The organism is Myroides sp. NP-2 (assembly GCF_014145665.1).
GTDB lineage: Bacteria > Bacteroidota > Bacteroidia > Flavobacteriales > Flavobacteriaceae > Flavobacterium.
Map to the genome: position 1 here is coordinate 1 of NZ_JACHTD010000002.1, position 57,671 is coordinate 57,671.

Annotated in this window: 46 protein-coding genes, 3 tRNA genes and 1 riboswitch (1 of these 50 running past the window's edge); of the genes, 19 read left to right on the forward strand and 30 right to left on the reverse strand. The window is 38.0% G+C overall.

The window, feature by feature from the left end:
* Positions 1–56 precede the first annotated feature (56 nt).
* From H4K35_RS02455 to H4K35_RS02480, 6 genes are all read left to right on the forward strand, one after another.
* The gene (locus H4K35_RS02455) at positions 57–335 is read left to right on the forward strand and encodes a helix-turn-helix domain-containing protein (protein ID WP_158961766.1); all 279 of its coding nucleotides are present in this window, start codon (positions 57–59) and stop codon (positions 333–335) included.
* 4 nt (positions 336–339) lie between these two features.
* Positions 340–1,713 (forward strand): hypothetical protein, encoded by a 1,374-nt coding sequence (locus tag H4K35_RS02460; RefSeq protein WP_182625807.1) that lies wholly within the window; start codon positions 340–342, stop codon positions 1,711–1,713.
* Positions 1,714–1,873: 160 nt separating this feature from the next.
* Positions 1,874–1,972, forward strand: a riboswitch (SAM-I-IV-variant riboswitch).
* Positions 1,963–2,463 (forward strand): hypothetical protein, encoded by a 501-nt coding sequence (locus H4K35_RS02465; protein WP_182625808.1) that lies wholly within the window; start codon positions 1,963–1,965, stop codon positions 2,461–2,463. (Overlaps the previous riboswitch by 10 nt.)
* Positions 2,464–2,755: 292 nt before the next feature.
* Complete coding sequence (locus H4K35_RS02470; RefSeq protein WP_182625809.1) at positions 2,756–3,382, forward strand: hypothetical protein; 627 nt, start codon at positions 2,756–2,758, stop codon at positions 3,380–3,382.
* Positions 3,383–3,439: 57 nt separating this feature from the next.
* Complete coding sequence (locus tag H4K35_RS02475) at positions 3,440–3,712, forward strand: hypothetical protein (protein WP_182625810.1); 273 nt, start codon at positions 3,440–3,442, stop codon at positions 3,710–3,712.
* Positions 3,713–3,735: 23 nt separating this feature from the next.
* Positions 3,736–4,449, forward strand: coding sequence for a DUF6804 family protein (locus H4K35_RS02480; protein ID WP_182625811.1), 714 nt, complete (start codon positions 3,736–3,738; stop codon positions 4,447–4,449).
* A 418-nt stretch (positions 4,450–4,867) separates the two neighbouring features.
* Here H4K35_RS02480 and H4K35_RS02485 read toward each other — a convergent pair.
* From H4K35_RS02485 to H4K35_RS02500, 4 genes are all read right to left on the reverse strand, one after another.
* A tRNA-Asn gene (locus tag H4K35_RS02485) sits at positions 4,868–4,941 on the reverse strand.
* A 49-nt stretch (positions 4,942–4,990) separates the two neighbouring features.
* Positions 4,991–5,064 (reverse strand) — tRNA-Asn (locus H4K35_RS02490).
* Between the two features lie 82 nt (positions 5,065–5,146).
* The gene (locus H4K35_RS02495; protein ID WP_182625812.1) at positions 5,147–5,797 is read right to left on the reverse strand and encodes a trimeric intracellular cation channel family protein; all 651 of its coding nucleotides are present in this window, start codon (positions 5,795–5,797) and stop codon (positions 5,147–5,149) included.
* Between the two features lie 20 nt (positions 5,798–5,817).
* On the reverse strand, positions 5,818–7,110 hold the full coding sequence (locus H4K35_RS02500) for an aldehyde dehydrogenase family protein (RefSeq protein WP_182625813.1): 1,293 nt from the start codon (positions 7,108–7,110) through the stop codon (positions 5,818–5,820).
* Between the two features lie 195 nt (positions 7,111–7,305).
* On the opposite strand from H4K35_RS02500, the gene H4K35_RS02505 reads away from it, so the two are divergent.
* Positions 7,306–7,482 carry a hypothetical protein gene (locus H4K35_RS02505; RefSeq protein ID WP_182625814.1) on the forward strand — a complete coding sequence of 59 codons (177 nt, stop codon included), beginning with the start codon at positions 7,306–7,308 and terminating at the stop codon, positions 7,480–7,482.
* A 112-nt stretch (positions 7,483–7,594) separates the two neighbouring features.
* Here the strand turns inward: H4K35_RS02505 and H4K35_RS02510 are convergent, their stop codons facing one another.
* Entirely contained in the window at positions 7,595–8,548 is a 954-nt protein-coding gene (locus tag H4K35_RS02510) for an NAD-dependent epimerase/dehydratase family protein (protein ID WP_182625815.1), read from the reverse strand.
* A gap of 196 nt (positions 8,549–8,744) precedes the next feature.
* On the opposite strand from H4K35_RS02510, the gene H4K35_RS02515 reads away from it, so the two are divergent.
* Entirely contained in the window at positions 8,745–9,347 is a 603-nt protein-coding gene (locus H4K35_RS02515; RefSeq protein ID WP_182625816.1) for a hypothetical protein, read from the forward strand.
* A gap of 3 nt (positions 9,348–9,350) precedes the next feature.
* A complete protein-coding gene (mfd, locus tag H4K35_RS02520; RefSeq protein WP_182625817.1) occupies positions 9,351–12,707 on the forward strand; it encodes a transcription-repair coupling factor in 3,357 nt (1,118 codons plus the stop codon).
* Between the two features lie 104 nt (positions 12,708–12,811).
* On the opposite strand, the gene H4K35_RS02525 is transcribed toward mfd, so the two are convergent.
* Together H4K35_RS02525 and pafA are read right to left on the reverse strand one after the other, a co-directional pair.
* Positions 12,812–15,736, reverse strand: a complete 2,925-nt coding sequence (locus H4K35_RS02525) for a pitrilysin family protein (RefSeq protein WP_182625818.1) — start codon at positions 15,734–15,736, stop codon at positions 12,812–12,814.
* 121 nt (positions 15,737–15,857) lie between these two features.
* Positions 15,858–17,501, reverse strand: a complete 1,644-nt coding sequence (gene pafA / locus H4K35_RS02530; protein ID WP_182625819.1) for an alkaline phosphatase PafA — start codon at positions 17,499–17,501, stop codon at positions 15,858–15,860.
* Positions 17,502–17,808: 307 nt separating this feature from the next.
* On the opposite strand from pafA, the gene H4K35_RS02535 reads away from it, so the two are divergent.
* From H4K35_RS02535 to H4K35_RS02545, 3 genes are all read left to right on the forward strand, one after another.
* Positions 17,809–18,369: a Crp/Fnr family transcriptional regulator gene (locus tag H4K35_RS02535; RefSeq protein ID WP_182625820.1), complete on the forward strand. Its 561-nt coding sequence runs from the start codon at positions 17,809–17,811 to the stop codon at positions 18,367–18,369.
* A gap of 91 nt (positions 18,370–18,460) precedes the next feature.
* Complete coding sequence (locus H4K35_RS02540; RefSeq protein ID WP_182625821.1) at positions 18,461–19,147, forward strand: HAD family hydrolase; 687 nt, start codon at positions 18,461–18,463, stop codon at positions 19,145–19,147.
* A 63-nt stretch (positions 19,148–19,210) separates the two neighbouring features.
* Positions 19,211–19,696, forward strand: a complete 486-nt coding sequence (locus tag H4K35_RS02545; protein WP_182625822.1) for a hypothetical protein — start codon at positions 19,211–19,213, stop codon at positions 19,694–19,696.
* Positions 19,697–19,790: 94 nt separating this feature from the next.
* On the opposite strand, the gene H4K35_RS02550 is transcribed toward H4K35_RS02545, so the two are convergent.
* From H4K35_RS02550 to H4K35_RS02590, 9 genes are all read right to left on the reverse strand, one after another.
* Positions 19,791–20,492 (reverse strand): outer membrane beta-barrel protein, encoded by a 702-nt coding sequence (locus H4K35_RS02550; RefSeq protein ID WP_182625823.1) that lies wholly within the window; start codon positions 20,490–20,492, stop codon positions 19,791–19,793.
* Between the two features lie 11 nt (positions 20,493–20,503).
* Entirely contained in the window at positions 20,504–21,766 is a 1,263-nt protein-coding gene (locus H4K35_RS02555) for a TolC family protein (RefSeq protein ID WP_255492341.1), read from the reverse strand.
* 43 nt (positions 21,767–21,809) lie between these two features.
* Positions 21,810–24,923 carry an efflux RND transporter permease subunit gene (locus tag H4K35_RS02560; protein ID WP_182625825.1) on the reverse strand — a complete coding sequence of 1,038 codons (3,114 nt, stop codon included), beginning with the start codon at positions 24,921–24,923 and terminating at the stop codon, positions 21,810–21,812.
* A 22-nt stretch (positions 24,924–24,945) separates the two neighbouring features.
* On the reverse strand, positions 24,946–26,061 hold the full coding sequence (locus H4K35_RS02565; protein WP_182625826.1) for an efflux RND transporter periplasmic adaptor subunit: 1,116 nt from the start codon (positions 26,059–26,061) through the stop codon (positions 24,946–24,948).
* Between the two features lie 201 nt (positions 26,062–26,262).
* Positions 26,263–27,660 (reverse strand): magnesium transporter, encoded by a 1,398-nt coding sequence (mgtE, locus tag H4K35_RS02570; RefSeq protein WP_182625827.1) that lies wholly within the window; start codon positions 27,658–27,660, stop codon positions 26,263–26,265.
* A gap of 19 nt (positions 27,661–27,679) precedes the next feature.
* A complete protein-coding gene (locus H4K35_RS02575) occupies positions 27,680–28,375 on the reverse strand; it encodes an MgtC/SapB family protein (RefSeq protein ID WP_182625828.1) in 696 nt (231 codons plus the stop codon).
* A gap of 221 nt (positions 28,376–28,596) precedes the next feature.
* The gene (locus tag H4K35_RS02580) at positions 28,597–29,955 is read right to left on the reverse strand and encodes a HAMP domain-containing sensor histidine kinase (RefSeq protein ID WP_182625829.1); all 1,359 of its coding nucleotides are present in this window, start codon (positions 29,953–29,955) and stop codon (positions 28,597–28,599) included.
* Positions 29,945–30,646 (reverse strand): response regulator transcription factor, encoded by a 702-nt coding sequence (locus H4K35_RS02585; protein ID WP_182625830.1) that lies wholly within the window; start codon positions 30,644–30,646, stop codon positions 29,945–29,947. Before H4K35_RS02585 ends, H4K35_RS02580 begins: the two co-directional genes overlap by 11 nt.
* A 99-nt stretch (positions 30,647–30,745) precedes the next feature.
* Positions 30,746–31,069 (reverse strand): single-stranded DNA-binding protein, encoded by a 324-nt coding sequence (locus H4K35_RS02590; protein WP_182625831.1) that lies wholly within the window; start codon positions 31,067–31,069, stop codon positions 30,746–30,748.
* A 140-nt stretch (positions 31,070–31,209) separates the two neighbouring features.
* Here H4K35_RS02590 and H4K35_RS02595 point away from each other — a divergent pair, with 140 nt between their 5' ends.
* The 3 genes from H4K35_RS02595 to H4K35_RS02605 all read left to right on the forward strand — a co-directional run bounded on the left by H4K35_RS02595 (position 31,210) and on the right by H4K35_RS02605 (position 34,544).
* Positions 31,210–32,745: a GNAT family N-acetyltransferase gene (locus H4K35_RS02595; protein ID WP_182625832.1), complete on the forward strand. Its 1,536-nt coding sequence runs from the start codon at positions 31,210–31,212 to the stop codon at positions 32,743–32,745.
* A gap of 340 nt (positions 32,746–33,085) precedes the next feature.
* Entirely contained in the window at positions 33,086–33,955 is an 870-nt protein-coding gene (locus H4K35_RS02600; RefSeq protein ID WP_182625833.1) for a methylated-DNA--[protein]-cysteine S-methyltransferase, read from the forward strand.
* Entirely contained in the window at positions 33,942–34,544 is a 603-nt protein-coding gene (locus H4K35_RS02605) for an alpha-ketoglutarate-dependent dioxygenase AlkB (RefSeq protein WP_182625834.1), read from the forward strand. Before H4K35_RS02600 ends, H4K35_RS02605 begins: the two co-directional genes overlap by 14 nt.
* A 116-nt stretch (positions 34,545–34,660) precedes the next feature.
* Here the strand turns inward: H4K35_RS02605 and H4K35_RS02610 are convergent, their stop codons facing one another.
* Positions 34,661–36,079: a rhodanese-like domain-containing protein gene (locus tag H4K35_RS02610; RefSeq protein WP_182625835.1), complete on the reverse strand. Its 1,419-nt coding sequence runs from the start codon at positions 36,077–36,079 to the stop codon at positions 34,661–34,663.
* 162 nt (positions 36,080–36,241) lie between these two features.
* On the opposite strand from H4K35_RS02610, the gene acnA reads away from it, so the two are divergent.
* The gene (acnA, locus tag H4K35_RS02615) at positions 36,242–38,974 is read left to right on the forward strand and encodes an aconitate hydratase AcnA (protein ID WP_182625836.1); all 2,733 of its coding nucleotides are present in this window, start codon (positions 36,242–36,244) and stop codon (positions 38,972–38,974) included.
* Positions 38,975–39,014: 40 nt separating this feature from the next.
* On the opposite strand, the gene H4K35_RS02620 is transcribed toward acnA, so the two are convergent.
* The 6 genes from H4K35_RS02620 to H4K35_RS02645 all read right to left on the reverse strand — a co-directional run bounded on the left by H4K35_RS02620 (position 39,015) and on the right by H4K35_RS02645 (position 45,440).
* On the reverse strand, positions 39,015–39,674 hold the full coding sequence (locus tag H4K35_RS02620) for a response regulator (RefSeq protein ID WP_182625837.1): 660 nt from the start codon (positions 39,672–39,674) through the stop codon (positions 39,015–39,017).
* 289 nt (positions 39,675–39,963) lie between these two features.
* Positions 39,964–40,953 carry an aspartate-semialdehyde dehydrogenase gene (locus tag H4K35_RS02625; protein WP_182625838.1) on the reverse strand — a complete coding sequence of 330 codons (990 nt, stop codon included), beginning with the start codon at positions 40,951–40,953 and terminating at the stop codon, positions 39,964–39,966.
* Between the two features lie 38 nt (positions 40,954–40,991).
* A complete protein-coding gene (gene recJ / locus H4K35_RS02630) occupies positions 40,992–42,692 on the reverse strand; it encodes a single-stranded-DNA-specific exonuclease RecJ (RefSeq protein WP_182625839.1) in 1,701 nt (566 codons plus the stop codon).
* A complete protein-coding gene (locus H4K35_RS02635) occupies positions 42,692–43,117 on the reverse strand; it encodes an OsmC family protein (RefSeq protein ID WP_182625840.1) in 426 nt (141 codons plus the stop codon). Before H4K35_RS02635 ends, recJ begins: the two co-directional genes overlap by 1 nt.
* A 269-nt stretch (positions 43,118–43,386) precedes the next feature.
* A complete protein-coding gene (gene rsmI, locus H4K35_RS02640) occupies positions 43,387–44,058 on the reverse strand; it encodes a 16S rRNA (cytidine(1402)-2'-O)-methyltransferase (protein WP_182625841.1) in 672 nt (223 codons plus the stop codon).
* Between the two features lie 5 nt (positions 44,059–44,063).
* Entirely contained in the window at positions 44,064–45,440 is a 1,377-nt protein-coding gene (locus H4K35_RS02645) for a hypothetical protein (protein ID WP_255492342.1), read from the reverse strand.
* A 100-nt stretch (positions 45,441–45,540) separates the two neighbouring features.
* Here H4K35_RS02645 and H4K35_RS02650 point away from each other — a divergent pair, with 100 nt between their 5' ends.
* The 3 genes from H4K35_RS02650 to H4K35_RS02660 all read left to right on the forward strand — a co-directional run bounded on the left by H4K35_RS02650 (position 45,541) and on the right by H4K35_RS02660 (position 47,684).
* On the forward strand, positions 45,541–46,152 hold the full coding sequence (locus tag H4K35_RS02650; protein WP_182625843.1) for a thymidine kinase: 612 nt from the start codon (positions 45,541–45,543) through the stop codon (positions 46,150–46,152).
* 20 nt (positions 46,153–46,172) lie between these two features.
* A complete protein-coding gene (locus tag H4K35_RS02655; protein ID WP_182625844.1) occupies positions 46,173–47,408 on the forward strand; it encodes an MFS transporter in 1,236 nt (411 codons plus the stop codon).
* A 202-nt stretch (positions 47,409–47,610) separates the two neighbouring features.
* Positions 47,611–47,684: transfer RNA gene (locus tag H4K35_RS02660), tRNA-Met, on the forward strand.
* A gap of 209 nt (positions 47,685–47,893) precedes the next feature.
* On the opposite strand, the gene H4K35_RS02665 is transcribed toward H4K35_RS02660, so the two are convergent.
* The 7 genes from H4K35_RS02665 to H4K35_RS02695 all read right to left on the reverse strand — a co-directional run.
* A complete protein-coding gene (locus H4K35_RS02665) occupies positions 47,894–49,207 on the reverse strand; it encodes a phosphatidylinositol-specific phospholipase C (protein WP_182625845.1) in 1,314 nt (437 codons plus the stop codon).
* A gap of 841 nt (positions 49,208–50,048) precedes the next feature.
* Entirely contained in the window at positions 50,049–52,022 is a 1,974-nt protein-coding gene (locus H4K35_RS02670) for an OmpA family protein (protein ID WP_182625846.1), read from the reverse strand.
* A gap of 17 nt (positions 52,023–52,039) precedes the next feature.
* Entirely contained in the window at positions 52,040–52,972 is a 933-nt protein-coding gene (locus tag H4K35_RS02675) for a type IX secretion system membrane protein PorP/SprF (RefSeq protein WP_182625847.1), read from the reverse strand.
* A gap of 8 nt (positions 52,973–52,980) precedes the next feature.
* The gene (locus tag H4K35_RS02680) at positions 52,981–54,234 is read right to left on the reverse strand and encodes a gliding motility-associated C-terminal domain-containing protein (RefSeq protein WP_182625848.1); all 1,254 of its coding nucleotides are present in this window, start codon (positions 54,232–54,234) and stop codon (positions 52,981–52,983) included.
* Between the two features lie 16 nt (positions 54,235–54,250).
* Complete coding sequence (locus tag H4K35_RS02685) at positions 54,251–54,856, reverse strand: hypothetical protein (RefSeq protein ID WP_182625849.1); 606 nt, start codon at positions 54,854–54,856, stop codon at positions 54,251–54,253.
* Between the two features lie 84 nt (positions 54,857–54,940).
* Positions 54,941–57,430 carry a hypothetical protein gene (locus H4K35_RS02690; RefSeq protein WP_182625850.1) on the reverse strand — a complete coding sequence of 830 codons (2,490 nt, stop codon included), beginning with the start codon at positions 57,428–57,430 and terminating at the stop codon, positions 54,941–54,943.
* A 32-nt stretch (positions 57,431–57,462) separates the two neighbouring features.
* A protein-coding gene (locus H4K35_RS02695; RefSeq protein ID WP_182625851.1) for a DUF11 domain-containing protein crosses the window boundary here: on the reverse strand, positions 57,463–57,671 show its final stretch. Its footprint extends 5,491 nt past the window's final position; the window shows 209 of its 5,700 coding nt (coding positions 5,492–5,700); its start codon lies beyond the right edge, outside the window; its stop codon occupies positions 57,463–57,465.

A 57,671-nucleotide genomic window follows, 5' to 3' on the forward strand; every position in this document is an offset into this window, starting at 1 on the left:
ACTTATTACTGAATTTTGCACCATAATTAAATGTCTAACAATTAAATTTTTAAATTATGGCAGAAACACAAGTAACACAGTTGTATGGTGTAAACCCACAGGATTTGTTAAATCCTTTAGAGAGTATCAAAACTCTCTTAATAGAGCTAAAAGAATTATTAAACCCTACTGACAAATGGCTAAGTCGAAAGGATGTAGCAGAAATGTTAGGAATCTCTATTGGTACAGTTCATAACTGGACAACAGCTGGGAGATTAAAATCATACGGAGGAGGAAGAAGAGTTTACTACAAGTCTTCCGAAGTAGAAAATGCTCTTGTTGAATTAAAAAGATAATGTTATGAAAACAGTCATTATCCAAAAAGCTCTTTTAAGCCATTTAAGAGAGCTTTTGATTCAGCACAACCAATTTACTCAAAAACAGCTAAAACTCGATTACGCAGTATTCTTTGCAAGCCTAATCAACAGTTTACCCACTTACTACAGAAATAATGAGCAAGAACATAACAAAGTACGGCTAAATTCTCAAATAATGAGAAAATATTCGAGTTGTTATAAATACTACATTGATTTTTTAGTTAAGGAAAAATTGATAGAATTGGTTAAGGAGTATGGAGCAGATATAAAAGAATGCAGAACTTATAAAATAGCTGATAAGTATTCTTGTGATGAAGTTGTAAGTTATCCGATTACAGATAAAAAATTACTTGGTAAGTTTACAGATAAAACAACAGCTGTAAAAGGAAAAGAAATCTGTAAAGCTCAAAGACCTCATCTTGTTAAATTCTTTGATGAGTATTTAGAAATAGATAGTCATAAGGCTTTTGATGTAGTAAAACCTTTTCGACTAAGTAATTATCCAAAATACATTCATAGCACACAACTTATAACCGAATTTCACACACAAGACTGGCATTTTTCCATTAAGCCTGAAACTGATAACAGATTACATAGCAGTTTAACAAGATTAAACAAGATTCTTAGAACATTTGTAACCTATAAAGGAAAGCATTTAGGCTGTATTGATATTCAGACTTCACAGCCTTATTTCTTTTCGGTTCTTTTAAAAGCAATTTTGTTAAAGGACAAAAGATTGTTAGAGAATATTGGAGCAACCTCATTACTCAAAAAAGAACATATTGAGGGATTATTTACTTTAAAAATTGACAGAGATGAGGTAATAAAATTTGTTCACTTAGTTATAAGTGATAAAAAAGATTTTTACACCTTGATTCAGGAAGAGTTTGATATAACCTATGATAAAACAGGAAAACCTTTCAGAATGGTTACAAATTACTCTAATCGTAAAAAGAAAATAATTAATACGGAAAAACCGAAAAAGAAAGAAGTTTACGAATCTGAAAGAGATTTTGCTAAATCGGTTGTTATGGAGATTTTTTATAGTAGTTCTAAATCAACTGTTTCAGAGATAAAAATTTTCAAAAATAAATTTCCAAATGTATTCAAAATTATGAGTTATATCAAAAATGAATGTGTTGAGCTTTACACACTGTTAAGTCATATAGAAGCCTGTTGTCTATTAGATTGTGTTGCATTACGATTTAGCAAAAAACATCCTCATATTCCTTTATGGAGCATTCACGACAGCTTGGTAACAACAGAGAATTATCTACCTCTATTGAAAGAAGAAATAGAAAAACTGTTATATGATATAACAACTTTAAAAGTAAATACTAAAATGGAATATTGGTAACAATAATAAGGAATACTTATTATAGTAAATACTATACTAATACTTTTACCCCCTAATGTTACAGTTTTTCAAAATAAGGAAAATTTTAAAAATGCTAAATACTGATAATCAGCATTTAGCATTTTTTATCTAGTAATTATCAACTTATTTTATAAGTTTGTAACAGCATTAAGAACCTCTTTGATGAGGTAGCAACCAACTGGCAAGTAAAGGTGCTAAAGCAATGTGCCATAATCTAAATGGAAAAATATGCCAAACACCAGTTTTATACATTCCGTTGTTCGTTTCGTAAAAGAGCATAATTACTCTGATAGCTTGTTTTCTAAATCGTTTTTGGAATACATTTCAAGGCATTACAAGGATTGTTTTATCAATAAAAGTATTGTTGTTTCACAAGAGCAGAAAATGGCTAAAAACAAATCAATTGAGGTTGGTCAAGTTACTGTTTCTGAAAGACAATCATTAACTCACGTTTATATTTCAAGAACTGGAGATAAACAGACGATAACGGAATTTAGAGAAAGTTTGAAAAAATACCCAAACAATGAGATAGTTGATAAATACAACAAGATTGAACGGTTATATGGAGTACATCAGCAGGTGTTATATCTTATAGCTATGAATCAGGAATTTATATTACGGTTTGGAAAAACACCTTTTCAGATTGAAGAAAATTGTTTAGTTGGTTTGGGAAGAAAAATTTTATATATCGGTAACATTTATAGTTTTGTATTTGTCGATGAGAACTGACAAAATATGTATCACAATTCGTAAATTTGCAGAAATGATAAAGCAGAAGATATAAGTAAAAGAAAATTTTAGATAGTAAAATATAGATTAGCATTAGCAATTATCTTGTTCAGAAAACTGGCAATTTTTAGACACACAAGAATAATAAGCTCAATGTTCGTGCTTTGCACGAACTTTGGTTTATTTGTGTGTGGGTATGCCAGTACTTCTGAACAGTAAGCTAAAAGTACCGTGCTTTTTTTGTCCAAATTTTAACTTCACTTCGGTACTGGTGGATACATACTATTTTTTTATGAGTACAGCCCTTTATGTATTATTAGGAATTGCCCTTGCTATTGTTGTTCTCAATGTTTTAAACAAGTCATCTCAAAGAAAGATACTAAATAGTATCAAAAAAGATTTTCTTGGAAACGATGCAGAAACAGTCATCTCTAATTTACCCAAGATAGAAAAGGTAATAAAAAGAGAGGTTATTGGAGGAAAAGAATATGTAGTTATATCAACGAACAGTTTAAGAACTCTAAAAATATATGAGTTCGAGAAAGGTTATTGCTGTTCTTTTTTCGTTCAAACATTAGAAATGATGTATATCTTACCAAACAACTTAAATTATGGGAAAGAATTTAACATCATAGAAAACGATAGCTTTGAAATAGGAATTGATTTGTCAGTAGTAAATAGAGAATTTATACCAACTTTTTTCAGTAACGGACTAACTGTCGAAATAACATCGAAAAGATTTGCTAAAATATTCAGGAGCATCGAACATAAGCCCTCTGTGAAAACAAGACCTTTATATATCTATGTCGTTAGTGATTCTGTAAATGGAATAGATAAGTTGATTGACTTTGTTAAAGATGATAAACTAAAAGTTCTTGAACACTTTAATAGAGATAAAATGGAGTATAGAGCTTGGTAATTCGTAACAATCAAAATTAAAATAAAGTTATTATTTTTACTATCAATTTTTATGTTGATGGGGTGTGGAGCAAATCCAGAACGGTATATGAACAATGTCGTTGAAAAAACATATATCGGAATGACTGAAAAAGAGTTTAAAGAACTTTTCAAAGACGAAAAAGTTATTGCAATGAAACCAGAGGTTACGGTTTATTTAATTGACAAGAGAACCTATCACGATTTATACGGTTGGAGGGGAGATTACAGGTATTTTTACTTTGTAAATCAAAAATTGGTTCAAGTTGATAAAGGAGAAAGAGCAGTAGATTATAGAATAAGAATAGATTAACTATGACAAGTATGACTAAAACTATGAAAATTGCTTTATCAATCCTATTTCTACTCTGTTTATTAGACTGGAGTTACGGATATTATCAGTTTATCCGTTTTTTAGGTATGATTGGCTTCGGAGTTTTGGCTTATCAGGAAAGAGATAAAAAAGATAAGACTTGGCTTGTCATTTGGTTGGCTTCTGCTTTACTTATCAATCCGTTTGTTAAAGTAGCATTAGGAAGAACGATTTGGAACATTATAGATGTTATATGGGCTGTTTTACTGATTGTTTCAACCTATAAGGAGAAAACAGTCAAAACCCAAATAAAACCCTTTAAAACAAGAGATAAATTCGACTTCAAGAACACAACTTACAAGATTTGCATCAGTTCGGATATTGTCTTCTATTGGATAAATTTTAGTTATTTCAAACATAACTTTGCTAATGATGAAGAAGTATATAATACATCAATAGAGGGAGTTCCAACGTTTCTAAAGCTTCAAAATTCATATACTAAAAATTATGATGACTTATTCGATGCTGATTATTCAAAGTTTGAAACAGACACCTTGTTCACTATCATTTGGTATGGATATAGGCAAGAATTAACAGCGAAGACAGGAGCAGTAAAAAAGTTCAAAAGTTTGGAGATTGAAAAGATAGAAGTTTATGAAGTTAATAATGAGGGAAATACAGAGCTAATTGAAATTTGTGATAAGGAAAGGCTCAACTCATTAGGGATTTTATATTAACCAAAAAAATTGAGTAAATGAAAGACAAAGGGGTAGGTGTGAAAATCTACCCCTTTCTTGTTAGAAAGAAATTCCAAATGTTTTTAAGGGTGTGGGGGCTTCCGAAAGACTTTTACAGATATATTTTTCAACTTTTTTTCTCTGCTCGACTTGTTAGGGTAACTCTGTAAGGTGTTTTATACTCCTATATGAAATTACCCTTATTTTGGTTGATTGTCATCGAGCAGAAAGGAAAAGAATCTAATCAGGGAAAGGGTTAATAAACAACATCAGAATAATACAACTGGACAAAGGTTTAGTAAGAATGTTTTTAGCTATATATCCTTGTTTTTTATTGAGTGTTGGATAATTCGTTGGACAATAAAAACGATTATAAAAAATAAACCTCAGCAAATCAATGACTTACTGAGGTTATTTGCTCCCCCTCTTGGGCTCGAACCAAGGACCCTCTGATTAACAGTCAGATGCTCTAACCAACTGAGCTAAGGAGGAAGGTATTTTATACCTACCTAAAGGTTACACGTTTAAAGCATTTGCTTTGCTCCCCCTCTTGGGCTCGAACCAAGGACCCTCTGATTAACAGTCAGATGCTCTAACCAACTGAGCTAAGGAGGAAGGTGTGTTACCTTTATTGCGATGCAAATATAGTGTGTTTTCTGCTTTTTACAAATATTTTCTGCAAAAAATCTAACTTTTTTCAGCTCTCTCCCTTTAATGTTGGTAGCCCTAGACGATAACGAGTTGCTATCAAACGAATTACAAAAACAGAAACTGCAGTAGAAATTTGTACAATAACCGCATCTAAGCCGATCGACTGCAACGTATAGTAGATAATTACCCCAAAAATACAAGCTAATGCATACCATTCTTGACGGAAGATCGCTGGAATTTCATTAATCAACGTATCGCGTATCATTCCGCCAACTACACCCGTAATAGTAGCCATAATAACTACAACCCAAAAGGGATAGCCCATGGCAAGGGTTTTCTCAGTTCCTACAACAACAAATAACCCCAAGCCAATACTGTCAAACCAAAGAAAGGTGTTATTTAATCGGATTAATTTCTGCGGAAAGGCAATTACAAGTATTAAAGCAATAATGGTACACCAGACATATACACTCGTCAACATCCAAAAGGGAGTGACACCAAGCAGTAAATCGCGTAGAGTTCCCCCACCCGTTGCTGTTACAAATCCGACGACAAAAGCACCAAACCAATCCACACTCTTAGCAGAGGCTAATCGGATTCCAGAGATGGCAAAGGCGATTGTTCCAAAAAATTCAATGACATCGACAAATTCTATTGTCGTCCAAAATTCCACAAAGGTGTTCACCAACTCATTCATAAACCAAAATGAAAATTACGCTATTTAATTACAACTGTTTTTTTATTGACAAAGGCCAACAAGCCTTCCTCTGACATTTCTCTTCCTATACCTGAAAATTTGGATCCCCCAAAAGGCACACGAGGATCCGAAATCACCATTTCATTTATAAAAACAGCACCATCGTCAAAGTGATGGATCCAGCGTTTGAGTTCTTCAATATCTTTGCCAAAAATGGAAACCCCTAGACCAAAACGAGAATTATTACTCAACGCTACGGCTTCTGCTACTGTTTCAAATCCGACAACAAGGGCGAGTGGCCCAAATGTTTCTTGAGTAAAAATGGGCATTTGATCTGTCACAGCTGTAACCACCGTGGGTTCAAACCAATTTTTATCGCGAGTACCACCACAAACGACACGAGCACCCATAGCTATAGACTCATTTAACAGGGTTTCTAGCTCAATTGCGAGGTCTTTACGCGCCATCAGCCCTATCCTTGTATCAGGATGCATTAAGTCGCCCTGAGTAAACTGCTGCGCTTCTTGTGCCAAACGAGATGTAAATTCTTCCTCTAAGGAGTGGTGCACTAAGAATCGCTTGGCAGCGATGCAGCTTTGTCCTGTATTTTGAAAACGAGCATTCACGGCTATTGGAATAATCGAATCGAGATCTGCCCCCTCGGTTACGATAAACGCATTACTACCTCCCAACTCCAAGAGCACGGGTTTAATCAAGCTTCCTGCCTTTTGGGCTACTGCACTTCCAGCAGGCTCACTTCCCGTCAACGATACTCCTTTCACTACAGGATGTGCGATCACCTCCTCTACTTCGCTTCCAGGAATGGACAAATTAAAATACACTTGCTCATAACCGGGAATAGCAAAACACGATTCCAACGCCTGTGCGGATAAAGGCACATTACTGGCGTGCTTCAACAAGACTGTATTTCCAGCCAACAAGGTGGGAATCGCAAATCGAAACACCTGCCAAAAGGGAAAATTCCATGGCATAACACCTAAGATCACACCCATCGGGTCGTGTACTATATAGGTTTCTGACCAACGCGTTTCAATCGTTCTCCCTTGCAAAATAGCCTCCCCCTCTTCGATATAGTAGTCGATCAATGTGGCACACTTCTCCACTTCAGCGATGGATTGACTGATGGGTTTAAACATATCTTGGGTGATCATCGCACCATAGCGCGCCTTATTTGCCAAGAGTTTTTCTTTGACCTTTTCCAGATATACGATGCGATTTGCAATCGACAAACTGCGCCAATAGCCAAAGGCCTCTTGCGCTTTTTCAATGGTATTTTCAACTTCTTTTTTCATCTTAATTTTTTTTCTATCATAAATTTACAACATCAACTAAACTAATCGCATCAATCGCACAAAAAAAGACAATTTCTTTTTTTTCATTGCGCAAAACAACGGGCACACAGAAAAATATTCTGTTCTTCAAATAAAAGGGAAGAAGTGCATCTTTCAATATAAGGTTTATCTTTGCAAGAATCAAATCATACACCCATGAATAAAAATGCAAAATTACTGACGATTGGATTAATTCTCTTCGCGTTAAGCTTGATTTTAAAAGCACTTCAGATCATCAATACAACAGTGAGTACAATTGTTATATTACTTGGATTTGCTTTTATTGTCGTTTCGCTATACAACTTAGTTTTTAAGCGATTGAGAAAAAAATAATTCCTTCTGTGTAGAAGCTTTCCCTCTCCTAATGGCACAAAAAAAACAGCAGCAAACGATTGTTTACCACTGTTTTTATTCTTGTAGATCCTTGTTTAAACGAAGGAATATATTATTTCTTTAAAACTTTTGATAAGTTTTCAAGCATCACAGTTGTCATACCCGCAAGATCATACTTGTGTTTCCAGTTCCAATCTTGTTGAGCACTGCTATCGTCTATACTTGCAGGCCAGCTATCAGCAATAGCTTGACGGAAATCAGGTTCATAGGAAATAGTAAAATCAGGAATGTGTTTTGTAATTTCTGCGGCAATTTCTTCTGGAGTAAAGGAAATTCCACCCAAATTGTAAGAAGAGCGAATTTTAACCGCTTCTTTTGGTGCTTGCATAATACCCACAGTTGCGTCTAAAGCGTCGTCCATATACATCATTGGCAATCCTGTTTTCTCAGACAAGAAACAGTTGTAATGTTGGTCTTCAATAGCTTTATAGAAAATATCAACTGCGTAATCTGTTGTTCCACCACCTGGAGGAGTTGTCCAAGAAATCAAACCAGGGTAACGGATACTGCGCACATCAACGCCGTATTTATTAAAATAGTATTCGCACCAACGCTCTCCTGTTTGCTTTGAAATACCATAAACCGTACTTGGCTCCATTACGGTGTATTGTGGCGTATTTTCTCTAGGCGTTGTAGGACCAAATACAGCAATAGAAGACGGCCAAAATATTTTTTTAATTTTACCTTCTTTCGCTAGGTTTAGGACGTGAAACAGGGAGTTCATGTTTAGATCCCAAGCAAAAGCTGGATTTTTTTCAGCTGTTGCAGACAATAAAGCGGCCATCAAATAAACTTCGTCCACTTGATGTTTCTCAATTGCTTGAGCCACTTCTTCAAACACCATCGCGTTCACAATTTCAAAGGGTCCTGAGCTCATTAATGCTTCATTTCCCTCTCTAATATCTGAGGCGATTACATTCTCATTTCCATAGATACCACGTAGCTTTAACGTAAGTTCAGAGCCAATTTGTCCACAAGCTCCAATAATTAATATTTTGGTTCCCATTTGTTTTGTATTTAGTTGCGCAAATATAGCCGTTGCCAAACAATAAATCAATGATTAAAAGCACATTTCTATGACTTTATAAATAATTTATCGTATAGAAATAAAATCCCCTCGCCATAATTCGCTATGGTTTATCGCAAAGCAAGTCGAAAAAATTCAATAACATTCGTAAATTTGAGCTTTGAAATTCAAGCATATGAAAAATATTGGGATAATTCTACTTCTAGTTGTTGGATTGAGTCTAGGCTCTTGCAAAAAGGAGATTGATCAAAGTCAGGTAGAACAAACAAAACTACAGCAGTACAACGATAGTATCTTTAGTCATTTAATGAAGGAATGGAAATTTAGAGTTCCCAAAACATCCAAAGAGTTAACTCCAATTCTAACGGATTGGAAGCCGTGGAACAACCTAATGAACGAGGTAAAATTACGCCCAGTTTCGACGATTGGCGCATTTCAGAAAAAAGCAGCTACTTTAACTGAAGTTGCACAGAATCTTACCTACCAGGCCTATCCTAGTCAATTAAATACACCCGATATTCAGGCGCGCTATACCACTTTGCTTACTTCATTTCAAAATTTGGAGATGTACATTGACTTAGATCCAATCGATGTAGAAAAAGTAGATGAATGGTTGGACCGTATTCAGATCAATATGGATGATCTGGTTCGCATGATGGAGGAAAACTTAGTGCGTCAAAATTATGCAAAACAAGCAGGTGAAGACGCCATGCTTGAGGAAATGCAACAAATGAGAAACGAAGTTCGAAATGCAAACCCTGAAGAAGAAGCACACTAATTTATGGAAATAAAACAATATTTTAATGAAGCTCTACAAACCAAACAGGTTGTACAAGATTTATTAAATAGTCGACAACACCTATTTTTCAAAGGACTAGTGGGAACAGCGCTGTCCTTTCAAATTGAAAGTTTATTTCGACAGTCCGAACTTCCTTTCTTATTGATCTTTAACGACAAAGAAGAAGCCGCATATTACCTGAACGATTTAGAACACTTGATCAACAAACAAGATGTGTTGTTCTATCCAGGGTCGTACCGTCGTCCTTATCAAATTGAAGAAACAGACAACGCCAACGTATTGTTGCGTGCAGAAGTACTCAACCGCATTAGCTCGCGCAAAAAACCCGCGATCATGGTATCCTATGCCGAGGCAATCTTTGAAAAGGTAGTTACAAAAAAAGTTTTAGAAAAAAATACCCTCAAAGTTCAAATTGGCGATCAATTGTCCATTGATTTTGTCAATGAAACCCTATTTGAATACAATTTCAAACGCGTTGATTTTGTTGCTGAACCAGGAGAATTCTCCGTTAGAGGGGGGATTATAGACGTATTTTCATTCTCCAATGACCATCCGTATCGCCTTGAATTTTTTGGTAATGAAATCGACAGTATACGAACGTTTGATGTGGAAACACAACTTTCAGTAGACAAACAGAAAAAGATCACCATTATTCCCAATGTGGAAAATAAATTTACAGCTGAAACCAGAGAGAGTTTCTTAGAGTACATTGCTGAAAAAACGGTAATTCTCGCTCAAAACACCGCATTTATTGTGGATCAGTTGAACCGAAATTTTGAAAAGGCAGGGGCTATTTTTGAAAAGTTAAACAAGGACCTACAGTATTCGAATCCCGATCAGATGTTTTTAAAGGGGGACGTTTTCGTACATCAAGCAGCGCTATTCAACTATATTGAGCTTACCGATAGTTCGTATATAAGTCCGAGTAAAACATATGTTTTCCACACCAAACCTCAGCCGTCATTCAACAAGCAGTTCGACTTATTGGTGCGCAATTTAAATGATAATTCCGATGCGGGATACACCAATTATTTATTCTGTGCGAACGAAAACCAAGCGCGTCGATTCAAAGATATTTTTGATGCTATTCGCGATGAAAATCAAAACCAAGTCGTGCAGCAATACAAAACTGTCGTTAGCCCGATATACGAGGGGTTTATTGATGAAGAGAAACAAATTGCCTGTTATACGGACCATCAAATTTTCGAACGCTACCACAAATTTACCCTTAAAAACGGTTATACGAAGAAGCAAACCATCACCCTAAAAGAGATCAACTCTTTGAGTGTTGGAGACTATGTGACACATATCGACCATGGAATTGGGAAGTTTGGAGGTTTACAGAAGATTCAAGTCGAAGGAAAAACCCAAGAAGCGATAAAATTAGTTTACGCAGACAACGATATAGTGTATGTGAGTATTCACTCCCTACACAAAATAGCCAAGTACAATGGCAAAGATGGAGCCGTACCCAAAATACACAAGCTGGGTTCATCTGCTTGGAAAAATTTAAAGACAAAAACCAAAGCTCGCGTAAAACACATAGCGTTTAACTTGATTCAGCTTTATGCTAAGCGAAGAACGCAAAAAGGATTTGCTTGTGCACCAGACAGCTACCTTCAACACGAATTAGAGAGTTCTTTTATATACGAGGATACGCCTGACCAATTAAAAGCTACACAAGAAGTAAAAGCCGATATGGAGTTGGAGCGCCCTATGGATCGCTTAGTATGTGGGGATGTAGGTTTTGGGAAGACGGAAGTTGCCATTCGAGCGGCCTTTAAAATGGTTGACAACGGCAAACAAGTAGCGGTCCTCGTTCCAACGACGATATTGGCATTCCAGCACTTCAAGACCTTCTCTGAACGTCTAAAGGATATGCCTGTGCGGGTGAGTTACTTGAACCGATTTAGAACGGCCAAGCAAAAAAGCGATATTTTGCGCGATTTGGAAGCCGGTCAAATCGACATTCTCATTGGAACCCATCAATTAGTAAATAAAAACGTAGTTTTTAAGGATTTAGGCTTGCTCATCATTGATGAGGAACAGAAATTTGGGGTAGCCGTAAAGGACAAATTAAAAACGATTGCCGAAAATGTAGACACCCTTACCTTAACGGCAACGCCAATTCCGAGAACCTTGCAATTCTCGCTCATGGCGGCTCGTGATTTATCAGTCATTACAACGCCTCCACCCAATCGATACCCGATAGAAACCAATGTAGTTGGTTTTAATGAGGAAGTGATTCGCGATGCAGTTGCCTACGAAATAGAACGCGGCGGACAAGTGTATTTCATCAACAATCGCATTGAGAACATACGCGAAGTTGCGGGTATGATTCAGCGCCTAGTTCCCGATGCTAAAGTTGGAGTGGGACACGGTCAAATGGATGGCAAAAAATTAGAGGAACTCATGCTCGCTTTTATGGATGGTGAGTTTGACGTACTGGTGGCAACGACCATTATTGAAAGTGGTTTAGACGTACCCAATGCCAATACAATTCTAATCAACAACGCCAATAATTTTGGCTTATCCGACTTGCATCAAATGCGCGGCCGCGTAGGTCGAAGCAATAAAAAAGCATTTTGTTATTTCATATGCCCGCCTTATTCTGTGATGACAGAGGAAGCGCGCAAACGCATCCATGCGTTAGAACAATTCAGCGACCTGGGCAGTGGTTTTAACATCGCTATGAAAGACTTAGAAATCCGCGGTGCGGGGGATATACTAGGTGGAGAACAAAGTGGTTTTATCAATGAAATTGGCTTTGAAACTTACCAAAAAATTATGCAAGAAGCGATTGAGGAATTGAAAGAAAATGAATTCAAAGACCTCTATGCTGAAGAATCCAAAGAAGAGAAGAAAGTATTTGTCCGCGATTGTCAGATCGATACGGATTTCGAAATCCTATTCCCAGATGAATACGTCAACAATATTACTGAGCGCTTAAATCTTTACAATGAATTAAGTGTTATCACCACAGAAACGGGCTTACAAGAGTACGAACAACGCCTCATTGACCGTTTTGGTCCCCTACCAAAACAAGCTATTGCTCTTTTAGACAGTTTGCGCATCAAATGGCATGCTAGTAACCTCGGGATTGAAAAAGTGATTCTAAAGCAAGGAAAAATGGTTTGCTATTTTATCGGTGACCAAAAATCGGAGTTCTTTACATCGCCAAAGTTCAGACAAGTATTGACCTTCGTGCAACAGCGCTCGCACTTGTGTAAAATGCGTGAAAAAGAAACGAAAAATGGCTTGCGCCTCATGCTTACTTTTGATCAAGTAAAATCAGTTAAAAAAGCCCTAGAGTATTTAGCTGGAATTGATTTGATGTGATAAGTAGTGTGGTTTGTCCTTTGCGCGATTTGGCTTTTGGCTTTCGTGTAAACTGTGAACTGTAAATCTATAAAAAAAGCCAGCTCGATGAGCTGGCTTTTTTATTAATATCCGAATAAGTCTTCTAAAGTTAATTCTTTGATTGTACCGAATTTTTTAACGGCTTCCCAATCTAAGTTTTCTTTTTTACCTATAAGACCTACGTTAAACGTTTTTCCTTTTACGTGTTGGTTAAAGAAGTTTACCAAGTCCGTCATTTGCATGTCTTGGGTTTGTTTGTAGATATCTTTGTTGATATCATAGTCAATGCCTCTTTCTTGCAATCCTAACCAGTAGTAAAAAATTTGCGCCTTTGTATAACGCTGTGTAGCGATATTTTTCAACGCTGAATTTTTCGCATTTTCGAACTGATTTTGTGCCTGTGGCATATCATTCATCAAGTCCATCATCGCATCAACGGCTTGTGGCAATTTGTTTGCTTGTGTACCAACATAAGCCATTACATAGTTGTATCTATCCAATTTACCTGCATTGGCATATGCTGCATAAGCAGAGTAAGCCAATGATTTTGACTCTCTAATTTCTTGGAACACAACAGATGCCATTCCTCCACCGAAGTAGCTATTAAACACACTTGAAGTGGCTAATAAATCTTTGTTGAATTTAGATTCTCTACCACGGTAGGAAATTTCTGCTTGTACCATATCATAAGGAGCAAAGTAAACCGTTCCGTCTGTAGCTGGTTCAGCGTATACTTTCTTCACAGGCGGTGTTTTTCCTTTTCCTAAGTTGTGCGTAGACGTAATTGCTTTTTTCACTGTAGCTAAATCATTTCCGTAGTAAAATACTTCTTGATTATAGTCGAAGAAATTGTGTAATAAACCTACTAATTCTGTTGGCTTGATCGCTTTCAATTCTTCTTCGCTCAAAATATCTTTGAATCGGCTCAATTGATTTCCAGATACAATATAGCTGTTCAACGCACGTTGAATTCCTCCTTTACTCGATTTCGCATCAAAACGAGATTTCAGGATTTGGTCTACTAAATTATCGTATGCCGCTTGATCTGCTTTCGCATCTGTTACTAAATGCTCTAACAATTTAATTCCAGCAGGGATATTCTCTTTTAATCCAGAGATCGTAATATACGACTTGTCGATTCCTGTATTCAATGAATAATCCACTCCTAATTTGTAGAATTCCTTGCGAATATCTGCTGGAGAATACGTATTGGTACCGATGTAGTCTAAATACTCTAGCGCTAGGTTCAATTTCTTATCGTGATCTGATCCAACAGGTGTTATATACGTAACAGTAGCCAAGTCGTTGGTTACATTTTCAATGCTGTATAATGTAGTATTGATCTTGCCTATTTTCTCTTTTTTCAACGCTTTATTGAAATCGATAAATTCGGGTTGAATATCTTTAACGGCAACTTGATTTAACGCTTTATAGAACTCAGATTCACTATCTCTATTTAGGTCGATTGGCGTGATACCTGGATTTTCAACGCGAACTAAGTCTTTGTTTTCGCCTTGACGTTTGTAAACAATAGCGTAGTTGTCTTTATAGTTTTCATTGGCAAAACGGATGATGTCAGCTTTGGTAATATGTTCCATGCGGTCAATTTCACTAACTGCTTCTTCCCATGTTCTTCCATGGATAAATGCTTGGTACATTTCACTTGCCATTGCATCGTTATCCTCCAGTGCTGCCATAGAGTTCTTTCTCAACTCATTGATTACCGCTTGTAACAACCACTCGTCAAATTCACCTGCTTTAATTTTCTCGATTTGCTCTAATAGGATGTCTCTCACTTCTTCTAGGGTTTGTCCTTCATTGGGCATACCTGTTAATTGGTGAACCGAGTAATCCTTCATAATCATCGGAGAACTTCCAGCATATAATGTTTTTTGTTTTTGGTTGATATCTAAGTCGATCAACCCAGCTTGACCGTTGCTCAATAACATATCAATCATCGCTACATACAGGGCATCTTGTGTTTTTGCACCTCCTAAGCGGAATCCCATTTCTACGCGTTCTGCCTGTGGGCTAAATACTTCCGCAGATTTAATTCCCGTAATCGGTTGTTCCACAGCCACATATTCCTTCGGCTGTGCTCCTTTTTTCATAGAACCGAAATACGTATTGACCAGTTGAATTGTTTCATCAAATTGGATATCCCCTACTAAAACAATCGCAATATTATTTGGTACATAATATTGATCGAAATAGTTGTGAATCGCAACCATAGAAGGGTTCTTCAAGTGCTCAGACGTACCGATAGTCGTTTGTGTACCATAATGTGTTGTTGGGAACAACAACGTCATCATTTTTTCGTGAGACGCCCAAAAATCGTTGTCTTGACCACGGTTAAACTCCTCGTATACCGCCTCTAATTCCGTGTGGAATAAACGCAAAACTAGTTGAGAAAAACGCTCTTTTTCAATGATTAAGAATTTCTCTAACTCATTAGAAGGGATCACGTTTTTATATACTGTTTCATCAAACCACGTATGTGCATTCGTTCCTGTTGCACCAATAGAAGCAACTGATTTGTCGTACTCATTTGCAACAGCGTATTGAGAAGCTTCTTTGGAAATTTCGTCAATGCGCTTATAAAGTGCTTTTTTCTTTTCTGGATTTGTTTCGTTTTTATGTTGCTCGTACAAATCGGAAATTTGTTTAATCAGGTCTTGCTCTACCTCCCAATTAATTGTTCCTAATTTAGATGTTCCTTTGAACAACATATGCTCCAAGTAGTGAGCTAATCCTGTATTGTCTTCAGGATCATTGTTTGATCCCGTACGCACTGGAATATAAGTTTGGATTCTTGGTTCATCGTGATTTTGTGCTAAATAAACCTTTAATCCATTATTTAATGTGTAAATTCTAGCCTTTGCTGGATCGTTTTCTACGTATTCGTAGGTGAATCCCTGAGCATCCGTTTTTGTAAGCGTTTTATATTGAGCGTGTAAAACTCCACTCATAGAAAATATAAAACCTAACAAGAGGTGTCTTTTTTTCATAAATAGAACATTTTGTATGTCCAAAGCTAAACATAATTCTTATTTATCAAACAAAAATTACGTATGGATAAAAAAGAAAACGTCCTAAGTTTGTATACTTAGGACGTTTTTTATTGGTGTACTATTTAATAGCTTCGTAAATTGGTGTTCCAATGTTCCCATTGGGAAATTCAATTTTTAAGATTTGCGCAAGGGTAGGCGCTATATCTGTCATATGGGTCTGACGGGTTGTTTTTCCTGGTTTCACCCCCCATCCTAAGAATACAGCAGGAATATGAGCATCATATGAATTCCAACTTCCATGTGTTGTTCCCTTTCCATCTTGTACTCCACTAAACCATTGAGGTTCAAGGATAATTTGAATGGCTCCACTGCGCTTGTAGTTATATCCATTGACAATGCGTTCACGTAACATCTGTGGTACTGCCGCTGTAGCAGCGTCTTGCATATCCACAACAAAAGCTACGCCATCTAATTTTCTCAACTCCTTCATCGCCATCTCAATAACATCCTCCTCTTCAATATCATTCGCCTCAATAGCTTCATAATTTAAGTGTACTTGATAGTTTGACAGACTTCTTACCAATCCTGCCACACCAAATTTCCCCTCTAATTTTGCATTTAAATCTTTGCGAATAACTTTCGTATCAAAGTATCCTGAATTTCCTTTTTGATCGGCAAAGAACTTTGGATTATGAGCTGCTCCGTGATCTGCGCTCAAAAACAAGGTGTAATTTCCCTTTCCAACTGTTTGATCTAAATACGCTAAAAAATCAGCAATATCGCGGTCTAAACGCAAGTAAGTATCTTCAATTTCAATGGAATTAATCGCAAATTGGTGTCCGATATAATCAGTTGATGATAAGCTCACCGCTAAGAAATCTGTTACGTTTGCTGGATTATTTCCTAACTTTTCACTTTCAATAGCGCGTTTAGCAAAATCAAGCGTTAACGTATTTCCCTGTGGAGTACTCTTGATTAGTTCATAGCCATTGTCCTTTTTCAATTTTACTAAATCACGGGGAAATGTCGGTGCTTTCTCTCCTTTGAAAGGCTCTTCATAAACATTGTCATCCGCTGTACTCAACGCATAGGTTTGTATAGGATACAGTGTATTCCACCCTTCTTTATAGTACTTATCTACTAATTTTTCCTTATTGAATCCCTTTACCCAAGTAGGCAAATCATTCATATAGTACGTACTCGTAATCCAGTTTCCTGTTTTACCGTCTAACCAATAGGCAGCATTGGCAAAATGACCTGCGGGTAAAATTCCACCGCGATCTTTAATTGCAATTCCAATTACTTTAGATTGAAAATTAGTCGCTAATTTTAGCTGATCGGTAACAGTTGATACTAAGAGATTTTTAGGAGATTGTTGTCCTACTTTACCCTCGCCACCAACGGCTTGCACACTGTCATCTTGTGTACAGTACATCGGCTGTCCTGTCGCTTGGATGATAAAATCATTTCCTGCAATTCCATGAATCGCAGGTACACTTCCTGTATAAATGGTACTGTGTCCGATTGCAGTATAGGTAGGGACATAATCTATTAAAGTATTTTCACTTGAAAAACCTTCGTTTAGCAAGCGTTTGAATCCCTGATCACTATAGCGGTCGTAGTAACGATAGAGGTAATCCCATCTCATTTGATCCACTACAAGCCCCACTACTAACTTTGGTTTCTCTAGCTTCTCACTTGCAAAAATAGCCAGTGAAAATAAGCAGCTTAACGCTGTAATTACAGTTGATTTAACGTTCATTGTACTTCTTTTATTTGGGTGTTATTTAAGTAATTAAAAAGGTATAACAAAGCTATAAAAGTCATTTAACATAGAAAATAGTCTCTGTCTTAAAGTTTGCTACTCGATTTAACGAGCGCAAATCCATCAATTTTGACAAATAAAGTCTATTTGCACTAATTTCATATTACCTCAACATTAAATATGCATAATTATTCCTTTTATAGAAATAGTAAAGCTTCCGTTGTTTGATTGACTAGAGCACCCTTTTTTAGCAGAATACCGTATCTTTGTATACTAGGACTTGGTCCTTTTCATTTGGCACAGTATGGATATCGAACAAATTCTAACGGCAATCTACCCGCTACCTGAACCCTCACTCACTGCTTTAAAGCACTTGTGTAGTGAGTTGCACCTGCCTAAAGGGCATATCTTACTTGAAGCAGATCGCATCGAACACAATATCTACTTTATCAAGCAAGGCGTTGTACGCGCCTTCTCCACACATGAAGAAGGCGAGATTACCTTTTGGTTTGGGGAAGAAGGTAGCACCATTCTCTCGATGAATAACTACGTTGAAAACAGAAAGAGTTATGAAAGCATTGAGCTCCTGGTTGACTGTGAACTATATCAAGTGAACTTCAACGAATTAAGCCAGTATTACCTTACCGATATTCACATTGCTAACTTTGGGCGAAAATTGGCAGAAAAAGAACTGATGCGCGTTGAAAAACGCATTATATCGCGAGATTTACTCTCTGCAACAGAGCGATACAAAGAACTAATTACCAATTTTCCAACCATAATTCAACGCGTTCCCTTAAAATACATCGCCTCTTACTTAGGCATTACCCAAGTGAGTCTAAGTCGAATACGCAAAGATGTTTAACCTTGTGGATTGCATAATTGCTAAAATTATCTTATCGCTAAGGTGTTCGCCTGATCTTTACTTATCTTTAGGGTGATTATTACAACACACTATGAATAAAATTAAAGTTGTTGCATTTGATGCAGACGATACGCTTTGGGTTAACGAACCTTTTTTTAGAGAAGCAGAACAACAGTTTTGTATTCTATTGGAAGACTATTTAACTCACCAAAGCATTTCACAGATTCTCTTTAAAACACAAGTAGATAATTTACCTCTTTATGGCTACGGCATTAAAGGGTTTACCCTATCGATGATTGAGGCGGCGGAAATTATTTCCAAAGGAACACTAAACATTAAGATTATTGATAAAATTGTCAAGATAGGAAAGGAACTCCTGACCAAACCCGTGGAGTTACTAGATGATGTAGAGGAAATTCTTCAAGGACTTCAAGCTGATTACCGCTTGGTTGTAGCCACAAAAGGCGACTTGAAAGACCAACACCGCAAGCTACACAAATCGGGTTTAGGCCCCTACTTCCATCACATTGAAGTCATGACAGATAAGGAAGAAGTCGATTATGAAAAATTGCTCAAGCGACTTGACATACAAGCGGAAGAATTTATCATGATTGGCAATTCGCTTCGTTCCGATGTATTACCTGTATTAGCTTTAGGCGGTCACGCCGTTCACGTGCCTTTTCACACCACTTGGCTACACGAGCACATCGACCATGCTGTGGTTCATCCAAATTTTAAGTCTATAAAAAAACTATCGGAAATTAAAGCCTTCCTTTAGGTTTTCTTGGATGAAATCGTACCTTTATTCACACCTAAAACATAAACATTAAATAAAAAACCTATGAAAACACGTTTGTTTACTTTAGCCTTGCTCCTAACTTCGGGTTTAGTGCTAACAAGCTGTAAAGAACAAGTCAAAGAAAATTCTACTGAAACGCCTACAGCAGTGGAAAATACTCAAGAAACGACAGAAACAACAGCCGATACAAAGCTGATTGACCTAACGTTTGCGTCGGAAGGCTATGCAACAAGAGAAGCAGGTTCTGACTGGGTAAAAGTAAACCTAAAAAGCACTTCACCTGATCAAGTAACAATTGTCGTTAGCTCACGTGAGGACATCAAAAAACCAACTTGTTCGCTAGAAACAGTGGCAACTAAGGTAGCAGACAACACCTACCAGGCAGTGTTACAAAACAGTCAGGTAAACTTTTCGCTTGGCGAAGGACAATTAACCATTGACACAGTAAACGAAAGCGACCGAGGGGTATTGTCATTCTACTGCTCAGGGGGTGGTTCTTTACAAGGTACTTATACTGCTGTTGACTAAGGCATCAACCGGTTGGACATCGATTAATACTATACAAAAAAAGGAAACCGCTGTGGTTTCCTTTTTTCTTTCTTTTTCTTTGCATTTTTTCTACCTAAAAACGGTAGCCTACATAAACACCAATATTTTGGTTGTATATTTTGAAGTCATTTGCTCCAGTATTTTCTTCTACGCCAAACGTATTCGAATTGTCAAAAATAGAAGCAAATCCACGGGTGTATTGCGCCCCTATTAGTAAACCAAATTTAAATTGGTACTCAATCCCTGCAGTCAAGCCATAATCCATTTTTTGCAAGTATTTACTATCCTCTTGATCGTCTTCTGTCGATCCAAAAATGCCGTGATCTTTATAGGTTTTTCCATTTTCATCTACGGCTGTAATAGAGGAGTACAACAGCATATTAATATAAGGTCCTGCATATACTTGTAGACCTCCAATTTTAAAAGTAGGACTGATAGGGTTTAAACGCAAGCTGTGCATTTCAAGGGTGGCATCAAACGTATGATCCTCCAATTCACGCTTGAAATCCGCTCCGTAATTTTGGTAATACAATTCGTGTTTCAAACCAAAATAAGTTCCAATGCTATTGTCAACACTTACTCCTACAAAAAAGGAATTGCGTTGGTCAATAGTTCCATCGACTGCTAAGTCTTTTACGTCATCTCCTTTGAGCGTAGACTGTAACCATCCTGCTTTAACACTAAAAGAAGTTTTTCCTTTTAGATCTTCATTCAAGTCCTGTGCTTTCACCGAAAGCCCAGTTAATACTAGTAAACTGAATATAATGTGTTTCATACTACTTCTCCTTAAAAATCAATATCCCAGATTCCAACTGCTTTCTCTAACTCCACCAATGCTTCTGCATAACCAAATAGGGTTTCAGCATAAGCTTGTTGGATCTCATTATAAGTGCGTTGGGCGTCCAACACTTCCAATAAACTACTTGCCCCGCGTTGGTAGCTGTATTTAATTCCTTCAAACACTTGTTTTGCTTCCTCTAACATCCCGTTTTCAAAACGGTAAATTTGCTTTTGCTTGGTCAAATAATTGCGATACGCTTGGTTAATTTCTTTTTCTAATTCTAACTCGATGATATCGTATTCCAACTCTGCTTGTCTTTCCTCATACAAGGCAGTTTTCAGACCAGCATCTCGGCGGTTCGAAAACTTTAAAGGGATGGACACTCCTGCTTTTACCACAGTATTCCCTGGGGTTGGTGCAACGGCATTTTTTACAAAGGAATTGTTTTCAACACCTAGATTTAATCCTAAATCAATCACACGTTCGGCACGAGCTAAAGCCACTTGCCTCCCTGCTACCACTTTATTTTGTTGGGCAACCAAATAATCAGCACGATTATTTTGTGCGGTTACAATTAAATCTTCCAAGGCAAACAAGCGCACAAACTGACTAAAATCACCCGTTGGTAAGTAAACACTATCTTGACGTGAAGCACTGATAATGTTGCGCACTTCCATCAAGCTATTTTCCCAAGTGTCATCCGCATCGTGTAAATCATTCAGCATCGACTTTGCCTCCAATTTACTTTGAATGGCATCAACCTTACTGATTTGCCCTAGCGAATAGCGAATACTATCCGACTTGGCCACTTGCAACATGGATTCATACGAATCTTTTTGAATATCGTACAACATTTTATTTTGCATGGCTTCTAAAAAGGCAATGGTCGATGCTGCACGCAAGGTGTGGAAGAATTCTTGTAGTTCTAGCTCGGCCAATACTTTCTGATCGCGTGCAAGGTTTTTTCTCGCTTTTCGCTTACCACCAAGTTCGAGATCCCAGGACAATTCAGCTTCAAACCCATAGCCCAGCTGCATGCGTTTCTGTTGGTTATCAGCCCAACCGAAACTCAACTCTGGATCGGGAAAGGCTTTAGCCGCTTGTACTTCCGCCTCTGCAATACTGATGTTGTATTTTTCTGCTGCATAGCTCAGGTTGTTTTCTATCATCTTAGATAAAAACTCCTTATACGTTAGCGTCTGTTTATTTGTAGCTTGCTCTGTATGCCCATCTTGAGCATACAAAACACCGCTACACATTATAGACATAACACTTATACTGATATATTTTTTAAACATATTCATCTCCATGTTAGTTTTCTTCTGTTTCTTCTACTTTGACAAAGTCACTGTCTTTTCCCCATTTGCGCTCTACGAGATAGTACAAAGCAGGCAATACGAAAAGCGTTAAAATCGTGGCGAACAATAGACCATAAACGATCACTGTCGCTAGAGGTCGTTGCACATCTGAACCGATTCCCGTTGCCATAGAGGCTGGAAACAAGCCCAAAATAGCTACTGTTGCCGTCATTAATACGGGTCTGAATCGCTGTTCTGCTCCAAGCAACACGGCTTCTAGCAACACGTGTCCTCGTTTTCGCAAATCGTTGATATGAGAAATCATAATCACCCCATTTTGAATGGCTACACCAAATAGTGCAATAAAACCAACCGCAGAGGATACATTCAAAGACATGCCTCTAATGTTCAAGGCTAGCATTCCTCCAAAAAGGGCTAGAGGTACAACAACCATCAACAACCCTGCCTGTCTAAATTGTCCAAAAGCACCATAGAGTAAGACAAACATCAAACACAAGGTCAACGGCACGATGATCGCTAAACGATTGTATGCACGGTGCTGGTTTTCAAACTGTCCTCCCCACTCAATGTGGAACTTGTTGTGATCATAGGTGATGTTTTCCTCAATTTTTTGCTGTGCTTCTTTCAATAAAGACCCCAAATCGCGATTACGCACATTCAATTTTACAGTCAAATGACGTCTATTCATCTCACGTGTAATCGTACTTTCACCTGTACTTGTCTTGACATCGGCCACTTGAGATAGCGGTATTTTTGCTCCTGTACTTGACGTCAACATCAAATTGGCAATCTTTTCTGGAGTATTTCTACTTTCTTCTGTATAACGTGCGCTGATATCATAGACTTTATTTCCAATAAAGATTTGCGAAATGGCCTTTCCTCCGATCGCTACTTCAATGAGCTCAGCTACATCGGCAACATTTAATCCATATTGTGCAATTTTATCTCGATTCGCATGGATTTGCAATTGCGGTAAAGGTGGCTCTTGGTCAATGGCTAAATCTACTGCTCCATCTACTGTTTTCAATGTACCTAACACCTCACTGGCGATGCGTCTAGTTTCGTGAAAATCCTCTCCATATACTTTGACTACTAGCTCACTGTGCGCCCCTGAAATTTTATCCATTACTCCATCGATCATTGGTTGAGCAAAACCAACCGTAAATCCAGGTAAAGACTCATATTCTGCTGCTAACTCTTCGATTAAATCGTTTTTCGTTTTGCCTCTTGGCCATTCTTTATACGGTTTAATTCCGATTGAACACTCGAAATGAGAAGGAGTGAAAGGATCCGTTCCATCGTCATTTCTCCCTGCTTGAACCATAACGTAAGTTACTTCCTCATATTTCATGGTACGCGCTCTCAACGTATCACTCATTTCTTTGGATTTCTCCAACGAAATTCCCGGTGGCAACGTTACTTGTAACCAAATGGATCCTTCATCCAAAGGCGGTAAGAAATCTTTTCCAACCTTAGCAGTCAATCCAATGGTAATTGCCAATACAACCAAAATAGGGAAGAAGACTTGTTTTGGCTTTTTCATAATCTTCTCAATGCGATTATGATACAAGCCCGTTAGTTTTTCCAACCATTTGTTGTGGTATATTTTGCGTGGTTTTTTATACACAGCATAGGCTAATCCTGGGATTAAGAACAAGGCTACCAAAAGCGCACCGAGTAAAGCAAAGCCAACGGTAAAAGCCATTGGGGTAAACAGTTTCTTCTCAACGCGCTCAAAAGCAAATAGCGGTAAATAGGCTGTGATAATAATAATCGTAGCGAAAAATACTGGTTTTGCCACTTCTTTGGTTCGTTGGGCAATGGATTTTTCCTTGAGTTCCTCCTCCGGATTGTCTTCCCGTTTCTTGAGAATGGATTCCATCATTACAATGGCTCCATCGACAATAATACCAAAATCAATGGCTCCTAATGATAATAAGTTGGCAGGAATATCTGTAAAATGCATCAAAATAAAGGCAAATAACAGGGATACAGGAATGGTAATTGCTACCAATAACGCCCCTCTCCAACTACCTAAGAAAACAATCAATACGATGATAACTAAACTAATCCCTTCAATTAAAGTCGTCGATACGGTATGTAACGTCGTGTCTACTAATTCTGTACGGTCTAGGAAGGTATGAATCTTCACCCCTTCTGGCAATAGTTCATTATTTAATTCATCGACATATTGATGAATTTTTTCTAGTACAATAGAAGGATTCTCCCCTTTTAACAAGAGTACAATTCCCTCAATACTGTCAGAGTAATTGCGCTCTTTATCCGAATAGCCTAAAATACCTTTGCGCTCTACATTTCCATATTTTAATCGACCTAAATCTTTTAAGAAAATAGGAATTCCATTTTCGGCTTTTACGACGATTTTGCCTAAATCTTCTAAATCCTTTACCAATCCAATTCCACGTACCACATAGCCCAAATCTCCACGGGTAAGTACACTCCCTCCTGAATTAACGTTATTTTCTTCAATGGTTTCTGTAACATCACTTAGTGAAAGGTCGTATTGTTCTAATTTATGTGGATCTAATTCAATTTGAAATTGTGTGGTGATTCCTCCAAAATTGGTTACCTCAGCTACACCTGAAACTTGATTCAGTTTAGGAATAATAATAAAGTTCTGAATATCCGTTAGCTCGCGTAAACTATAGCCATCTCCTTCGATAATATAGCGGTATACTTCTCCGATTGGCGAGGTTAACGGGTCTAATTCGGGAATGGCATCATAGGGCAATTCCACGCCATTGAGTCGTTCTTGGATACGTTGACGGGCAAAGTAATCGTCTACTCCATCTTCAAAAACGATGGTAATCATCGAAAGTCCGAAGGTACTATTACTACGCATCACGTGCATACCTGGCATTCCGTTTAGCGCACGCTCAATCGGAATGGTAATTTGCAATTCTATTTCTTCTGCTGCTAAACCTGGTACTTGCGTAACTACTTGAGAGGTTGTATCTGCAATATCTGGATAGGCTTCAATAGAAAGTTGTTTCCATGAATAATACCCAAAAATACACAGTAAGCCAAACAAAGCAGCAACAAGCCATCTTTTGTGTATAGCTGTATCTATTATTGATTTTTTCATTTTTTGCTGTTTTATTGGATTACTACAGTTGTGGTAAATAAATACCTCCTTCACTCACTACTTTATCTCCTTTTTCTAAACCGGATAAAATAACAGTTTGATTGCCAGAAACCCCTCCAATGACAACATTTTTACGGGTGTATTCATTTGGCGCTACCTCCACAAAGACAAAAGAATCGTCTTCTCCTTGTAAAACAGCACGTGAAGGCACGAGGATTACTTTTTCAGGTTGGTCGATAAAACGCACATTCACATACATACCTGGCTTTAAAATGCGGTTGTTATTGTCTGCCTCGATTAAAACATCTATACTTCTCGTTTCTTCATCTACAATTTCATTTACATGATAGATCGTTCCCACAATCGGTTGATCGGGATAAGCTGCCAATTCAATTTGCACTTTATTCAATTTGGTTAAGTGTTGGATATCTTTTTCTTTCACTTTCCCCACAATCCATATTTTGTTTAATGCTGCAATTTTTACTACGGGATCTGCATCGTCATTGATGTATTGCCCTAGTACAATATTGTTTTCTAAAATCTCCCCTTCAATGGGTGAACGAACAATAAGCGGTTGTCCTAAAGCCAAAGATCCCGGTTGTACATTGTATATCTTGATTGCTGCTGTTGCATTGTCAAATGCCGCTTTAGCTATCGAATTTTCAGTTTCTGCTTCCTCATACTCTTGGCGAACTCCAACGCCATTTTCCAACAAATCCGCTTGTCTTTTTAGGTTTAAAGACGCTTGTTTATATTCTTGTTTAGAATCAAAGTAATCTTTTTGTGCTTCGAAATAATCAGGGGAAGAAACCTCAAATAAAGGTTGATTTATACCTACTTTTTGCCCCAATTTGATAAATGATTTGACAATTCTTCCGGAGAAGGGAGAAGCGATTTCCGCATAATGGTTTGGTATGGCTTTTACTAAACCCGCAGTTACTAGATCAAACGTGAAGTCTTCTTCTGCGACTTCCGCAACTTTAATTCTGCTTTTCAGATTTGAATTTTCTGTTAAGGAAATCACTTGATTATTCACTTGGTATTGTGTAACATCACTGGTTTGTTCCTTCTTTTCAGAGCAAAAACTCAATAAGATACTCAAGCTCAAAACTCCTGCTATTTGTACTTTTTTTGCCATTATGATTGTTTTAAATTTTTACGTTCTAATATTCTCTTAATTTACGAAATTTTACCCCATATTTTTAAATATAAAAATAAAACATTACGTTTATTTAACAATTAAAATAATTATCCCTTATCCATAGGGGGTTAAATCACAGCGGAAACGCCATTTTTTCATTTTGTTTATTTTTATAGCGTTTGAAACGCCTTTGTTTTACTAATGCAAATCGAACATATAAGCAGCTAATCCAAAGTAGAGTAATAAGCCAATAATATTAACGATCGTTCGAATTGCGGGGCTTGCTACAACTGCAGGATCAGCTCCCATTTTTTTAACGAGTAAGGGTAAAGCAGCTCCAATGACAGTAGAAAAAATAACTTGTAAAAACAAGGCTACTGCGATTACACCACCAATTGCCCACAGCGTAAATGTTGCTGGAGTTTCCGTTTCCCAACTAAGAAAAACGACTTTGCCAAAAGCGAGTAAACCTAAACACAGGGCCAATAAAAGCGCAATTCTCATTTCTTTCCACAACACACTCATCCACGACTTCACCGTTATTTGTCCCAAAGCCAAAGCACGTACGACAACCGTTGCGGATTGACTACCTGCATTACCTCCTGAATCTGCCACCATTGGCATATACAAGGCGAGAATAACCATTTGAGCCAGGGCTCCTTCAAAATTGTGAATGATTAAACCCGAAACTAACCCTACAATGGCTAAGGTTACCAGCCAAAAAACGCGTTTTTTAAAGTGTTCTACAATAGAAGTTTCTGCATAATCTGCATCTTCACTGCTTCCCATCACCCCCATAAACTTTTGCATATCTTCCGTGTGTTCCGCCTGAATAATATCCAGTGCATCATCATGGGTAACAATACCGACCACTTGTTTTTTTCGATTGAGAATGGGCAGTGCCACTAATTCGTACTTGTCAATCTTGGCCGCCACTACTTCGCTATCTTCATCGACATAACCAAAAACAAAATCGCGGTGTAATTCTTCTTCAACCAATTGATGAGGTTCGGCAATAATTAAATCTTTCAAGGTGATAAATCCCAATAGCGTTTGGTCTTCATTCACCACATAGATATAGTAAATTGTCTTTTTAGACGGTGCATCTTGTCTTACTTTGTGAATGGCTTCAAAACAGGTCATATCTTTCGATACAGTAGCAAAATCGGTGCTCATGATTCCCCCTGCAGTATCTTCAGGATAGGAACTCAAAGCCAATACATTTTCTCGGACTTGTTTAGTCAAAAAAGGCAACAGATCAATTTGTTCTTGTTGGGTTAAAATCTGGAATAAATCAGCGCGATCTTCTGAGGGCATTTGCTCAAATAATCGAGCAAAGCGCTTCATACTCAACTGCTGAAAAATGGAAAGTTGTTTTACCAAAGGAAAGGCCGCAAATATTTCAGCTTGATGTTCCAATGGAAATTCCCTCAAAATGACAAATAATTCTTTGGTATCCATCAAAGACAACGCCTCACTCACATCGATAATAGGCATCTTCTTTAATACAGGAAGCATTTTAATCATTTGATCTAAACCTTGAAAATCTGCTGCTATTTTATGCAAATTACTGCGTTCATACTTCATTGTTCTCATGACATTCCACTTTTAAAGATTAATAGGTAATTAATTCCCAAGAAACTTCTGACACGCCAAATTCCAAAGAAACTTTTTGTGTAATTTGTTCTAAAATATCGTCTTTACGTCCGATGCAGTACACCTCAAACTTGAGGTATGAAAAAGCGGGATTTCCATTATCCGAGCTTTTTAACGAACGCATTTGCAATTCTTTTTGCGCTTTGAGGTGTTTGAGCACCATAACACGTATATCATTTTCTACTTGTTCTTTACATCCTACAATGATCTCATAAAACACTTCTGCTGAATCACTTTCTGTCTCGAAAGACATTTTATTCATTAAACTACCTATTGGACGCAACAGCAAGTGAGCAGAAACAATTAATATCGTCATTACAAGGGCCTCTTTCCACAACCCTACTCCACACATAGAGCCAACTGAAGCTGAGCACCAAATAGTCGCTGCGGTATTCAACCCACGGATGCTAAATCCATCCTTCATAATCACTCCCGCTCCTAGGAAACCAATTCCACTTACAACATAAGAAGCTACACGTCCTACAGCAGTTCCGCCTATTTGGTAAGACATCAATACAAATCCTGCTGCTCCAATACACACCAAGGTATTGGTTCTCAACCCTGCACTTTTTTGTCTTACTTGACGCTCAGCGCCAATTAATGCTCCTAAAATAAAAGCAAGTAATAATCTTGAAATAAATACTGTAATTGCCATAACTTCATTTTTTTCTCCTACATTCTGAATACTTCTTCGTTATAAACAATTAGCAGGAGGATTAACATTCTTTAGTTAAAAAGGATTCTGTGTCCATCATTTATTTTTTTTGATGGGACAAAAGTAGAGGTTACAAGCACTGGAGGCTATTAGAAAGTCTTTAGAAAAAAATTAGAATTCTATTAGAAAAAAAAACGCTTGCAAAATTGCAAGCGCTTTTATTATAATCGAATGGTAAACGTCGTTCCTTCTCCTACTTTAGATACGACCTGTAGTGAACCTTTATGCAGGTTAATAATCTTATTGGTCAATGGAAGTCCAATACCATTCCCTTCCTTATAAGTTTGATTTTTTCCGCGATAGAAAGGGATAAAAATAGAATCCAAATCTTCTTCTGCAATTCCAATTCCCTTGTCGATCACCTCAATAACCAATCGATAATCACGGTAAGAAATTTGAATTGTACAGGCTTTATTTTCCGAAAATTTACAAGCATTTTCCAAGAGATTGACTAAAGCTACCTCCAATAAATACGGATTGGCATTGACAATCATCATTTCCTCATTGGTTACGGATTCATCAACTACGAAATTGAATTTATACGAGGCATCCATTTTTTGCAATTTCTGACACGCATCAATAATCACCTCATCTACGCGAATAGATTTAAATACAATTTCCGTTGGATCATAACTCGCTTTGGCAAAATCCAACAGGCTATTAGATAAACGCACAATTTTTTGGGAATCGTTGAGTGCATTTTCAAGGGTTTGAATATAGTAAGCTTGGTCTTGTTCTTTACTTAGGGCCAATTCCAATTCTGCAATAATAGCCGCCAAAGGCGTTCTCAACTCATGGGATATATTGGAAACAAATTGTTTTTGCGAATCGAAAGAGTTTTCTAGACGATTGAGCATTTCATTAAAGGTATCCGCTAAAGCTCCAAGTTCATCTTTATTTTTTTCTGTACTAATACGCAAATCTAAATTAGTAGCCGTAATTTTATTTACCTCATTGTTCATTTTGGTAATGGGTAACAGCACTTTATCAGCAAAAAACAGTCCTACAGAATAGATGACTAGCAGCGAAATCACCACTAATACGACAATGGTTACAAAGAGATTTTGCAGCTTATTATAACCATATTCATCGTAAGCTGTTGCTGTGATCACATAGTCTTGATCAGCAAAGGTATAGGTAACTCCAATCACTTGCCAATCTTCTTGTGTATAGTGTAAACTTCCCTTGGCAATAATGGACTGAATCATTTCTTTTGTTTCCTTTACTCGGTCAATTTCTACTGCATCGTGATACAGCAAATTAAATCCATAATCGTAAACCGCTACTTCTACTTCGTTGATAATTTCACTGTTATTGAGGTAAATTTTGTGTAAGGTTGTCGGTTTAACTTGAGCCTCCAAAAACAACTTAGCCTTGGTAATGGCTTCTTTTTCTAATTCTTCATAAAATTCAACTTCTCTACTTTTGGAAGAGGACCAATAGATCACACTAGCAAACACCAATAAAATAGAGGCAACCAGCAAGGTAAACAGCAGGGTAAGTCTCGTTTTAATTCTCATTATTCTTCAATATGAAGCCCATTCCTGATTTGGTATGGATCAGCTTGTTATGGACATCTAACTCTATTTTCTTTCTCAAATAATTGATATACACATCAATAAAATTCGTTCCTGTGTCGAAATGCGTATCCCAAACCTTTTCAGAAATCTCTGCCCGTGATAAGACGCGTTCTGGATTTTCCATCATATACTGTATCAGATTAAATTCTTTCGGAGTAAGGTGTATCTCTTGTCCCGCGCGTTTAAACTTCTTTTGATTCAAATCAATTTCTAAATCGGCATATTTTAAGGTAGCGCTATTGGTTTCTTTTGCATGTTCAAAGCGTTTGAGTAGTGCTCGAATACGAACATAGAGTTCTCTTAATTCAAAGGGTTTAACTAAATAATCATCTGCGCCTGCATCAAATCCTTCTACTTTATCATCTGTCGTTCCCAAAGCGGTCAGCATAATAATAGGGGTATTAGGCAAGGTTTGTTTGAGTTCTTTACACAAATCAATCCCATTAATCTTGGGCAGAATCACATCCGTAATAATTAATTGGTACTTTTTCTGTAGGGCTAATTTCTTTCCCATATACCCATCATAGGCAACATCTACTGTAAAGTTTTGATCTTGTAAGCTCCGTTGAAGCAATTCAGCAACGCGAATATCGTCTTCTATTACTAATATTTGACTCAAAAGATTATCCATTTTAATTAATCTTGAGCAAGATAAGTCTTTTTTGGAAAAACAGAGGTTATTTATCCTGTAAAACAACCTCTACTTCCCTTTTCACCCTACTTTAGTTTACTAAAAAAGCAGTTCAGAAACGACAATTTCCGTGATGTATCGCTTCTTATTTTCTTTATCCTCATAGGAGCGATTGACTAATTTTCCTTCAATAGCGACCTCTTTACCTTTAACCACATACTTCTCGGCAATATTGGCTAATTTTCCCCATACCACAACATTGTGCCATTGCACATGTTCGACTTTCTCCCCTTTATCGTTGAAATAAAATTCATTAATTGCAATAGAGAATGTAGCTCTTTTTTTTTCTGATCCAAAAACAATAATTTCTGCATCTTGTCCTGCTCGTCCGATTAATTGAACGCGATTTCGTAATGAACTCATAATATACCTGCCTTTTAAATTAAAAATAAACTAGTGATGTTTTTAGCAAAAAATGCACCAAATACGAAGATCAACCGGCTTTTACCTTCTAAAATATTTACTTATTAGAAGTTTTATTTGTAATTTGCAATAAAAAATTCATGGATACTACAATTAACAAGATTGAACTTCGCAATCTTCAATTGGATGACTATTTAGAGCTTAAAAATTCAATGCTAGAATCCTATACGGGAATGGAAGATCCGTATTGGGATAAAAGTGAAATAGAAAACTTACTGAGTATTTTCCCTGAAGGACAATTAGTCGTTTTAGTTGACGACATTGTCGTAGGATCTGCACTTTCTATTATCATCGATGAAAAGAAAGCAATGTCCACCCATAATTATGATCAGATTACGGGTCACTCTTCCTTTAGTACGCACAATCCAGAAGGAAACGTCTTATACGGAATTGACGTTTTTATTCATCCAAAATACAGAGGCTTGCGATTAGGACGTCGTTTATACGATGCACGTAAAGAATTGTGTGAACAACTCAATTTAAAATCCATTGTATTTGCGGGAAGAATCCCTAAATACGCTAAATATGCCAGCGAACTTACGCCAAAGCAATACTTAGAAAAAGTAAGAGCCAAAGAGATTAACGACCCTGTGATGTCTTTTCAAATGTCGAATGACTTCCACATGGTTCGCCTAATGCGCAACTATTTAGATGGAGATAAAGAATCCAAAGATTATGCTGTTTTATTGGAGTGGAACAATATCTACTATGAAAAAGATGTGCAGTTGATCAACACCAAAAAAAGTGTCGTACGCTTGGGGTTAATTCAATGGCAGATGCGTCCGTTCAACGATCTGGAAGAATTCTTTGATCAAGCGGAATTCTTCATCAATGCCGTGTCCGACTATGAAAGTGACTTCGCCATGTTTCCTGAGCTATTTACCGCTCCTTTAATGGCCGCGTACAACCACTTATCAGAGGCTGACTCTATTCGTGAACTCGCTCGTTATACTACACCAATCCGCAAGCGATTCCAAGAATTTGCAATCTCTTACAACATCAATATTATTTCGGGTAGTATGCCCTATCTAATTGATGGGACGCTATACAATGTTGGCTTTCTATGTAAACGAGACGGTACATACGAAATGTATTCTAAAATACACATTACACCTAATGAAGTACACTACTGGGGGATGCAGGGAGGATCAGCCATTCGAACGTTTGATACCGACTGTGGAAAAATTGGAATTATTGTATGCTATGATGTGGAATTCCCAGAATTACCTCGTTTATTAGCTGAAGAAGGCATGGAAATCCTATTTGTACCTTTTTTAACGGATACGCAAAATGGATATACACGTGTACGGAACTGTGCCGCTGCCCGTGCCATTGAAAACGAATGTTATGTCGCTATTGCAGGATGTGTTGGAAACTTACCAAAAGTAAACAACATGGATATTCAGTTTGCTCAAGCGGCAGTATTCACTCCTTCAGACTTCGCCTTCCCAACCAATGGCGTAAAAGCAGAAGCGACTCCCAATACTGAAATGACCTTAATCGTCGATGTGAATTTAGACCTACTAAAAGAACTACACGAACATGGTAGCGTTCGTATCATGAAAGATCGACGCCTAGATCTATACGATTTACAAAAAAGAAACCATTCCAAATAAAAGAAAAAGCTTGAACTCCCATTCAAGCTTTTTTTATCCCTTCAATTGCCCTAATTATTAGCACGTTTCGGATTTTAGAATTGATTTAATATAGAGATATTTGTGAAATAGTTGACGATTGACAGACTAGGTGTGTAACAAACCGAAACGCAGTGTAGGTTCATCGAATACCAAAACAAAATATTAACTAGATGAGATAAATCGAAGCGCAGTGAGATAAACCGCGCAAAGAGCAAAAAAACTGTTTTTCGGCTTTCGGCTTTTGGTTTATTACATCTAGTTGAAAAAGAAGATTCTCTTATGATGAAAAAATATCACAAAGAACAAAAGAGCAAATAAAATGAAAAACCAATCTTCCTTAAATTATACCCGTATTGCTCAGGCTATTGAGTACATTCAGACCCATTTTAAACAACAACCTCGTTTAGAAGAAGTCGCTAGAGCTTTACATTTAAGTCCTGCACATTTTCAGCGGTTATTTACAGAATGGGCGGGTACTAGTCCGAAAAAATTTCTTCAATTTACTAGTATCACTCATGCCAAATGGCTTTTAAAAGAAAAACAGGTGTCGCTTTTTGATGCTACCTTTGAGACGGGCTTATCCAGTACCAGTCGGCTACACGATTTGTTTATTACCTTAGAAGGGATGACACCTGCTGAGTATCAAAATGGTGGTGAGCAACTCACCATCAATTACAGCTTCGCACCTAGTATTTTTGGTTCTCTATTCATTGCTTCTACATCCAAAGGGATTTGCCATCTTGTATTTACTGAAAACGAAGACGAGGCACTACAAAATTTACGAGCCAAGTTTCCAAAGGCAAAATTCCAAGCGGCAATGGACCTACAACAGGCCCAGGCCTTACAAATCTTTCAGCGCGACACTCCAGATTTAAATCAAATCAAATTACACCTAAAAGGCACGGAATTTCAGCTCAAAGTTTGGCAGAGTTTGCTCACCATTCCGATGGGTGCTTTAACTACCTATGGCGCCATTGCCACACAGATTGAAAACCCTAAAGCTTCACGAGCAGTGGGAACCGCTATTGGCAGCAATCCTGTTGCTTTTTTAATTCCCTGTCATCGCGTGATACAATCCTCAGGAGTACTCGGCAACTATATGTGGGGAGCCACGCGTAAAAAAGCCATAATAGGATGGGAAGGCGCACAAGTGTACAACGAAATAAAACCAGAAAATGGACTTATTTAATACACTGGATTCTACACAATACAATTTCCTCCCTTATGATGGGACGGTGAATTGTTATGGCTATCTGCTACACACTGAAGAAGCTGCTTTTTACTTTGACCATTTACTACGTCACATCGAATGGAAAAATGACGAAGCGGTGATATTTGGCAAACGCGTAATTACCAAACGCAAAGTGGCATGGTATGGATCCAAGTCTTTTCAATACACCTACTCCAATGTAACGAAACTCGCTTTACCTTGGACGCCAGAATTGCTTGCATTAAAAGACCGCATTGAAAAAACAACGGGCGAAACCTATAATTCCTGCCTGTTAAATCTATATCATGATGGCAGTGAAGGGATGGCTTGGCACAGTGATGGTGAAAAAGATTTGAAGAAAAATGGCGCAATTGCTTCCTTGAGTTTAGGAGCTACGCGAAAATTCATGTTTAAGCACAAAACTACACAAGAAAAAGTAACTTTTATACTAGAAAGTGGACACTTATTGGTCATGAAAGACGAAACACAAACGTTTTGGGTCCATCGTCTACCCCCGACAAAAGTCGTTCATCATCCACGTATTAACCTAACATTCAGAACCATATAAAAATAAAAAACAGCCCCCCAACCTAGAGAGCTGTTTTAAACTAAAAACATAATAACTAACTCAATTATTCTCGCAAGTAAGAATAATCAAACCAATAAACAACTATAGAGTTATTGTTACAACATCGAAGTTGGACAAACAAAAGCTGTTTTATCCAAACTAGTACGAGGCGCTAGTGCTTGGAATCCACCAACGACATCTACTACTTTTAAAAAGCCATTGGCACGTAATATTGAAGCGGCAATCATACTGCGATAGCCCCCTGCACAAAACACCACATGGGTTTTTTCTTTATCTAGTGTGCGTAATTTTTCTTCTAATATATTAAGCGAAATAAAGGCGGAATCCACTAAATGTTCCGATCGGTATTCATTTTCCTTTCGCACGTCTAACAGGGTTGCATGTTCACTTTCGATATAAGCATCAAATTGATGCGCTTCTAAACGCGGAATCGTATGCAAGGGGCGATTTGCTTTTTTCCACGTTTCCACTCCACCTGCTAAAAAGCCAACGGTATGGTCGTAGCCTACACGAGATAAGCGAATCATGCTTTCTTCTTCCTTACCTACTTCGGTAATCAAAAGAATGGGCTGTTGAATATCTTTAATCAACTCCCCTACCCAAACGGCAAAGGGTCCACTTAAACCAATATTAATACTCTTTGGAATAAAACCTGTTGCAAAATCTTGAGGAGTGCGTGTATCAAGTACCAATACCTCTCCTGTGTCCAACATTTTATCAAACATGGCTAAGGTTAACGGTTTATACGCGCGATCCAAAACCTCATCTAACTGCTCATATCCCCCTATGTTTAGCAAGACATTTTTTGGAAAATATTGAGGAGGGGTAGCCAGCCCAGTAAGCAACTCCTCGACAAATTCATCTTCCGTCATATCAGCACGTAGTGCATAATTGGTCTTCTTCTGATTGCCCAATGTATCTGTAGTTTCCTTGCTCATATTTTTACCACATGCACTTCCAGCTCCGTGATTTGGGTACACGATTAAATGATCGGGTAGTGGCATGATTTTGTGGCGTAGTGACTGATATAAATGCCTTGCTAATTTTTCTTGTGTTAATTCTGATTTGACAAGCTGCACCAAATCAGGACGTCCAACGTCGCCAATAAACAAGGTATCCCCAGTAATAATGGCTTGTGGTTCTCCTGCTTCGTCAAAGATCAAATAGGTGCAACTCTCCATAGTATGTCCTGGTGTATGCAATACTTGAACCTTAACACCTCCTACGTAAAAGATTTGATTGTCCGTGGCGATAATAGCCTCATAACTCGGTGACGCAGTAGGCCCAAATACAATCTTGGCACCTGTTTTTTGCATTAAGTCCAAATGACCACTGACAAAGTCTGCGTGAAAATGAGTTTCAAAAACATAGTTAATCACAGCACCATCTTTTGTTGCTCGATCCAAATAAGGTTGCACATCGCGCAAAGGATCAAATATCGCTGCTTCTCCATTACTTGACAGATAATATGCGGCATGTGCAATACACCCGGTATAAATTTGTTCAATTTTCATAATCAATCTTTTAAGTCAAGTAAAAGTAGCTCTTCTATACCGAGATAAAAATGACAATTATCATACAGATCTGCACTATTTTATATTTATTTTAAGAATTAAAGCAGGCATCTGCCCGATGCAATCCATTATTTTTTTGTAAATTGGGAAAAACTAACAATTATGAGAAATTACAAAATAGCCTCGCTTAAAAAGCTACAAGACGAGGGCAAAAACATGCATCGTTTGCCTTTCTCAATTCGCATTCTCTTAGAAAACGTACTGAGAAATCACGACGGCTTTGCCATTACAGATGAGCACATCGATACGTTAGTCAATTGGCAACCTCAACCCACAGATAAGGATATTCCATTTAAACCGGCACGTGTATTAATGCAGGATTTTACGGGTGTTCCTGGAGTAGTAGATCTTGCATCCTTACGTGCTGAATATGTTCGACAAGGAAAAAATGGAGAAAAAATCACACCCGCTATTCCCGTTGATTTAGTGATTGACCACTCGGTGCAAGTAGACTATTTTGGAACTGACTATTCATATAAAGAAAATGTAACCAAAGAGTATGAGCGCAATGCCGAACGTTATGAACTTCTCAAATGGGCTCAACAAGAATTAAAAGGATTTACTGTAGTGCCACCAGGCATGGGAATTTGTCACCAAGTAAACTTAGAATACCTCGCTCAAGGGGTCATTAATCGAGACGGTTGGTTATTTCCAGATACTTTAGTAGGGACAGATTCTCATACCCCTATGGTCAATGGAATTGGTGTAATTGCTTGGGGAGTTGGAGGAATTGAGGCAGAAGCAGCCATGCTAGGTCAACCGATTTACTTTACTTGTCCCGAAGTTGTTGGACTCAAACTAACGGGAAAAATTCCCGAAGGTGCTACCGCTACCGATATGGTGCTCTCTATTACCAAAGTATTGCGCAAGCAAGGTGTTGTCGGAAAGTTTGTTGAGGTGTATGGTGATGCTTTAGATCACTTATCCGTTACGGATCGCGCAACAATCTCCAACATGTCTCCAGAGTTTGGGTGTACTGTAACTTACTTCCCTATTGATGATCAAACGCTACATTATATGCGTCAAACCAATAGAGATGAAGACCACGTGAAATTAGTTGAAGAATACTGCAAAGAAAATCTTCTTTGGCGAACAGGTAAAGAAGACATTACCTATTCTGCTGTGGTAGAATTGGATTTAAATACACTAGAGCCAACAGTTTCAGGACCTAAACGTCCACAAGATAAAATCTTGGTGCGCGATTTAGATAAAACCTTCTCTTCCTTATTAGAAGAAGAATACAACCGCGCTTATGTTGCGGTGAAAGACCGCCGTGAATCGGCTTGGTTATCTGAAGGTGGATCAGGGACTGAATTCATCTACAAACAAGCCGAAAATTCTACCAATCAACCCACTGAAGTGGTGAAAGAAGCTATGCGAGCAGTTCGCATCAAACAAAAAAACAAAGAATACGTCGTAAGTGATGGTAGTATCGTACTAGCCGCCATTACGAGTTGTACCAATACCTCTAATCCTGAAGTAATGATTGGCGCAGGATTAGTTGCTCGAAAAGCCATACAACGTGGATTGCGCACCAAATCATGGGTTAAAACAAGTTTAGCTCCTGGTTCAAAAGTAGTAACCCATTACCTCGATCGCTCTGGTTTATCAGAAGATTTAGAAGCTTTGCGTTTCCATACCGTTGGATACGGGTGTACGTCATGTATTGGAAATAGTGGTCCTTTACCAGCACCTATTGCAGAAGCGGTAAACCAAGGAGATTTAGTTGTTGCTTCTGTTCTTTCGGGAAATAGAAACTTCGAAGCTCGTGTACATCCACAAGTTAAAATGAATTTCTTAATGTCACCTATGCTTGTAGTTGCCTATGCTTTAGTAGGACGTGTAGACATTAACCTGATGACAGATCCACTGGATTACGATCCAAATGGAGAACCAGTATATTTACGCGACATATGGCCTACACATGAAGAAATTAGAGCCGTTATCAACGACTCTTTAAAACGTGAAGACTTCAAAGAAGTATACGATCAAATTTTTGAAGGAGAAGAAAACTGGAAGAATCTACAAGCCCCAAAAGGAGCAAGTTTCGAATGGAATCCAGCCTCTACTTACATCCGTCATGCACCCTTTTTTGACCATTTACCGAAAGATCCAAAACCGCTAACAGATATTCATGCAGCAAGAGTTTTACTTTATTTGGGTGACTCTGTAACAACAGATCATATTTCTCCAGCAGGTTCCTTTAACGAAGAATCAGCCGCTGGAAAATATTTGTTATCGCAAGGGGTAAAACCAGAAGATTTTAACTCCTATGGATCCAGACGTGGAAATCACGAAGTGATGATGCGTGGTACCTTCGCCAATGTGCGCATTAAAAATAAAATTGCACAACGCGAAGGAGGTTATAGTACCTACTTCCCTACAAATGAATCCTTAACGGTATACGATACCGCTATGAAGTACAAAGAGACTGAAACGCCTCTGATTGTTATTGCTGGAAAAGAATATGGAAGTGGCTCGTCTCGTGATTGGGCGGCTAAAGGAGCTTATTTATTAGGTATAAAGGCTGTGATTGCAGAAAGTTTTGAACGCATCCACCGCAGTAACTTAATTGGAATGGGGATTGCACCTTTGCAATTCTTACCCGAGCAGTCAGCAGAACGTTTAGGCCTTACGGGTACAGAGACCTTTACTATTACAGGATTAGCTGAAAACCTAACACCACATAAAATTGTAGAGATCACAGCGACGAATGAAGCCAATCAAACGATTAAGTTCCAAGCCTTGGCGCGATTTGATTCACTCATCGAAATTGAATACTATAAAAATGATGGAATTCTCCAATATGTTTTGAGAGACTTCTTGAAAAACTAAAATAGAAAGAGGGTGTCCCAAAAGGTCACCCTCTTTTATATTAAACAAATCCTAGTCTTATTGCATCTTGCACTAAATTTGCCGAATCGAAGGAGCCAAACGCCGTTTTCATTTTGGCAATTCGCTTTTTGATGGTTGGCGTAGATAAAGGAATATAATTTTCCAAATCAACCAATTTATGTCCTTTAGCCAATAGAATCAATATCGCCCGATTGTAATCGTCATACATCACTGCTTTATGCAACATCTTTTCTAAGCACTGCTTAACCAATGGACTTTGGTAAGTACCTCCACCTAACACCGTAGTCACAATATCAATCAATACTTGTGGTGTAATTTCATTTTTTCCAATAACACTTGTGGGTCTGATATTCTTTACAATTTCATAAATTGTAAAGATTTCTGTATGTCCAGTTATGGTAATTGTCCTACAACTAGGCATTTCTTTCTTGATGTAGCGAATAATATCTCCACCATCTTCCCAAGAAGACAGTTCTCCTTTTGGCAAGGAGAAATCCACAAGTGCCAAGTCATACGGCTTTTCTTCCTCTATTGCTTGATCTATTTTTTGTTTGGCTTCTGAGCAATCAAAGGCTCCCTCAAACCTATACGATTGGGCTATTGCTTCATGACCTGACAAAGCCATTCGATATCCCTCAACAATTAAAGGATGATCGTCTACTAACAAAATTCTCTTCATAAAACAATCCTTAATATCTCTAGTCTAGCCTTTTTTCAACCTTAGGGAATCCCCCTTAATCCATTCCCCAACAGATTATAGGTTTAAATCGACATTCAATCAACACGTTACGCAATGAACCTGTTACCTGCTAATGTAATAAAAAACAGTATTTGTTTTTGTGCCCTCCTGTATATTTATACATTTTTATACTAAAAGGATACAAGAGAAAGCTCATTCCTCTTTCAAAGGAATAAAAAAAGGTCAATTCCCTGGGGAATTGACCTTTTCTATCTTGTGAATTCGTTCGTTATACCAGTTGATTAGCAACTAAATACTCGGCAATTTGAATGGTATTTGTAGCGGCTCCTTTTCGCAAGTTATCTGCTACAATCCACATATTTAATGTATTGGGTTGCGTTTCGTCTCGGCGAATTCGCCCAACAAAAACGTCGTCTTTTCCTTGTGCATAAATAGGCATTGGATACGTATTGGTATCAATATTATCCTGTACAACAAGGCCAGGAGTTTCATGCAACAATCGACGTACATCTTCGACAGCAAAATCGCGTTCAAAAGAGACATTTACGGTTTCACTGTGTCCACCCACAACAGGAATACGCACTGCAGTAGCTGTTACTAATACCGTATCATCTTCTAATATTTTTTTGGTTTCATTGACCAATTTCATTTCTTCTTTCGTATATCCATTGGCTTCAAAAACATCGCAATGAGGCAACGCATTTTTATGGATAGGGTAAGGATATGCCATATCGCCTTTTTCACCAGCGTATTCATTCTCCAATTGTTTCACCGCTTTAACCCCTGTTCCTGTAATGGATTGATAGGTAGAAACTACGACGCGTTTTACCTTGTATTTCTTATTTAATGGTGCCAATGCCATCACCAATTGGATGGTTGAACAGTTAGGATTGGCAATAATTTTATCTTCTTTGGTTAAACTTGACGCATTAATTTCTGGAACGATTAATTTTTTGGTTGGATCCATTCGCCAAGCCGATGAATTATCAATCACGGTAGTTCCTACTGCTGCAAATTTAGGGGCCCATTCCATAGCGATTGTTCCACCTGCAGAAAAAAGGGCTATAGCAGGTTTCATCTTTACAGCATCGGCCATTGATTGTACTACAAACTTCTTCCCTTTAAATTCGATCTCACTTCCGACAGAGCGTTCGGAAGCAACAGGTATTAATTCTGTTACTGGAAAATTGCGTTCTGCTAATACTTTTAGCATAATCTCTCCTACCATGCCGGTAGCGCCTACTACTGCTACTTTCATTTTAAATCAATAAAATTATATTTAGTTAAATTTTTGCTTCAAACAAGCTGCATATCTTTGATTTGCAACTGATTGTTAATTTCACCTTTCCATTCGTTTTCTTCAATCGAATAGACTAAATCAAAAAATGAACGATTTTGTATATCATCTAAGAACTTACCAAAGGAAAATCCGATGGCACTAAATCCTTTATCGAGATGCCCGCGTTGTCTCACATACATTTTCAGGTGCTCCTGATTGGCTCCTAATCCACGAGCATATCCAGTATCATAGACGTTTTTAGTCAAGAAAACTGGACTCATATTTTCCGGTCCAAAGGGTTCGAATTGTCTTAATATCCGACAGAACTTGGGCGTTATCTCAGCGAAATTAAGAATTGCATCTATTTCTACTTCTGGTATTAAATCTCGCTCCAATATGGTGCTAGATACCACCTCTTCGAACTTGGCTTTGAACTTATGGTAATTTTCTTTCTTACACGTCATTCCAGCGGCGTACATATGTCCTCCAAACTGAATTAATTCATCCGAACACGCTTCTAAAGCCGCATAGAGATCAAAATTTTTAACCGATCGAGCAGAAGCTGCTAGCACATCTCCACTAGCCGTAAATACAACGGTTGGTCGATAATAGGTTTCAATCAGGCGGGAGGCCACAATGCCGATTACTCCTTTGTGCCACGACTGATGAAAAACAACCGTCGACTTATTGTTAATTTCTCTATTTTCAATAATCTGATCTTTGGCTTCTTCTGTAATGTTTTGGTCTAATACTTTGCGTTCTTCATTAAAGGCAATAATCATTTCTGCTGTTTCTTCAGCTTCTCGCATCGAGAATCGAGTTAACAAGTCAACGGCGTAATTGCCGTGTTGTATTCGTCCTGCAGCATTAATTTTCGGTGCAACTTTAAAAACAATATCACTAACCGTATAATTACTTTGCTTATATACATTAAGCAGTGCTTTTATTCCTGGGCGCGGGTTGCTATTAATCACCTCTAAACCAAAATAGGCCAAGATTCTATTTTCACCTGTAATAGGTACAATATCCGCTCCAATAGCCGTTACGACAAGATCGAGATAAGGGCGTAAATCTTCAATAGTCTGATTTCGATTAGCAGCTAACGCTTGCACTAATTTAAATCCTACCCCACATCCACACAATTCATCATAAGGGTAGGTGCAATCCCTGCGTTTGGGATCGAGTACGGCTACTGCATCTGGAATTTGATCACCGGGTAAATGATGATCACAGATCACAAAATCAACTCCTTTCTGCTTGGCGTATTCGACGTGTTCAATGGATTTAATTCCACAATCAAGTGCAATAATTAGCTTAATATCATTATCTGCTGCATAATCAATCCCCTGATACGATACGCCATACCCTTCTTTATAGCGATCTGGAATATAGCGATCTACCTGAGAATAATAGGTTTGGATATACGAATAGACTAAGGCTACCGCTGTAGTGCCATCCACGTCATAATCGCCAAAAACCATTATATTTTCTTTGTTCTCAATGGCTTGTTCAATTCGTTGAACTGCTTTGTCCATATCCTTCATCAGATAGGGGTCATGCAATTCCTCTAAAGCAGGGCGAAAGAAACTTTTCGCTTGCTCATAGGTTGTAATTCCACGATCAACCAAAAGCTTGGCTAAGATGGGATCAATACCCAATACGCGAACTAAATGGTCAACACTCTCTTGGTCTTTTGTCTCTTTTAAGGTCCACCGCATTATTGTTGTTTATGGTAATGAATAGTGGTTTCTACTTTCGCAAATTGCGTAAACATATGCATTACTCCACAATATTTTTCGACCGATAAATCAACGGCTTTTTTTAGTTTGGCTTCATCGAGATTATCGCCATAAAAATGGTAATCTACACGCACAGTATGGTATACAGCAGGATCTTCATCCGTTAGTAGTCCTTCGGTTTCAATTTTAAAATCAGCAACATCTAATCTCATTTTTTTGATTAAAGAAGCAACGTCTAATCCTGAGCATCCTGCCAAAGCAGATAGCATCAAGGCTTTAGGGCGAAACCCTTTATTATCTCCTCCATTTTCTGGTCCTGCATCTATTCGCATGGTTTCTCCACTTGGATTCGTCGATTCAAATTGCATATTCTCTAACCAAGTAGTGGTAACTTTATGTGACATAATCTAATATCATTTTTATCAAATGTATCAAAAAATTTCAAGGATTAACCCTTTTAAAACGTTAATAATTAACCGTCCTTCGGCGTCAATTTCTCTGTTCTATCCTTGTAAATCAGAATAAAAAACGGCAAATAAATTTGGTTTTAGTATAGCTTGACGTAATTAGTCCTCTTTGGCAAAAAAAACACGGGAGTACTCTTGTCATTCAGCTGAAGAAGTTGCAAAAAACAAAAGGAGTCGTACCCTTTGTGTACAACTCCTTTTGTTTTTTATTTTTTACCTGATACCACTACGACGATTTCGCCTTTGGGTGGTTTTTCTTCGAAGTGTTTGAGGACCTCTAAAACGGAACCTCTAACGGTTTCTTCGTGTAATTTCGACAGCTCTCGAGAAACGGAGATGATGCGATCTTCACCAAAATAGGTTTGAAACTCCCCTAGTGTTTTCACTAATTTATGAGGAGAAACGTAGATGATCATGGTTCTCGTTTCTTCTGCCAACTGCAAATAACGCGTTTGACGGCCTTTTTTATCTGGTAAGAATCCTTCAAATACAAATTTATCATTGGGCAATCCACTGTTAACCAAGGCAGGTACAAAAGCCGTTGCTCCAGGTAAACACTCTACTTCAATTTGATTTTCGACACATGCTCTTGTCAATAAAAAGCCTGGATCTGATATTGCTGGAGTTCCCGCATCTGAAATTAGCGCAAAGGTTTCTCCTGTTTGCATGCGCTTGACTAAACCTTCTACCGTTTTGTGCTCATTGTGCATGTGGTGGCTCATCATCGGCGTATTCACTTCGAAATGCTTTAACAGCTTGCCGCTATTTCGCGTATCCTCCGCTAAAATATAATCTACTTCTTTCAGCACTTTAATTGCGCGAAAGGTCATGTCTTCTAAGTTGCCAATCGGCGTTGGTACAACGTATAATTTCCCCATAATTTTTATTCGAAACGCTTTTCAATTAGCGTCATAAAACGCTCTGCATATTCTTCTTTTCCTTCCCAATTGTTGTACTCTGGTTTGACCAAGTGCTCCACAAAACTTCTCGCTTCATCATACGTACTCACTGTATTTAATTGAGACAATACGCGATTAAAATCTTCTGAACTATTGGCAAACAAGTGTTTTTCAAATGCAATGCGATCATTTAATCCTACCATAATCGTACCGCGGTAAATATCATTGATCGATTTTTTGACAATTCGAGGTTCTCGTACCGAAACTTGATCTAAGTTAAACAACATATTTTGTTGGTTATCCCCTTTTGTTTCTTCCTTCACCTCTTCTTCTTCCTTTGCTTCTTCCTCTTGTATTTGTTGCGCAAAGAAACTCGCAGTTGGTTGATTTTCTGCTTCCGTTGAAGCTGCTGCATCTGCAACTACGCGTTCAAACATGCTGTCATCCACTACGATGGTGTCTTCTTTTGCGATGTCTTCTACTCGGATGAACTCAATTTCTCCAAAATCAAAGCCTTCAAAAGGGTTATCCTCGCGTTGATTCGCTGTTAGCGGTGCAAATACCACTTCTTCCTCCTCTTGCTTCTCAGTTTCTTCTTCTTCCTCTTCGAAAATCGCAGAATTTGCTCTTTCAGCTACAGCCTGATCTGCTAATTCTTCTTCTTCTTCTTCTATTTCCAACACATCTTCTTCGGTCCAATCGTCTTCCTCTTCATTTCCCTCTTCATTTCCCTCCTCCTCTGTCCAATTATCCTCTTCTTCTGTACTTTCTTCCTTTGCTGTAATCTCTTCGATTTCGGCAATAGGAATGGCCAATTCTTCCTCTTCTTCCTCCTCGATAGCGTCCGTTTCAGCTGCTACCATTATTTCCTCTTCAATCCTTGATTCAGGACCTTCTATTTCTGCTTCCTCCTCTTCCGTTTCTTCCTCCTCTTCCGTTTCTTCCTCCTCTTCCGTTTCTCCCTCTTCTTCAACTTTTTCCTCCGCTGTATCGAAAGGCAAAGCTTCAAAGTCCACAACAACCTCTTTTTCTGCTTCTACGACAATGGGATAGTCTTCCGCCAATAAATCCGTCGGGATTTGCGATCTTTCTTCCTCCTCTTGTCGATTTGTTTCGATTTGTGTTGGTGTTTCTACTTCACTTGTCTGAGCAAGTGCTACGGCACTTAACTTCTCTACTAACTGATCTTCAGTGATGTCTTTTACAAGTCCTAACGCTAGGTTATCTTGATAAAATTTTAAAATTTGAAGCTTTTCATACAGTTCTTTGGCTTCAACATATAACTTATCTACATCTGTATCTTTCATCTGCAATACGCGATGAACGATGCTCAACAACTCTCCCTCTAAGACTTTCTTCATAACTTTTAATTTCATTAGTAAATTATACAAGCTTTTTTTGATAAATTTGTCCTTCACAAAGTAACAAAAAAACTACTGGTTTTAGGCCGAAAATTACAAAATGTTTCTAGAAATTCCCGTTAATCACAAAGAACAGTTTGGATGGATCGAAGTAATCTGTGGGTCAATGTTTTCTGGAAAAACAGAAGAACTGATTCGCCGATTAAAAAGAGCCCAATTTGCCAAGCAAAAAGTCGAAATTTTTAAACCTGCTGTTGATACGCGTTATCACGATGAATACGTCGTTTCACACGATGCGAATGAGATTCGATCAACGCCTGTTCCCACGGCAGATAGCATTCGATTATTGGCGAGTGGTTGTGATGTCGTTGGCATTGATGAGGCGCAATTTTTTGATGCTGAGATTGTCAATGTGTGTAATGATTTAGCCAATTCGGGTATTCGCGTTATTGTTGCTGGTCTAGACATGGACTTCAAAGGAAATCCATTTGGTCCGATGCCTGCCTTAATGGCTACTGCCGAATACGTCACGAAAGTACACGCGGTGTGTACCCGTACAGGAAATCTGGCACATTACAGCTACCGAAAGGCCGAAAATGAGGCCATTGTTATGCTTGGTGAAACTGATGAATACGAACCGTTAAGCCGAGCAGCTTACTACAACGCAATGCGAGAAGCTGAAAAGCTCAAAAAAGAAAAACCCAAACCCTGATTATATAGATTAAACGCTTTATGAGAAAAATATACCAAATTTATCTGGACTCTTACCGAGGATTATCCTCAGCCTCTTGGATGCTAGCCATCGTTATGTTAATCAATAGAGCCGGATCGATGGTATTTCCTTTCCTAGGTGTTTATATGTCAAAGGAACTCCATTTTGAAGACGAACAAACGGGCTATGTTTTAGCGTGTTATGGACTTGGTTCGATGATTGGCTCCATGTTAGGAGGCTGGCTAACAGACAAAATCGGAAACTACAAATTACAGTATTTAAGTTTATTGGGAAGTATTCCCATGTTTATCTTACTCCCCCACTTTACTTCGGTGATTAGCTTGGCAGTGATGATTTTCTGTCAGAGTACCATCAGCGAGATGTTTCGTCCTGCGAACTCTGTGGCAATCACCAAATACGCGCGACCTGAGAATATTACCCGTGCTTTTTCTTTAAACCGAATGGCGGTTAACTTGGGGTTCTCTGTTGGTCCTGCTATGGGAGGTATGTTAGCGGCCATTTCGTATGCCTTATTGTTTTACATCAATGCAGGGGCAGCTTTCTTTGCAGCCGTTGTTTTTATCTATTTCTTTAAAGGGCGCAAAGAAAATCCTAAACCGACCCCCATCGCTGAAGAGGAGGAAGAGATCGCTTTGGGTATGTCGACAACCCAACGTCAATCTCCATATAAGGATCGTTTATTCTTATTCTACAGCTTGTTCTGTACGTTGTATTCGATCGCCTTTTTACAACTATTTAGTACTCTACCCATCTTTTACGAAAAAGTTGGTGGACTCACGGAACTAGAGATTGGAATTGTGTTGGGGTATAGTGGTTTGCTAATTTTCCTAACTGAAATGTTGTTGGTTCACATGGCTGAACGCCATTTAACAACGCAAAAAACTATTTTCTATGGGGCACTAATTGCACCATTGGCTTTTGGTATTTTCCTATTGGATCACAGCATCCTCTCTATTTTCTTGTCTATTACTTTTTTGAGTATATCAGAAATGCTGATCTTTCCTTATACCTCAACGGTAACCGCTATGCGCGCGGATGATAATAGCAAGGGGTCTTATATGGGCGTTAATGGTTTAACTTTTGCTGTAGGATTTATTATCTCTCCGATTTTGGGTACAAAACTAGTTACCTACTTTGGTTATGACATCTTATGGATTGTAATGGGATCCCTATTTTTAATTGCAGCTTTTGGTTTGAATTATACCGTTGGGAAAATGGTTAAACCGAAAGCTTAGTCAAGACGGTTTTTTTTATTTTTTTTATTTTCCACCAACAGCAACTGTTAGTCCTTGATTACAAATAGGATAAGTAAACGAAAATAAAAAACAAATGTTAAAATTTAAAAGTCCATATAAAATCGGGCTTTAATGCCTTGCATTCTATATATTTTGTTCTATATTTGCACTCGCATTAACAAAATAATGTAGTCCAATATATGGCGAGGTAGCTCAGTCGGTTAGAGCGCAGGATTCATAACCCTGAGGTCACGGGTTCAACTCCCGTCTTCGCTACAAGGTAAAAGACCTAATCGAGAGATTAGGTCTTTTTTTATAGATGTACCTCTATGTTTTTCCAGATCAATCTCAAAAGTTTAGTCAATCTGTATAAGCAGAAATCAATACTTACCCCCTCCTTTATCTTTCCTCTTTTTTACTATTCTACCTGTTGTGTATGATGATTAGTCCATCAAGAGATTGTTCATCCAATACTCCAACTAAAATTACACTGATTTGTTCTCCAACACCATAGTCCATTGATCTTGTGCTACACTTACGCTTGGGGCCCAACAAGGTACCAGTTTTCGATCTTCCGAATAAGTAAGACTACTTTCATAAAGGTAACACGCATAATGTACATTATAAATGGTATTGTTAGTTATCGTCCATATACTCTCTGCTGTTGGCACGGCATCTGCCCAGGTATAAACCGTTCTTCTATTTTCTTCAACAAAAGAGCTAGCATATAAAAATTCTTTATAATAAGTATTAAATATATAGTATTCGTTGTTACTCCCAGAAGGAATTAACATCCAATAACCATTGGTAACCTGACCTCCTGGACTCCAACCGAATACCTGTCGTCTTTTCATAGCGGAATCCATATACATGGAGGCATAGAAATAATGTCGCCCATAATATGAATTATATATGGAATATACGGGCAAATCTTTAAAGTCTTTATTTTCATTCCTTTTTATTATCTCAGTAACTAAATCATTGGTATAAAAATCCATGGCCACTATCCCCATATGTGGTGCTTCATTTTGAGAATTATCTACGTATTGTGCCCCCAATCCCTCTTTGAAATCACGGGTAATTTGTGGTAACAATACCGCAGCCAATGACGCTGGACTCACCAAAGGGGGATTTGTCGCACTACAATGATTCAGGCATAATGAAGGATTGCCGTCGTTTCTATTCACGTTTACTGATTGAATAGCGAAATCATTAATTTTCGCTCGTTTACTTGATACAGAAGTATCGGTATAATCATCTTGTACTTGGATGCTATTGTATGGTATACCAGGGAGGGAAGACACATTCGAAAGAATGACTATCTTTCCTCTTACAGTACCTAGTTCAGGAATAGCTGTCTCCAAATACATACTTCCATGATATCCTGCATACTGTGTATTGAAAACAGTAAGAAACTCCTCATCGGAAACTGAAGAATTTTCTTGTTTTATCCGCATAATAATGGTTTCAGTGATATTTGTATTCAAGAAATCTACACACTGTTTCAACACATCACCAAAATTAATATTAAGGTAGAATTCCCCATGATGAATAGTAAATACTCCATCAATTACACAACATCTTATATCAAGGTAACGAATACCATCTTCCAATTGTTTTACTATTGTGCGATCAGCATGCTGCGCGGCAACATACTCATCAATCCCTGGCGCTTGTCCAGAAGCATCTTTTCGGGCACAACTATCATGAGTTCCGGGTATGGACATATGAGCGATGCTCTTGTTATCCTCAATACAACTCATCCAGTTTCTGGTATCACTTAACAATGAATATCTCATATATATCTTTTTTAAATTGGTTTGAATCTAGATCTAATAAAGTCTAAGTGCTACTTTCCATCATGGTTAAAGAAAGTAGCGATCTGAATAAGGATATACTAGAAAAAGGAGTTTTTTTCTTCTTCTGTAGATTGTTTTATAAAACAGGACCACAATAACTTTTCAGGACTCCGTATACTGTTTTTTTATATTCTAGGAACAATTATTATGCCTATCTTTTTTATTAGCGCCAACGATTTTTGATATGGCAACTTCATTAGCAGGGGCAATCGTACACGAAACACCAGTTGAGATTCCAACCAATACAACACAAATTTCCCCTTTTTGCTTGCTAAACTTTTTCTAAAAGAAAAGGAAGATTACAAAAAACTAAATATATTTGTTTGATTCATGCAGAAGTACAACAAACATATTGCCCAATTTTTGTGTCTCATCTTGGTTTTGCTAGGTGTTGAAAAGATTAATTTCTTTTCCCCTCAAGATTGTGAGACTCGGCAATCTTTTTGCCCTATTGCGACTATGTACGCCTACAAATTAGGCTCTTCTACGACAACAGACACAGAAACCACACCGAAGCGTAAGAATTGTAAAGCACTAAACATTTCATGTGAGACTTTCTTTCTTGCGCAAGTAAGTGCAACCTATCCTGAGAAGAAATCGGACAATTTTAGTACAGCGCTATACTTCTACAAACCTGTCATCCATTCGAATCCATATATAACCATAATAGATCCCCCACCTAATATGTTATCGACCTAATAAAAAAAGAGCTCCGTATGGGAGCTCTTTTTTATTGCTAGATTTTCTTATCTATTTAGTGGTCAAAACGAAAAATGTCAATTTACATTTTGAGAATGATAAATTCACTTCTTCTATTTTCTTGGTGTTGTTCTTTTGAACATGGAACACCATTTTGACATTCGTTGATTAGCTGGCTTTCTCCATATCCTCTTCCTGAGATTCTCGATGGATCAATGCCTTGTTTAATCATCCACTGCATAGTTGACTTCGCTCTTCGCTCTGATAATTGCATGTTATATGCATCCTTACCGCGGCTATCTGTATGGGAGCGAACATCGATAGTAATGTTTGGATACATATTCAATACTTCCACAACTTTAGCTAGTTCAGCCGCAGCATCTGGGCGAATTGTAGCCTTATCAAAATCGAAATAAATCGGCTCTAACTTCAGCTTTTTAAATAAGTCATCGGATTCGGTAATGGTCTCTTGCACAGGTTCAAGTCCAATTTCAACTTGCTCAACGGCTTGTAATTCATACCCCATCGTTTGTGCGATTTCCTTAGTTTGGAATCCAATTGCTTCTGCTTTCAAACGATATTTCTTTCCACAATCGAGGTCAGCAAGACTAAACTTCCCTTGTTCATCCGCTTGCACTTGCGTTAGTGCTGTGTACGTTGCGTCATACAAGGTGATCGTTGCTCCAGCTAAAGCTTCTCGTGTAGAGGCATTAAACACAAACCCGTCAATGCTTTGTTTACAGTCGATTTCTTTTTTCTCTTGTACCAAATAGAGGTCATCCCCGCCAGCACCGCCAGTACGATTCGAACTCACAAATCCCTTTTTTGCTTTTGGATCAAAATAGTAACTAAAATCATCCGCAGGACTATTCATGGGTTCTCCAATATTGGTAACGGTACCAAAAGAACCATCAACGTTTATTTTGGCCATGAAGATATCCAATCCACCTAGACCTGGTCGTCCATCCGTAGCGAAGTAAAGCATATAATCACTAGAAATAAACGGAAAAGTTTCACGTCCTTCAGTGTTGATTTGCTTTCCAACAGACTCGACTTTAGCAAAACTGCCATCTTCTTTTATTTCTACGCGAAATAAATCACTTTGTCCGATGGATCCACTTCGATCTGACACGAAGTACAACCACTTATTGTCGGGTGTAAGTGCGGGATGGGCGTTATTTGCCTTAGGATCATTAATGGATAGGGCAACAGGTTTACTCCATGTTCCATCTTCTAGCAACGTGGCTTGGAACAATTGCAACAGTGCGTTTTTATACTTATTCTGCTGTACCTCATCTTTTATCGCTCCAGCATTTTGAGTAAAATACACGGTTTTTCCATCTTTTGTAAAAACAGCTGTGGACTGGTTGATATCACTGCGCTCGTCTTTAAAGAAGAGCTGCGGTTCTTCGAATGTTCCATCGCTGTTTATGGTTGAAGCATACAAACTCGTATAGGCTTCGTTGGTCCATTTGTGTACTTTGCTGCCTGACGCTGTTTCGGAAGCTCTAGCAGACGTATAAATCAATTGTCCTTTGTAAATTGTTGCACCGTAATCGGAATAGGGGCTATTCATTGGCAAAGGTTCAATTTCGTAGCGATTGGATCGCTTTTCTATCTCGGCTCTATACTTATTCTTATTGGCTTCGAATAGTTGTGCACGTGAATCCTGTTCTTCCATGGAAGTAAAGGTACTCATATACGCATCGGCTTGGTCATATTGCTGCATTGCACGCAGGGTTTGCGCATAACGGTAGTAGTATTCTGAGCCTAGCGATTCTTGTTTTTCTTTGGCAAATTGAATGAGTTCGTCATACCACTTATTTGCCTCAGTTAATTTTCCGTTGAAATAATAGGCATCTCCTAATTTTTGTAGCGCATTCACGCTTTTGAATCCCTTTTCTACGGCTTTCTCATAAATTTCAATAGCATTGATATACTCATACTTTTCAAACTTATGATCTGCTTTATTTTCACGCTTTTCTTGTGCCCATCCTATTGATGTTGTCAACGCGATTGAAGATAAAACTAGTAAAGTAATAAATCTCTTTTGCATAATGTATCATCTTTAGATTAGAAGAAACGCGGTGATGTTTTTCTGGTGTAGCGATTAAAGATATCGGCACGCAAGAAAAATTCATGTGAACCGCTGTTGTAATAGCGTAAGTTGGTGGTATCTGCATCATAGGCATACCCTACAAAGAGGGTTTCATTGATTTGGAATCCAACTAATCCACTAACGGCAGCATCCCAACGATAAGCTACTCCTGCTGTAAATTTGTCCAAGAACAAAAAGTTTGCTGTCAAATCCAGCTGTACAGGTGCTCCTTGTACGGCTTTCATCAAGAATGCCGGTTTGAACTTAATATCGGGATTTACTTCAAACACATAACCTCCCATAAGGTAAAGTTGCATTTTTTGCTTCATTGTTGTTACCTCATTATCGTCATAGCGATGTGTTTCTAAGAAACTAGGCACAGACAATCCCAAATAAGAACGATCGGAATACAAATAAACTCCTGCTCCAATATTGGGTGTGAATTTATTGGTAATATTTTCTTGAATCGTGATATCCGATGGATCAAAAGGGTGTCCTTTGGTGTAATCCACATTTAGGATATCAGCAGAAGCCTTTAATCCGAAGGCTAGTTGATACTGATAGTTTAACTTGATTTTGTAAGAGAAATCTACGGCAATATTATTTTCATCCATAATTCCGATTTTCTCATTAACGAAAGAAAATCCAATTCCTACATTGGACTCATTAATAGGTGTAGATACAGAGAAGCTCGCTGTTTTAGGCGCACCATCCAATCCTACCCATTGTGTTCTATAGTTTCCGAATAAACTCAATACCTCTCTTGTACCTGCATAGGCGGGGTTATAAATAGAAGTGTTATACATATATTGGGAGAACTGGGGTTCTTGCTGTGCAAAACCTTGTTGAGCAGCACTTATTAATACTAAGGCTGTACCAACTTTTTTGAGTTTGTTTAAAAAATTCATCCTTACTATTACTTTGTTTCTAAATGTAAATACCCTGCTTTCTTAATGGTTCTGGTCACACCTTCTTTTTCTACTTCGTACACAAGTACGTAGTAATACGTTCCAGAAGGTAATTTTTCACTGTCATTGAATGTCATCTTTCCTTTAGAGTAACCATCAAAAACATTTCCGTTTGAATCGTAATTTTTCGTTTCAAACACTTTGGCTCCCCATCGGTTAAAAATTTGAACACTGTTGTTTGGAAATCGGTTAATATTGTCAATAAAAAAGTAATCATTAACCCCATCACCATCAGCAGACACAATATTATAAATCACGACATCTCCTTCTAATAACCAATCTGTTTTTACTGTCGCCAAGGTAAAATACCCCAAGCCCTTTACCGTAGTTGGTGTTGAAATTCGACGGGCACTAACATCGACAATTCCACCTTCGTCTACCCATATTTTTTTGTCTTCATCCCAACGTACAATATGAAGGTCTTTTTCTGGTGTAGCTAAAACAGCAGGAGAAGTTGTACGCTCATCCCATGTTAATTCAAGGATTACATTTTTTTCTTCCTTACTTCCTTTATCCACATACCAGTACTCAGTGGTATTCAACGTATTGATCACACCAGCGGCATTCGAGCGTTCGTCAAAAAAGGTTTTGTCGTCATACTTATATGCGCCAACATATACCTCTGTATCCTTTTCTGGTGCGGTGATATAGGCTGGACGGTGATATCCTTTGTTTCCAATCGGAAACGAAAAGGCTTCCTTTCCTTCTTTGTCTACCGTTCCATCGACATGACTCGCATCTGTCGGATTATTCGCTTTGGCTCCTTTCAAAAAGGCAAAAGAGGCTTTTCCTTCTTCCACGGTTACAATTCCGTCTAAAAAGTCAACTTCTCCTTTTGCTGCAATATCATTTTGGAGTAAAAAGGCACTTTCAGCAGTAGCATTATTGAGTTCAAGGTTATTGAAACGGATCAATTGGCTCCCCTTAATTGCCTGTTGTTGATTGGAAGTAAAAATCGTTTTACCTGAATTTTTCAGTTTTCCGTCTTCTCTAAAATCAAACAACCCATCATTGGTCAAATCGCGGTAGACATACAACGTCCCGTTGTTGAATACCGTTGCGTTTTCTTTGTTTTCCATTGGGAATAGCGTCGCCATTTCAGTATTAGGCATAATGTACAAACCGCCATAATTAACGGTTTGTCCAAAAGCGAATCCCCCAGTTAAAAAACAAGTACAAAGCAAGATTTTATGGTTTATCATCTTCTTTACTTTAGGCTTATTCTTTAACAACGAAAACAATATTCATCATCGAATAAGGGTTACCTGCTCCAATTACTTTATAGGTCATCTTTCCGTCTGCTGTAATTAGGATATCCGAAAAAACAGTAGCGTCGTAATCCGTCACATAGTAATATAAATCTGTTGCCTCTGGAAAATGAGGGATTACCGCAGGGGCACCCGCACTACTCGCTGTATTTCCTGTCAAGGTAAATTGATTCACATACTCTTGGTATAAATCCTTTGCACCATCACCAGAAACAGTAGTGTCAAACACAATCGAAGGCATATAGAAAAACTTTACTGCTTTATTGTCTGATGTAACCATTTGTTGCCACTTTAATCCGTCATTGTAGTAGAAACCAGGTACTACATCATTGTCCCTTTTTGTATTGTAAACCGTCATCCCCGCTACATGAGCTTGTAAGGGACTTGCATCTGTTGTACTCGTTAGTTCCAACCTAGGCAATAACAATCCTTTATTTGACGCTTCAACTTCAAGCATTGCATTTGGGTTGATTGATGGGGTTCCCCCTACTTTAGTTTGAGCAAAAGCTACAGTGCTCAATATGGAAAACATGAATCCTAAATATATCTTTTTCATCTTATTATTGAATTTAAGGTTAAAATGATGGGGTACTGTCGTATAAGGAAGTATCCCCACCATTTCGCTATTGATTAATTTATATTATGGTTGAGTCACCTCTTCATTAGATGTGTACTCTACTACAACCTCGTAATCGCCTGCGGGTAACATGATATATTGATTCCCTACACCGATATTAAACTTAATTTGGACTCCATCAACGACCTCAACATCTGTTGTATTTGCCGTAACAACATGACCAGCCGCATCAAGCAATTTAATAGCTAATACTTGATTGATCTTTTTAAGATCTTCTACAATAGTAAACGCTACAGGTGTTGCAACAGCAGAATAAGCAGCAATCGTCGTTGCTCCTTTTCCTAAATACACTTTGTATCCGTTATACACATTTCCAGTGTAAACTGTATCACCAACGTTAGTAATATGATCGCCTAATGTTTGTTTGATAATGTCTTTATATTTATTAATCAAATTCACCAAGAAAGACGCAGGTAATTCAATTTCTTTGTTCTCTTTTGTACCATCAAGATGGGTAATCACTTGATAAAATACGTGTGGAGTTGCAGCATTACCTTTATTATCATCGCCATCGTGATCGCCAAAATATACATTCCCTCCTAGATTCAATACATTCGTAATGGCATTCTTAATCTCTTCGTTATTGTTGATTGAGTTTAAGATGTCTTCCGTCATGTTGATGTAATCTTTTTGATTTCCTTCTGCACTATACTCATAAAAGATTTCACCTTTTTTTACATCTGCAGCTACTGGTGCTGTACGTACCGCTCCAAAAGTTGGCAATGTAGCATCCGTGATAACTTCTGAGCGTTTGATTTGTGTTTTGGTTTCTAAATCACCAATGCTAATTGATTCGTATTTCGCACCATCCCAGTATTGGAATTCCCAAATCGTTTTCGTTGCATCATTTGGATCTTCAACTTCCGTATAGATCACATTGCCTTCACCGAATTTTGTAATGTACTGTAAGTATTCCTCAACCGTTGTAAACGTTTTATCCCCTTCAGCAGTTGTAATAGTGATATTCGTTGGAGTTTCTAAAATCTCTTGAATGTTGTTGATTACTCCACCAACTACGTCAACGTGGATCGCACCTGCTGGAACAGACGTCCAAGCTGCTGGATCTGTTTCTCCACCTGCTTTGATGTAGGCTTCAGATAAGTAGTACTGTTTGTCGTTGTACGATACAATTGTTGTATTGGTTTCAGCGGATTCTACTAAGCCTTGAATGTCGATGATTTTATACGTATTGCTTGCTTCATCCCAGTATTGGAATGCCCAAATTGTTTTGGTTGCATCATTTGGATCTTCAATTTCTGTATAGATCACATTCCCGTTTGAATACTGCGTAACATACTGTAAGTATTCCTCAACTGTAGTGAACGTTTTATCCCCTTCAACTGTGGTAATGGTAATGTTTGTTGGTGATTCTAAAATCTCTTGAATGTTGTTGATTACTCCACCAACTACATCAACGTGAATTGCACCCGCTGGAACAGACGTCCAATTTGCTGGATCTGTCTCTCCACCTGCTTTGATGTAGGCTTCAGATAAGTAGTACTGCTTGTTGTTGTACGATACAATCGTTGTATTGGTTTCAGCGGATTCTACTAAACCTTGAATGTCGATGATTTTATAGGTGTTACTTGCTTCATCCCAGTATTGGAACGCCCAAATTGTTTGACCTGCATTAGCTGGATCTTCGATTTCCGTATAAATCACATTTCCGTTAGAGAATTGAGTAATATACTGTAAGTATTCCTCAACTGTGGTAAACGTTTTATCCCCTTCAACTGTGGTAATGGTAATGTTTGTTGGTGATTCTAAAATCTCTTGCACATTGTTTACCACGATATCTGTTACTTCGATAGGCATGGCTCCAGGCGCGTTATTCGGAATAGTATCAATTGTATTTGCCTCATCTGCTGCTAACCAATCGATAATCGTTTGTTCCGAAAAGTAGATTAACCCTTTTACTTTTCCGTCTGCATTTTTTACCTCTCTCATGAATGTTTTTGTTTCCACTCCATTCACAAGGTCGTTGAAATCGATCTCTTGGGTTGTGTATTCGTTATTCGTTACATCATACGTTACGGTATAGAATTTTCCTCCTTCATACACTACGGTTGTATGAGTAGGTGAAGTAGGATCTTCATTTCCAGGATTAGATGGTACGATATAATTAATTACAGCTTGTAAATTTTTGATATCCCCTTCAATATTGGTGATATTATCGCCTAAATTTTCAATTACTTGATCAAGCTCCGCTTTACCAACAATGCGATTCCATTTGGCATCTACCCAATAATAAAATCCAGTTGGAATACTAGCATCGCTACTATTATATACTAATAAACTTTCAGTTTGTGCTCCTTCAATTGGTTTGAACACATCAATTGCAGTTAATGCAACACGGGGAATTAAAATACCTTTATCTGTAGCTGTTACATCCAATTGAGTAGATGTGACAGGTGTTGGAGTTCCGATACCAACCTGAGCATGTGAAAAATATGATGCTCCTAAAACTGCTGCTGCTACTATTATTTTTTTCATTTTTGATCTATGTTTTAATTCTCTAGTATATCTTATTTAATTTTTTGTGTGACGTTCAGGTTTGATTTTACTGAACAGTTTCTCATATTCAATCGAATAGGTAATCTTCTTCCAATGACACAGCCATTTCGATAGGTTTGTACATAAACGACGCTGTATTTTGGTCCTAAACCTGCATCTTCAGGTAATTCATCCTGATATTCAGGCAAATAATACGGCAATCTAAAGTTGTTCGATCCAT

Bases quoted from the DNA above. Each gene is read 5' to 3' on its own strand.
- H4K35_RS02455 (WP_158961766.1), top strand. From the start codon at position 57: ATGGCAGAAACACAAGTAACACAGTTGTATGGTGTAAACCCACAGGAT.
- H4K35_RS02460 (WP_182625807.1), top strand. From the start codon at position 340: ATGAAAACAGTCATTATCCAAAAAGCTCTTTTAAGCCATTTAAGAGAG.
- H4K35_RS02465 (WP_182625808.1), top strand. From the start codon at position 1,963: ATGCCAAACACCAGTTTTATACATTCCGTTGTTCGTTTCGTAAAAGAG.
- H4K35_RS02470 (WP_182625809.1), top strand. From the start codon at position 2,756: ATGAGTACAGCCCTTTATGTATTATTAGGAATTGCCCTTGCTATTGTT.
- H4K35_RS02475 (WP_182625810.1), top strand. From the start codon at position 3,440: ATGGGGTGTGGAGCAAATCCAGAACGGTATATGAACAATGTCGTTGAA.
- H4K35_RS02480 (WP_182625811.1), top strand. From the start codon at position 3,736: ATGAAAATTGCTTTATCAATCCTATTTCTACTCTGTTTATTAGACTGG.
- H4K35_RS02495 (WP_182625812.1), bottom strand. From the start codon at position 5,797: ATGAATGAGTTGGTGAACACCTTTGTGGAATTTTGGACGACAATAGAA.
- H4K35_RS02500 (WP_182625813.1), bottom strand. From the start codon at position 7,110: ATGAAAAAAGAAGTTGAAAATACCATTGAAAAAGCGCAAGAGGCCTTT.
- H4K35_RS02505 (WP_182625814.1), top strand. From the start codon at position 7,306: ATGAATAAAAATGCAAAATTACTGACGATTGGATTAATTCTCTTCGCG.
- H4K35_RS02510 (WP_182625815.1), bottom strand. From the start codon at position 8,548: ATGGGAACCAAAATATTAATTATTGGAGCTTGTGGACAAATTGGCTCT.
- H4K35_RS02515 (WP_182625816.1), top strand. From the start codon at position 8,745: ATGAAAAATATTGGGATAATTCTACTTCTAGTTGTTGGATTGAGTCTA.
- mfd (WP_182625817.1), top strand. From the start codon at position 9,351: ATGGAAATAAAACAATATTTTAATGAAGCTCTACAAACCAAACAGGTT.
- H4K35_RS02525 (WP_182625818.1), bottom strand. From the start codon at position 15,736: ATGAAAAAAAGACACCTCTTGTTAGGTTTTATATTTTCTATGAGTGGA.
- pafA (WP_182625819.1), bottom strand. From the start codon at position 17,501: ATGAACGTTAAATCAACTGTAATTACAGCGTTAAGCTGCTTATTTTCA.
- H4K35_RS02535 (WP_182625820.1), top strand. From the start codon at position 17,809: ATGGATATCGAACAAATTCTAACGGCAATCTACCCGCTACCTGAACCC.
- H4K35_RS02540 (WP_182625821.1), top strand. From the start codon at position 18,461: ATGAATAAAATTAAAGTTGTTGCATTTGATGCAGACGATACGCTTTGG.
- H4K35_RS02545 (WP_182625822.1), top strand. From the start codon at position 19,211: ATGAAAACACGTTTGTTTACTTTAGCCTTGCTCCTAACTTCGGGTTTA.
- H4K35_RS02550 (WP_182625823.1), bottom strand. From the start codon at position 20,492: ATGAAACACATTATATTCAGTTTACTAGTATTAACTGGGCTTTCGGTG.
- H4K35_RS02555 (WP_255492341.1), bottom strand. From the start codon at position 21,766: ATGTCTATAATGTGTAGCGGTGTTTTGTATGCTCAAGATGGGCATACA.
- H4K35_RS02560 (WP_182625825.1), bottom strand. From the start codon at position 24,923: ATGAAAAAATCAATAATAGATACAGCTATACACAAAAGATGGCTTGTT.
- H4K35_RS02565 (WP_182625826.1), bottom strand. From the start codon at position 26,061: ATGGCAAAAAAAGTACAAATAGCAGGAGTTTTGAGCTTGAGTATCTTA.
- mgtE (WP_182625827.1), bottom strand. From the start codon at position 27,660: ATGAGAACAATGAAGTATGAACGCAGTAATTTGCATAAAATAGCAGCA.
- H4K35_RS02575 (WP_182625828.1), bottom strand. From the start codon at position 28,375: ATGGCAATTACAGTATTTATTTCAAGATTATTACTTGCTTTTATTTTA.
- H4K35_RS02580 (WP_182625829.1), bottom strand. From the start codon at position 29,955: ATGAGAATTAAAACGAGACTTACCCTGCTGTTTACCTTGCTGGTTGCC.
- H4K35_RS02585 (WP_182625830.1), bottom strand. From the start codon at position 30,646: ATGGATAATCTTTTGAGTCAAATATTAGTAATAGAAGACGATATTCGC.
- H4K35_RS02590 (WP_182625831.1), bottom strand. From the start codon at position 31,069: ATGAGTTCATTACGAAATCGCGTTCAATTAATCGGACGAGCAGGACAA.
- H4K35_RS02595 (WP_182625832.1), top strand. From the start codon at position 31,210: ATGGATACTACAATTAACAAGATTGAACTTCGCAATCTTCAATTGGAT.
- H4K35_RS02600 (WP_182625833.1), top strand. From the start codon at position 33,086: ATGAAAAACCAATCTTCCTTAAATTATACCCGTATTGCTCAGGCTATT.
- H4K35_RS02605 (WP_182625834.1), top strand. From the start codon at position 33,942: ATGGACTTATTTAATACACTGGATTCTACACAATACAATTTCCTCCCT.
- H4K35_RS02610 (WP_182625835.1), bottom strand. From the start codon at position 36,079: ATGAAAATTGAACAAATTTATACCGGGTGTATTGCACATGCCGCATAT.
- acnA (WP_182625836.1), top strand. From the start codon at position 36,242: ATGAGAAATTACAAAATAGCCTCGCTTAAAAAGCTACAAGACGAGGGC.
- H4K35_RS02620 (WP_182625837.1), bottom strand. From the start codon at position 39,674: ATGAAGAGAATTTTGTTAGTAGACGATCATCCTTTAATTGTTGAGGGA.
- H4K35_RS02625 (WP_182625838.1), bottom strand. From the start codon at position 40,953: ATGAAAGTAGCAGTAGTAGGCGCTACCGGCATGGTAGGAGAGATTATG.
- recJ (WP_182625839.1), bottom strand. From the start codon at position 42,692: ATGCGGTGGACCTTAAAAGAGACAAAAGACCAAGAGAGTGTTGACCAT.
- H4K35_RS02635 (WP_182625840.1), bottom strand. From the start codon at position 43,117: ATGTCACATAAAGTTACCACTACTTGGTTAGAGAATATGCAATTTGAA.
- rsmI (WP_182625841.1), bottom strand. From the start codon at position 44,058: ATGGGGAAATTATACGTTGTACCAACGCCGATTGGCAACTTAGAAGAC.
- H4K35_RS02645 (WP_255492342.1), bottom strand. From the start codon at position 45,440: ATGAAGAAAGTCTTAGAGGGAGAGTTGTTGAGCATCGTTCATCGCGTA.
- H4K35_RS02650 (WP_182625843.1), top strand. From the start codon at position 45,541: ATGTTTCTAGAAATTCCCGTTAATCACAAAGAACAGTTTGGATGGATC.
- H4K35_RS02655 (WP_182625844.1), top strand. From the start codon at position 46,173: ATGAGAAAAATATACCAAATTTATCTGGACTCTTACCGAGGATTATCC.
- H4K35_RS02665 (WP_182625845.1), bottom strand. From the start codon at position 49,207: ATGAGATATTCATTGTTAAGTGATACCAGAAACTGGATGAGTTGTATT.
- H4K35_RS02670 (WP_182625846.1), bottom strand. From the start codon at position 52,022: ATGCAAAAGAGATTTATTACTTTACTAGTTTTATCTTCAATCGCGTTG.
- H4K35_RS02675 (WP_182625847.1), bottom strand. From the start codon at position 52,972: ATGAATTTTTTAAACAAACTCAAAAAAGTTGGTACAGCCTTAGTATTA.
- H4K35_RS02680 (WP_182625848.1), bottom strand. From the start codon at position 54,234: ATGATAAACCATAAAATCTTGCTTTGTACTTGTTTTTTAACTGGGGGA.
- H4K35_RS02685 (WP_182625849.1), bottom strand. From the start codon at position 54,856: ATGAAAAAGATATATTTAGGATTCATGTTTTCCATATTGAGCACTGTA.
- H4K35_RS02690 (WP_182625850.1), bottom strand. From the start codon at position 57,430: ATGAAAAAAATAATAGTAGCAGCAGCAGTTTTAGGAGCATCATATTTT.